General features: G+C 37.6%; 42 protein-coding genes (1 of these 42 cut by a window edge). 5 read left to right on the top strand and 37 right to left on the bottom strand.

All coding sequences use genetic code 11. The features are described 5' to 3' along the window. Window positions 1–70: 70 nt before the first annotated feature. From arsB to E4F24_RS08810, 5 genes are all read right to left on the bottom strand, one after another. Window positions 71–1,102 carry an ACR3 family arsenite efflux transporter gene (arsB, locus tag E4F24_RS08790; RefSeq protein ID WP_140938318.1) on the bottom strand — a complete coding sequence of 344 codons (1,032 nt, stop codon included), beginning with the start codon at window positions 1,100–1,102 and terminating at the stop codon, window positions 71–73. Between the two features lie 3 nt (window positions 1,103–1,105). Beyond that, window positions 1,106–1,720 carry an arsenate-mycothiol transferase ArsC gene (locus E4F24_RS08795; protein WP_140938319.1) on the bottom strand — a complete coding sequence of 205 codons (615 nt, stop codon included), beginning with the start codon at window positions 1,718–1,720 and terminating at the stop codon, window positions 1,106–1,108. Window positions 1,721–1,738: 18 nt separating this feature from the next. After that, window positions 1,739–2,212, bottom strand: a complete 474-nt coding sequence (locus E4F24_RS08800) for a DUF6428 family protein (RefSeq protein WP_140938320.1) — start codon at window positions 2,210–2,212, stop codon at window positions 1,739–1,741. A gap of 91 nt (window positions 2,213–2,303) precedes the next feature. Then, window positions 2,304–2,633 carry an ArsR/SmtB family transcription factor gene (locus E4F24_RS08805; RefSeq protein ID WP_140938321.1) on the bottom strand — a complete coding sequence of 110 codons (330 nt, stop codon included), beginning with the start codon at window positions 2,631–2,633 and terminating at the stop codon, window positions 2,304–2,306. Window positions 2,634–3,266: 633 nt separating this feature from the next. Next, window positions 3,267–3,620: a DUF4260 domain-containing protein gene (locus E4F24_RS08810; protein ID WP_140938322.1), complete on the bottom strand. Its 354-nt coding sequence runs from the start codon at window positions 3,618–3,620 to the stop codon at window positions 3,267–3,269. 107 nt (window positions 3,621–3,727) lie between these two features. Here E4F24_RS08810 and E4F24_RS08815 point away from each other — a divergent pair, with 107 nt between their 5' ends. Together E4F24_RS08815 and E4F24_RS08820 are read left to right on the top strand one after the other, a co-directional pair. Then, window positions 3,728–4,087, top strand: a complete 360-nt coding sequence (locus tag E4F24_RS08815; RefSeq protein WP_140938324.1) for a DUF2200 domain-containing protein — start codon at window positions 3,728–3,730, stop codon at window positions 4,085–4,087. A gap of 256 nt (window positions 4,088–4,343) precedes the next feature. Next, on the top strand, window positions 4,344–4,904 hold the full coding sequence (locus E4F24_RS08820) for a biliverdin-producing heme oxygenase (RefSeq protein ID WP_140938326.1): 561 nt from the start codon (window positions 4,344–4,346) through the stop codon (window positions 4,902–4,904). Between the two features lie 228 nt (window positions 4,905–5,132). On the opposite strand, the gene E4F24_RS08825 is transcribed toward E4F24_RS08820, so the two are convergent. The 10 genes from E4F24_RS08825 to E4F24_RS08870 form a co-directional block, all read right to left on the bottom strand. Further along, the gene (locus tag E4F24_RS08825; protein WP_216629148.1) at window positions 5,133–6,122 is read right to left on the bottom strand and encodes a Gfo/Idh/MocA family protein; all 990 of its coding nucleotides are present in this window, start codon (window positions 6,120–6,122) and stop codon (window positions 5,133–5,135) included. An 85-nt stretch (window positions 6,123–6,207) separates the two neighbouring features. Continuing rightward, a complete protein-coding gene (locus E4F24_RS08830; RefSeq protein ID WP_140938328.1) occupies window positions 6,208–7,023 on the bottom strand; it encodes a ZIP family metal transporter in 816 nt (271 codons plus the stop codon). A 324-nt stretch (window positions 7,024–7,347) separates the two neighbouring features. Then, window positions 7,348–8,895, bottom strand: coding sequence for a reverse transcriptase domain-containing protein (locus tag E4F24_RS08835; protein ID WP_181182417.1), 1,548 nt, complete (start codon window positions 8,893–8,895; stop codon window positions 7,348–7,350). A 347-nt stretch (window positions 8,896–9,242) separates the two neighbouring features. Continuing rightward, window positions 9,243–12,440 carry a DEAD/DEAH box helicase family protein gene (locus tag E4F24_RS08840; RefSeq protein WP_140938331.1) on the bottom strand — a complete coding sequence of 1,066 codons (3,198 nt, stop codon included), beginning with the start codon at window positions 12,438–12,440 and terminating at the stop codon, window positions 9,243–9,245. A gap of 11 nt (window positions 12,441–12,451) precedes the next feature. Next, window positions 12,452–14,395, bottom strand: a complete 1,944-nt coding sequence (locus E4F24_RS08845; RefSeq protein ID WP_140938333.1) for a DUF262 domain-containing protein — start codon at window positions 14,393–14,395, stop codon at window positions 12,452–12,454. Beyond that, window positions 14,395–15,759, bottom strand: coding sequence for a DUF262 domain-containing protein (locus tag E4F24_RS08850; RefSeq protein ID WP_140938334.1), 1,365 nt, complete (start codon window positions 15,757–15,759; stop codon window positions 14,395–14,397). The genes E4F24_RS08845 and E4F24_RS08850 overlap by 1 nt, the downstream gene beginning before the upstream one ends. Continuing rightward, window positions 15,759–18,758, bottom strand: coding sequence for a DNA methyltransferase (locus E4F24_RS08855; protein ID WP_140938335.1), 3,000 nt, complete (start codon window positions 18,756–18,758; stop codon window positions 15,759–15,761). Before E4F24_RS08855 ends, E4F24_RS08850 begins: the two co-directional genes overlap by 1 nt. Window positions 18,759–18,804: 46 nt before the next feature. Then, a complete protein-coding gene (locus E4F24_RS08860) occupies window positions 18,805–19,815 on the bottom strand; it encodes a PDDEXK nuclease domain-containing protein (RefSeq protein ID WP_140938336.1) in 1,011 nt (336 codons plus the stop codon). Between the two features lie 3 nt (window positions 19,816–19,818). Beyond that, window positions 19,819–22,668, bottom strand: a complete 2,850-nt coding sequence (locus E4F24_RS08865; protein ID WP_140938337.1) for an SNF2-related protein — start codon at window positions 22,666–22,668, stop codon at window positions 19,819–19,821. Continuing rightward, window positions 22,668–22,874: a helix-turn-helix transcriptional regulator gene (locus E4F24_RS08870; RefSeq protein WP_140938338.1), complete on the bottom strand. Its 207-nt coding sequence runs from the start codon at window positions 22,872–22,874 to the stop codon at window positions 22,668–22,670. Before E4F24_RS08870 ends, E4F24_RS08865 begins: the two co-directional genes overlap by 1 nt. Window positions 22,875–23,245: 371 nt before the next feature. Between E4F24_RS08870 and E4F24_RS08875 the strand changes: the two genes are divergently transcribed. After that, a complete protein-coding gene (locus tag E4F24_RS08875) occupies window positions 23,246–23,473 on the top strand; it encodes a hypothetical protein (protein ID WP_140938339.1) in 228 nt (75 codons plus the stop codon). A gap of 16 nt (window positions 23,474–23,489) precedes the next feature. Here the strand turns inward: E4F24_RS08875 and E4F24_RS08880 are convergent, their stop codons facing one another. The 4 genes from E4F24_RS08880 to E4F24_RS08895 form a co-directional block, all read right to left on the bottom strand. Continuing rightward, window positions 23,490–23,843 (bottom strand): DUF3024 domain-containing protein, encoded by a 354-nt coding sequence (locus tag E4F24_RS08880; protein WP_216629149.1) that lies wholly within the window; start codon window positions 23,841–23,843, stop codon window positions 23,490–23,492. Beyond that, the gene (locus E4F24_RS08885; protein ID WP_140938340.1) at window positions 23,843–24,469 is read right to left on the bottom strand and encodes a metallophosphatase domain-containing protein; all 627 of its coding nucleotides are present in this window, start codon (window positions 24,467–24,469) and stop codon (window positions 23,843–23,845) included. The genes E4F24_RS08880 and E4F24_RS08885 overlap by 1 nt, the downstream gene beginning before the upstream one ends. A 618-nt stretch (window positions 24,470–25,087) precedes the next feature. Next, window positions 25,088–25,729: a DUF6266 family protein gene (locus E4F24_RS08890; RefSeq protein ID WP_140938341.1), complete on the bottom strand. Its 642-nt coding sequence runs from the start codon at window positions 25,727–25,729 to the stop codon at window positions 25,088–25,090. A 178-nt stretch (window positions 25,730–25,907) separates the two neighbouring features. Beyond that, on the bottom strand, window positions 25,908–26,342 hold the full coding sequence (locus tag E4F24_RS08895; protein WP_216629151.1) for a DUF6943 family protein: 435 nt from the start codon (window positions 26,340–26,342) through the stop codon (window positions 25,908–25,910). Between the two features lie 642 nt (window positions 26,343–26,984). Between E4F24_RS08895 and E4F24_RS08900 the strand changes: the two genes are divergently transcribed. Both E4F24_RS08900 and E4F24_RS08905 read left to right on the top strand, forming a co-directional pair. Further along, on the top strand, window positions 26,985–28,283 hold the full coding sequence (locus tag E4F24_RS08900; protein ID WP_140938343.1) for a DUF6602 domain-containing protein: 1,299 nt from the start codon (window positions 26,985–26,987) through the stop codon (window positions 28,281–28,283). A gap of 679 nt (window positions 28,284–28,962) precedes the next feature. Further along, the gene (locus tag E4F24_RS08905) at window positions 28,963–29,148 is read left to right on the top strand and encodes a hypothetical protein (protein ID WP_140938344.1); all 186 of its coding nucleotides are present in this window, start codon (window positions 28,963–28,965) and stop codon (window positions 29,146–29,148) included. A gap of 177 nt (window positions 29,149–29,325) precedes the next feature. Here the strand turns inward: E4F24_RS08905 and E4F24_RS08910 are convergent, their stop codons facing one another. The 18 genes from E4F24_RS08910 to mnmE form a co-directional block, all read right to left on the bottom strand. After that, window positions 29,326–30,015, bottom strand: a complete 690-nt coding sequence (locus E4F24_RS08910) for a macro domain-containing protein (RefSeq protein WP_140938345.1) — start codon at window positions 30,013–30,015, stop codon at window positions 29,326–29,328. Continuing rightward, window positions 30,008–35,494 carry a DarT ssDNA thymidine ADP-ribosyltransferase family protein gene (locus tag E4F24_RS08915; RefSeq protein ID WP_140938346.1) on the bottom strand — a complete coding sequence of 1,829 codons (5,487 nt, stop codon included), beginning with the start codon at window positions 35,492–35,494 and terminating at the stop codon, window positions 30,008–30,010. Before E4F24_RS08915 ends, E4F24_RS08910 begins: the two co-directional genes overlap by 8 nt. Further along, a complete protein-coding gene (locus tag E4F24_RS08920; RefSeq protein WP_140938347.1) occupies window positions 35,491–39,006 on the bottom strand; it encodes a DEAD/DEAH box helicase in 3,516 nt (1,171 codons plus the stop codon). Before E4F24_RS08920 ends, E4F24_RS08915 begins: the two co-directional genes overlap by 4 nt. Window positions 39,007–39,029: 23 nt before the next feature. After that, window positions 39,030–41,129, bottom strand: a complete 2,100-nt coding sequence (locus E4F24_RS08925) for a Piwi domain-containing protein (RefSeq protein ID WP_140938348.1) — start codon at window positions 41,127–41,129, stop codon at window positions 39,030–39,032. Further along, window positions 41,129–44,083 (bottom strand): type I restriction endonuclease subunit R, encoded by a 2,955-nt coding sequence (locus tag E4F24_RS08930; RefSeq protein ID WP_140938349.1) that lies wholly within the window; start codon window positions 44,081–44,083, stop codon window positions 41,129–41,131. The genes E4F24_RS08925 and E4F24_RS08930 overlap by 1 nt, the downstream gene beginning before the upstream one ends. A 4-nt stretch (window positions 44,084–44,087) precedes the next feature. Further along, a complete protein-coding gene (locus tag E4F24_RS08935; RefSeq protein ID WP_140938350.1) occupies window positions 44,088–44,960 on the bottom strand; it encodes a DUF3226 domain-containing protein in 873 nt (290 codons plus the stop codon). After that, on the bottom strand, window positions 44,960–47,086 hold the full coding sequence (locus E4F24_RS08940) for an AAA family ATPase (RefSeq protein ID WP_140938351.1): 2,127 nt from the start codon (window positions 47,084–47,086) through the stop codon (window positions 44,960–44,962). The genes E4F24_RS08935 and E4F24_RS08940 overlap by 1 nt, the downstream gene beginning before the upstream one ends. Beyond that, window positions 47,076–48,341 carry a restriction endonuclease subunit S gene (locus E4F24_RS08945; protein WP_140938352.1) on the bottom strand — a complete coding sequence of 422 codons (1,266 nt, stop codon included), beginning with the start codon at window positions 48,339–48,341 and terminating at the stop codon, window positions 47,076–47,078. Before E4F24_RS08945 ends, E4F24_RS08940 begins: the two co-directional genes overlap by 11 nt. Further along, window positions 48,342–50,111 (bottom strand): type I restriction-modification system subunit M, encoded by a 1,770-nt coding sequence (locus E4F24_RS08950; RefSeq protein WP_140938353.1) that lies wholly within the window; start codon window positions 50,109–50,111, stop codon window positions 48,342–48,344. A 2-nt stretch (window positions 50,112–50,113) separates the two neighbouring features. Continuing rightward, a complete protein-coding gene (locus E4F24_RS08955) occupies window positions 50,114–50,407 on the bottom strand; it encodes a helix-turn-helix domain-containing protein (protein WP_140938354.1) in 294 nt (97 codons plus the stop codon). 119 nt (window positions 50,408–50,526) lie between these two features. Further along, on the bottom strand, window positions 50,527–52,344 hold the full coding sequence (locus E4F24_RS08960; protein ID WP_140938355.1) for a DUF3987 domain-containing protein: 1,818 nt from the start codon (window positions 52,342–52,344) through the stop codon (window positions 50,527–50,529). 3 nt (window positions 52,345–52,347) lie between these two features. Next, window positions 52,348–53,268, bottom strand: a complete 921-nt coding sequence (locus E4F24_RS13955) for a BT4734/BF3469 family protein (RefSeq protein ID WP_140938356.1) — start codon at window positions 53,266–53,268, stop codon at window positions 52,348–52,350. Continuing rightward, window positions 53,255–53,551 (bottom strand): helix-turn-helix domain-containing protein, encoded by a 297-nt coding sequence (locus E4F24_RS08970; protein WP_140938357.1) that lies wholly within the window; start codon window positions 53,549–53,551, stop codon window positions 53,255–53,257. Before E4F24_RS08970 ends, E4F24_RS13955 begins: the two co-directional genes overlap by 14 nt. After that, the gene (locus E4F24_RS08975; protein WP_073093951.1) at window positions 53,548–53,847 is read right to left on the bottom strand and encodes a helix-turn-helix domain-containing protein; all 300 of its coding nucleotides are present in this window, start codon (window positions 53,845–53,847) and stop codon (window positions 53,548–53,550) included. The genes E4F24_RS08970 and E4F24_RS08975 overlap by 4 nt, the downstream gene beginning before the upstream one ends. 231 nt (window positions 53,848–54,078) lie before the next feature. Then, on the bottom strand, window positions 54,079–55,095 hold the full coding sequence (locus tag E4F24_RS08980) for a DUF6617 family protein (RefSeq protein WP_140938358.1): 1,017 nt from the start codon (window positions 55,093–55,095) through the stop codon (window positions 54,079–54,081). After that, window positions 55,092–56,186, bottom strand: a complete 1,095-nt coding sequence (locus tag E4F24_RS08985; protein WP_140938359.1) for a site-specific integrase — start codon at window positions 56,184–56,186, stop codon at window positions 55,092–55,094. Before E4F24_RS08985 ends, E4F24_RS08980 begins: the two co-directional genes overlap by 4 nt. Continuing rightward, window positions 56,183–56,536, bottom strand: a complete 354-nt coding sequence (locus tag E4F24_RS08990) for a helix-turn-helix domain-containing protein (protein WP_140938360.1) — start codon at window positions 56,534–56,536, stop codon at window positions 56,183–56,185. Before E4F24_RS08990 ends, E4F24_RS08985 begins: the two co-directional genes overlap by 4 nt. 242 nt (window positions 56,537–56,778) lie before the next feature. Continuing rightward, window positions 56,779–57,671: the 3' portion of a tRNA uridine-5-carboxymethylaminomethyl(34) synthesis GTPase MnmE gene (gene mnmE, locus E4F24_RS08995; RefSeq protein WP_140938361.1), read on the bottom strand. It continues 487 nt past the right edge of the window; the window shows 893 of its 1,380 coding nt (coding positions 488–1,380); its start codon lies beyond the right edge, outside the window; its stop codon occupies window positions 56,779–56,781.

Here is a 57,671-nt window from a genome sequence, read left to right on the forward strand (position 1 = left end):
TGTTTGGTAAAGCAGACATTGACAAATAAGCAATTGAATAATTATATCAATAACTTGAACGAGGGAAGTTTTAATTGTAATACTTCCTTTTTAGCCATAGACTTACCTTAACCAATAGTATGAGTACCGGAACTTCTACCAATGGTCCTATAACACCTACAAATGCCTGTGGCGAATGAATACCAAAAACCGCTATTGCTACGGCTATTGCTAATTCAAAATTGTTTCCGGTGGCTGTAAATGCGATAGATGCGTTTTTGTCGTAAGGAATTTTAAAGGATTTATTGATAAAGAAGCTCACGAAAAACATCAGCACAAAATAGATGATTAACGGTATAGCTACTTTTACCACATCCATTGGCAACTCTACTATTTTATCGCCTTTTAGACTGAACATTAATACTATGGTAAACAGTAACGCATACAATGTAATGGGCGATATTTTGGGCACGAATTTCCTGTTATACCATTCAATGCCTTTTGATTTGACTAGAAAATGACGGCTTAGAAAACCTGCTAAGAAAGGAATACCTAAGTATATCAATACGCTTTCGGTTACGTCTTTTATGGATACACTTACATTGAAATTGGCTAATCCTAATTTGTTGGGTAATACGTTAATGAATAACCAAACTAAGAAGCTGTAAGTAAACACTTGAAAGATACTGTTTAATGCAACCAATAAGGCTGCGTATTCCCTGTTACCTTTGGCTAAGTCATTCCATACGATCACCATTGCGATACACCTTGCCAAACCTATCAATATCAAACCTATCATATAATCCGGCTCATTCCTTAAAAACAGAATGGCTAACACGAACATCAAAACTGGCCCGATAATCCAGTTGAGTAATAAGGAGATGCTGATTACCTTTTTATCCCTGAATGCGATAGGCAATAAGGAATAATCAACCTTTGCCAATGGTGGGTACATCATCAGTATCAAACCTATCGCCAACGGAATATTTGTTGTACCTATGGATAGAGTATTTGTATTTTTTGAAATTTCAGGGAAGAAATATCCTAAGCCTAAACCTAAAGCCATTGCAAAGAATATCCATAAAGTTAGGTATCTGTCTAAGAATTTTAGTTTCGGTTGCATTGGCTAATTTGTAATCTTTGAAAAGACATAAAACATTTCTATTGCTATTTGTAAGCTCCTTTCTTCATATACCTTTGTCTGATCCGAAGTGTTATCTGAAATTTTAGGATCTTCAAATGTGATGGGAATCCTTTTTTCAGCACCAGTGATAAACGGACATCCACCATCAGCTTGCGAACAGGTCATTATAGCTGCAAAATCGGATACTGGATTGAAAGGATTGTCATATTTTTTAGAAAACCCGATTATTGGCAGGGAATTATTACAATATTTTATGGCATATAACGGGTTTTTACCTTCATTAATCTTAAAAATATTAAATCCCTGATTGGATAAGGTTTCTGCTACTTTAGGAAACAATGCGGTTTCTTCAGTACCTCCCGAATAACAAAACACACGCTGAATACCAAAGTGAGAAGCTGCTACTTGCGCCCAAACCTGTGACAAATGGCTCCTACGCGAATTATGAGTACAAATGAAAGTGAGATTTATTTCCTGCTTGCTATCTATTTTTTGTTGAATAAAATCGATCAATGGCTGTAATGCACTTTTACGGTCATCAGTATTGGTCTGTTCCCATCGTAACTGTTGAATTGTATTTGATAATATCGGATACATAATATCTTATTTAAAGGTTTAACAACATCCGGAATTGGGAGTACAACAAGAGGATTGATTTACAGTTAACTCGGACAAGCTTTTCTTCTGTTTCTCGGAAGGAATACCACAGGCATCCTGAGCTAAACAGGCCGTAGTTTTATTTCTCAGTACAAACGTTTTTCCGTTGAAATCCAAATCGTATTTACCAATAGTATCGCTTTGATATTCTACTTCAATCTCTGCATCTTCAATTCCTAATTTTTCTTCTGAAAGTTTAATTATGCTTAATAGTTTTCCTGGTTTCAATCTGTGCTCATAATCATCGGCATTCCACAATTGAAAATTGACTGCTTTTTCTGTACGGAGTACTCCACCACAATCAATAAAATTTTTGATGATTTGTCCTACTTCTGTAACGTGAAAATGTTCGGGAACAAATGTTCCATTTTCTAATTGAAATTGAACATTCTCTAATGCTGGTAAGATTTCTTTGATGTCTGATAATTTCATAATAACTAATTTCTAAAAATGATAAAATAGATAACTTAAATATACAAACGCTATATAGCAATATAACGATATTAAAGTATAAAAAAAGCCATTAGCAGCATTGGTTTACTTTTACCTCCTGATTAAAAAAGGTATTAAAGTCCTCTTGAAATTCCTTCCATACTTTCTCATCAATACAATAACAAACTGATTTTCCATCTATTGAACCTTGAATAATTCCAAGACTTTTTAATTCTTTTAAATGTTGTGAAATAGTCGCTTGTGCTAATCCTAATTCCTCAACCAGATCATTACAAATACATGCCTTTTGGTTAATAATATATTGCAGAATTGCTATTCTGGCAGGATGCCCTAAAACTTTAAGAAGCGACGCTAATCTGTTTTGTTCGTCATTATATATTTCTGTCTTTGTAACTCCCATTTCTATATTTATATCGCAATATTACGATATTAAATTCAAAAACAAAAAAAATTATCATTTTTTATTTACAAGGTTCAATCGAAATTTCAAATTTGATGAATGCATTTATTGAAATGCTAACAAACATCAAACCGTCATTTTAATTGTCATCTTTTTTATATCACTGTATTATATCTTTTAAAAACACTACCTTACAAAAAAACTACCTTATATAAAACAATATGTCAAAAGATAAAGGAGCAAAGAACGATACCGGAAAAAAGACCGCAGTAAAAAACTTTAAGGAAAAAAGGGCTGAAAAAAAATTGAAACAGGCTGAAAAAAAACGATCAACCTAAGACCTTGATTCATAACCAATGTTTCCTTGGTTGACATATTTCAACCTTGCTTCGGAACGATTGATTTCAAAATTTCAAATATTTTTTCTCTTTATAGAAACCGTATTCCTCACTTCTCTTCGGCTACACCTGAAACCAATTGACAGGTAAACTGAATATTGCTTTCCCCATTGGCATCGGTTGTCAAATATTTGAAAACAGATACGATCTTTATTTAAAGCGGAGCTAAGCTCCATGATATGAGATGATATAAAAAATATGGAGCTCGTCATATCTTCAAAATGTTCTATTTTTATTATTTTTTACCAATTACACCCAAATGCGTTCTATTAAAGCTGTCGTTATATTTCAAGCCATATCCCAAAATTCTATCAAATGAAATATGAGCAAATAAAATAATGGCCACTAATTGCCAATATCCATTGCCATAAGTGAGGGCAACAAAAGCAACCAATGATGCTACAAGGCGATGATGTAATAGATTGTAGGTAAAAGCACCGATTTTGGGATTGATGATATAACCAACCATTCCTATATCAGGCAACAGCAATAACACTGGAAACCACCACCATCCAAAATCTAATTTGCTAAATAAAAACACACAAAGCAGTAATATCGCAAATTCTTCTAATTTTAATAAAATTTTCATTTTTTTGATTTAATTTTCTACATTCTAATTTGCTAATTAAAAATGCAAATTGATATATATATATTTAAAAAAAAGTAATCTAACACGAACAATTAAAAATATAAGGTATGAACACTTCCGCCACACATAATGAACGTATTGCAAAAATGAGTTTTGCTTCGGTCTATCCAATGTATCTCGCAAAAGTAGAGAAGAAAGGTAGAACAAAAGAAGAATTGCATCAGGTCATAGAATGGTTAACTGGCTTTGACAGCAAAAAGTTGCAGGATTTAATACTACAAAATATAACTTTTGAAACTTTCTTCCAACAGGCTTCACTAAACCCCAATGCCCACCGCATCACCGGAGTAATCTGTGGGTATCGTATAGAGGAAATCGAAAATCCGTTGACACGGCAGGCTCGGTATTTGGACAAATTGGTAGATGAGTTGGCGAAGGGCCGGAAAATGGAAAAAATATTGCGTTAACCCCCCAATACAATATGCCTATATTGTTAATATATAAGTATGATCGGGCTCCAATAATTAATCGTGATCTTTTTAGTTAAATTTCTCATTGAAATGTAAATATAAGCCCCTTACCTAGTCTACGTTATATATACTCCTAAACAATGGTTCTAGAAAATAGCGAATTTCATAGATGATTAAGCGAAAAGAAGCATACAAATAATCTAATAAATACCAATCTTTGTATAGAATCGTTATAAATAAAACAGATTAAATCATGTTGAGTCAAAATATCAAAGACGGCACCAGTGCTGCACATCAAAAGTTAGAAGGTACAGTTGTTCGTCAATTAAAATCCATTCGCTCCAATACTGACTACGCAGAAGTATTAAAAAAATTTTACGCGTACTTCAATGCGGTGGAAAAAATCATAGCACCTTATATTACGAGCGAGGTATTACCAGATCATGCTAAACGTAGGAATTCAAACTATATAAAACAAGATATTGAAGAACTGGGCGGAAGTGTAGGCAATCTCCCTGAAGCCAATGTTCCACAAATAAGCTCCCCCCTAGAAGCGCTGTCGGCCTTATATGTCCTAGAAGGTTCTATCATGGGAGGAACATACATTGTACAAATGCTAAGCAAATATGGTATCACAGCCGGAACTTCTTTCTTTTCGGGCTATGGAACAGATACCGAAAAAATGTGGCGTGCATTTACAACCGTACTCAATGCGTATGGGGAAGACCCAACCAGCCATGCAAGAGCGATAGAAGTGGCCAATGAAACGTTTTCTAAATTTGGAAAAGTATTCAGCACAACTCAAGTATCGTAGTTTTAGACACACATTGATGGGTTAGTTTTTTACTCTTTTTTACAACAATTTAAAGCCACAGACGTTATATAAGTAGGTGACTGACAAGTAATGGCAAAAAAATAATAGGGTATAATGAATACCTCACGAAGAAGAAAGCCTGAGATAGTAATATATCTCAGGCTTTCGAATTAAAAACATAGCATTCCCTAGTATTAGATTGATACAATCAAGTATATAAGTGTGTTATCAGCCGAGTATCTGCTCCATTACTTTTGCAGTCCGTAGTCCTGAGATTCCTGTGGAAGGACTTGCACCTTTCCCTGTCAATTCGTCAACAATTGTTTGAATAAGTCCCATCTGTATATGCTGTGGTCTGTCGAAGTCAAACATTTCGACCCCAGTATCTGTACGCACTTCAATTGGCGTCAGTTTGAAAGTGCTGAATGAGATCGTGCCGCGGGTTCCTGTAATAATCACCGTATCCGATTCAGCGGATTGCGTACTGGAGAAAGTCCAAAGTCCTGTTCCTAAAACACCGGACTTAAATTTCCAACTCGCCACAACGGTATCCGCGACTGCATAATTCCCTGCAATATTAATAGCATTTCCACCTGCCGTTACAATTTCACCTAGTAAATAATCCAAAATATCAAATGTATGAGGAGCCAGATCAACAAAATATCCTTCTCCACCGATGTTTCTATTGATTCGCCAGCTGTGCTTTTGGGGGTCAAGATCACTGGCAAAAGGAGCTTGTACTATTTTAGTATCGACTGTAAGTATCGTTCCGATTTTACCTTCACTTAACAGCTGTTTTAGCTGATTAAAGTATTCCATGCCCCTTCTGTAAAATGCGACAAAAAGTGGAATGCCTGTCTGCTCGGATATCGTATTCATCTCTTCACATTCTTTTACACTCATCGCCATCGGTTTCTCTACGTAAACGGGCTTACCCGCTCGCATCGCTCTAATCGCATACTCCATGTGTGTACTTGGAGGTGTAGCAACATAAATTGCATTTACCTGTGGATCATCAATTAATTGCTTTGCATCTGTATAGTAGGTAGAAACATCGTGTCGCCGGGCGTAGTCCTTTACCCTATCCAGGGTGCGTGCCATCACAGCCACTAATTTCGAATTTTGTATTTTATAGAATGCGGGGCCGCTCTTTACTTCTGTTACATCTCCCGTACCTATCATTCCCCAATTTACAGTATCCAATTTCTTAAAATCCATAAGTATATTTCCTCATTTGAGATAAGTAAGGTCAATATAATCAAAAAAATTAAATATAGACAAAGGGTAATGACGTGTCCTTTATTTATCCTAAAACTACATCTAAAGACATCATACTTAAAAATCCAATAATGAACCCAATTGTGGCAATATCTGAATCTTTATTTTGTTGCGCTTCTGGAATAACTTCTTCTACAACTACAAAAATCATAGCTCCTGCGGCAAATGCAAGGGCATAAGGCAAAATTGGTGTAAAAACCGTAACTGCTAAAGCACCAACAACCCCTGCTATAGGTTCTACTATGGCAGAAAACTGTCCATAAAAAAAACTTTTCCGACGACTCATACCTAAACGTCGAAGAGGCATAGCTACCGCAATTCCTTCCGGCAGATTCTGCAGTCCGATACCTATTGCCAAAGCCACTGCTCCTGCGATACTGGCTTCTGGAAGCCCCACAGCAACTCCTCCAAACAAAACACCGACAGCGAGTCCCTCGGGAATATTGTGAAGTGTAATAGCAAGTACCAATAATGTTGTTTTCTGCCAGGGAGATTTAACTCCTTCAACCTGTTTAAAATTAACATGGAGGTGAGGCAATAGCCTATCTAACGCATATAAAAAACCAGCACCCAAAAGAAATCCTAAAATCGCGGGCATTACTTTTATAAAACCTTCACCCTCGCTCATGTTCATGGCTGGTATCAGCAAACTCCATACACTTGCCGCCACCATCACTCCTCCCGTGAAGCCAAGCATACCATCCATAAAATTACGGTTGATCGCTTTGAAAAAAAATACGGTTGATGCGCCTACTGCAGTGACAAACCACGTAAAGGTCGTGGCATAAAAAGCCCCAACAATCGGATCCTGATTTTCAAAAAAAAGAATAATATCATCCATAAAAGCAATAATCGTTAAGAATATCCAATACGTTGGATTAGGCTCTAAAATTACATATATTATATCACATCTTTAATACAAAAAAAATCTACTTCCCGATACAAAAAGTGTTATTCACTGACTTTTAGTAAATTAAATTTCATAAAATACAGATTGCATACAAACGATGTTACATTCAAATCTGGCAAAGGATAGATTTTGGAACATTTTGAATCATCTCATATCTTTGTGTGATTCTTTACCCTTGGTAGGGAACCTACAAAGGTCTTGAACGTTGAACCCGCTAATCAACGTTCTTTCTATCTGACGGTAATCAAAATCGACCTATGTCTTTATCAGCTTATTTAGTACTTTCCAGTGCCTCTTCACTTGTGTCCTTATTTTCCCTTCTTTAAATACATTATCAGCTTTATAAACATAGGACAAAAAATTCCCCCAGTTATAGCGATCCGTAGGAATGAATTTCTCAGGATTATACCTGTCGCGAATATACAGTCTCTTCCGTTTTGCTCCCCAATGGCTATAACGTTTATACAATCTATTCTTAAATAATTCTTGAGGTACACCATGGTACATTTTAGATGCATAGTATTTTCCTCTTCTCGTACCTCGTTTCATTTTTCGATAATAGTTTGAAAGGCTGGCACTTTTTAAAAGTACGCTTTGACCATCAAACTCAAAACCCAGATAGGTCAATTTCTTGTTATAGTTGATTCTGTCAGGAAACTCCTGTCCTAGTATCATAATATCCTCTTTCTTTTGCAGGTGAAATGTTTGCGTTTTTTTTTGTTGGATTTCCAACTTTCGCTCAGAGATTGCATCGTATATACACCTTCGAATATTGACATATTTATCTTTAGAACAGACAACGATGATATCATCGCAATAGCGTCGATATAAACCATCTGAACCGATTATGTTCGAAATTCTTTCATCAAACGGTATCATATATATGTTCGACAGTAAGGCACTTATAGGAGTACCTTGCGGGATGCCAAAATCTCGTGCGACCTTTTCCCCTTTTTCGTTTAATTTAAATTCACCATCGTCATTGACTTGATACCGCTTCCTTTTTATCAAGTCTTTACTATTTTTAAAGAACTCATTGCTCGAGCAAAAGGAAACTGCATTTTGGTTTCGTAAGTATTTTATCGCAGACACACGTTTCGGTCTACGAGCTATCGGTTTCCCGTCGTTATCTTTCCTTTCTGTAATTATTTGAACTTGGTATCGAGTGAACAAATCAATTAACTCTACATAATTAAAACGAGTTAGACTCTTGTATATATTAAAATGGTCAGCATCCAATCTGTCAACCTTGAGAAGTTTGCACCATTCTTCAAGCAACAGCCTATGATTTAGGTTATCAAAAAAGCTAGACACGTCAAATGTCATAACAACAAATTGATTTTGATCGTACCTTGTAATACCGTCAAATACTTCTTTAGCGAAGTCAATGGTGCATTTGTTGCTTTTTGAACATTTCCTAGTAGGATCAATCGGTATTTGACGGTAAGCTAATACAGTATCTCGAAATGAAGCTGTCAAAAGGAATCTCTCATATTTATCATCTAATTTCTGTCTATAATAGCTGTAGATAGCAGTATCTAAATGGCTTGCATAGTATAATTCCCGAGGCTTATTATTGGCGACACGTAACCCTCCATTAAGGACGGTGCCTGTATTTTCACAGTACTGCTTACGAAACCTTCGGACTTTTGAAGTTCTATGGATGAAGGGTAAGAAGGAATGCGTAGATGTCTTGGTCTGAATATAATTTAATACCCAGGGGCGATCCGAAATAGTTAATGGAAAACCTATATGAGGGTATCTCTTCAATTTAAACCAGTCTTTCTTCTTTTTTTCTATCATACAGAAAAGTAATAAAAGTGGGCAGCCCCGGTGGAGCATTCTAATAGAGCTCTACATGCATTTATCGACTTCGCTAGATGAAAACTAACTTTGCCGCTCCTCTATCTGGGTAGTTCAATATTATGCTTATATTGTAAGATGATGATAAACACCACTAAGCAACAAAAGCTCAAGATTCCTTTATGGATATCAGTTCTAGTATTTGGGTTGATCCTACTAGCTAGTAACTTTATACCAGAAATTCCTTGCATTTTAGAAATTACCTAAACTGAAACGTTTTGGCTTGCACCGCAATTCCAGCAAAAAACAGAAAACGTAGAACTCAACGATCGCTGCCCACTAATTTTTTATAGCAATATACTGCTTATGTAACTGTTTGCATTCTCTTTTTGAAAAAATACATTCACATTGTTAAAATCTTTAATCGACAAATTATCCTTCCATTGAACCTCTAGGTACGAAGTGTTGGAAATAATGTAGGAATCCAACTCTATACCACTTTCAATAACCTGCGGTTGTATCTTTTCCTTAATGACTTTATGAAACTGAATTTTCGGATCATTAATCCCTTTAGAATTACGAATACCTTTGGGATCAATAAATTTGATGTGTTGTTTCCCGCCTCTAATGATCCATAATATAAAATCCGGATAGAAATTATTTCCATCTGTAAAAAAACCTAAGCCCTTCTTACTTTGGTTGCGCAGCACGTGCACTTCTATTTCCCTCAGCGATTCCTGATTTTTTAAAGTGTAATCTACTAAATCATCTAAAAACTGCTTTTCGGACACGTCTAAGGCTATCGGACTTACCTGTATTTGGTTTTGATAGTTTTTGCCCAGATAAACCAAAGGCTTATACAAATGCAATAGATTGTCGAAGGCACTGGCTTCTGATGCTATTTGAATATGTGAAAAGGCTGGTTCTAAAACCGTTGTTTTCAACTCTTCAATTTTGTTTTGAAACTGAACGACATCTTCCTCAGTGTTTAACCTAAAGTCGTATTCCAGGACAAAATTCTCATCAGCACCATTTAAAATAATAGCTTCTACGTGATTGGAATGAAATTCATTTTTGTAAAAGAGATAAAACTGCTCAATGTATTTTTTTAGTAATGTAACGGCTAATTCTTGCCAAATAGCTACATTTTCGTACCTCGAAAATTCTAAATGATGGGCAGGAATGTACAAATTATACCAAGATACATTTTGCATGATGCTTTTCAAATCTTCTAACTGAATGCCTAAATTGTAATAACTTTTATCAGCCTTATGATTTTGAATTTCTAAATAAATCGCATTCCAATTGAGTAAAGAAATATGATTGGCATTTAAAAAGCCATTGTTTTTAGCCATTGCCGCACCAGACGTTTTTTTCTCTAGAACATCAATTTTTGGATACCAATCAAGTTCAACCAATCTGCCATCAAACACTTTCTCGTTGTAAACCAACGCAAGTATGATATTCCGTTTAAAGTTTTCGCTTTCCTTTACGGCAATGAGTTTGAGTTTGTTTTGCGCGACAATTTCTTTTTGAACCGTAGGAATGTTAATGGTAATCCAAGAAGAGTCATTTACCGGCAAACCTTCTTCTTCCAAGAACGATTTGAACTGCTCCATGTAGTCGGCTTTTACACCAAAGATTTGTAGCGTTTCTAAATGGCGAAGCAAAGGCTTGATTTGTTTGATGGTTTCTGGTTTTTGATAATCATCTAACCCTGTAGACCGTTTCAGCGAAAATTGATATCCTTTCAATCGCACGCCACGCCCAAATAGTTGTATAATTTGCGAACCTTCCGATTTTCCTACATTCATTAACCCCATAGACGATACTCGCCAAGAAGACCAACCTTCGGAGAATTTTTTGGAACCAATCAGCAAATTAATCGGAGAAGTGTCTTCATTGATTTTCTTAAACAAAGAATCAGAAAAATCTTTTTCGCTACCTAAGACATTGTTGTTGATGGCCAGCTGATACAAGGTTTTTTCATCTCCCACATTGATCACACCAAAGTAATCGTTATCGCCTACACGCAAGCCCAGTTCGCCATCGGCACCTTTCAGATTGTCTAGGTACAAATTGGCGCCAAGCGTAGTATTATTAAAAACCAATTCGTTGATTTGCGTAAAAATTGTTTGCGCATCCAGATTTTGATCTAACAAATAGCTGAAAGACGTTTCGAAAATTGAAAAGCCTTTTTTATCGACCAATCCGGCTTTGTTATGAACCACCTCATCTATCTGCTGAATAGAAACGGTTGGATTTTTCAAAAAATCGGTTAAGAAATAAATGATTTCCAACACGTCCGAAACTTCTTTGCCGCCTTCTTTTCTTACAGCATTCACTTTACCACCTACAAAAACCCACAAAGGTTTGTGCAAGAGAAAATCTCGCAAAGACGTTTTTTGCTCTTTAAACAACAACTGTTGCTGAAAGAACGAAACCAAATTGGCAGTGAGATACAATTTTCGGTATCGATCATCATCATTTTTTAAGTTGAGAATGCGGTAATCTTTACCATAACCATCTTCATAAAAATATTTATAGGAGTAGTCAAACAAAATACTCTTGGCATATTCTTGTGTAAATTCTGATTTTTTAGCACCTGAAGCAGCATTGATGGCCTGTCCAAAAGTAGCCGAGTATTCGAAAGCAAAGCCTGTTTGACTGAGTTTGTCGCGATATTTTTTCCAGCTGTCGCCACTCATTCCACCGTGACCTTCATCAATCAAAACCAGATTATCGCTTTCAAAACTATCTACGGCTACGGTTTTGTCGCCACTGCTTTCTGCCAGTTTGGTAATTTCCAACACTTCTACTTCCTTACCCGAAAACATCTCGGGCGTTTTCTTACTAAAACTGTTTGCCTGTATGTTTGAGAATTTAAACTCAGCCAAATGTTGTTTGCTCAATCCTTCGTTTGGGGTTATGAGTAACACTTTGTTTTGGTGGTGTACATTGTAGTGATTGGCGTAATGTAGATATTGCTTGATGTTGATGTGCATAAGCAAGGTTTTTCCCGAACCTGTAGCATTCCAAAAGGCTAGTTTGTTCAAACTTTGCAAAGTAAATGGAGATGCAATAAAAACATCCTTTGCTTTTTTACTCCCGATTTTCGCTATTAGTTCGTATTGCTTTTGATTAAACGTTATCACATACGCATTCAGATCTGCCAGCAATTTTACCTTATTCTGAAAATACTTATCCAAATACACTTCCGTAAAAAGCAAAGACAAATACTGAAAATATTTCCAGGTTATCTGTTCTTCCCGGTTTTCGGAGATTTGCTTGGTGTAGCGAACGATGTTTTCATCATAGGTTTGCAACATCGTGTGTGTAAGATGTTCAGACCCATACAAATGACTGATGAGCGTTTGTAGATAAAAAGTATTACCTTCTTCGGTATAGCCTTCGTTTACAGACAATTTGAGGTCGGTGAAAATTTCAACGCCTTTTTTACCGATGATTTTTTTGCCAATGCTGTCTATACCAAAAAGCGACAGCATATATTTATTGAGTACGAGTTTGTCGTGAAAGTTTGCCATTTAAGTACATTTTAATTTTGAATGAAATCATTTAGCTTATCAACCATTTTCTTATGATGGTCTTCAATACTCATTTCATCCCAAGTATCGGCATCATACTCATTCATCATTATATATTGTTTTATAGTGTCATACGCTAATCCAGTTTTGCTGTTCAGTTTAGAATAGTAATTCTTTTTTGCAGAAGGCAAATGATGATTCAGTTTTGAGTTCTTCTGATGGCTAATTAAACATAGGTTTCCAAAAGAATGTAATGCCTCTTTATCTTCTAAAGGTCTACCTCCAATAGGATTTTGCGGAAAATAGTGTTCTACCGAACTGCGAAAAGTGAATTCAAAATCGACACCCTCATCGCCTACATCCAATTCATTCCAAAGTACATAATCCAAAAAATTGAAAACCAAATTATTCTCGATCCTTTTATAATTGAGAAGTGGGTTGTCATAGTTAATCATGGGATAGTCCTCATTTACTTCTTCAGCATGGTAAATGAGCTGGTTGTATTCTAAATTACTTTCCTTCTCTGTATTCAAAAATCTAAAACAGATTAGTTGCTTGGCGATTTTTTCCAGATAAAGCTGATAATCCTCAAAATCTACTTCTTCGGTGTTCATTAAATGAAATAAAGCAGCATTTAACCAATGTTTATAGATCATAGTTGGTGTTGATACATGAAACATTGAAAGCAACATAACAATGTATTCATTATCCCAATTTTCATCCTTACCAAAAGTATTCACATAGTACCCTTTTTTACCGTCGTTAGATTTAAGTTTTAGCAAACTCCAGCCTTCTTTATCGGCTACAAATTGCCTTTTAATCACATAGGAATCCATCAACCATTTTCCACGTAGAAGATTAAACATAAAGTCTAATACAAATTGCTTAGCTTTTTCTTTGGTCTTGCTTCTGATTGTTTGCTTAAAGAAGTCTATCAACTTTTTGTCATCTAATGAAACGTTACTATTTTCAGTTTGAATTTTAAGGATATGCAGTAGAAAATTTTGAAAATTAATAGGCGAAGTAAATCGTTCTGAAATTTCGAATATATTTTCTTCATTTGAAAACACTTGGTTATGATCTAATATTTCAGCGATATTCATTTTGAAATGTTCGTCACCAGCGTCTTTTTGATCATTAAAATCTAAAAATGCCTCAATAAGCGTCTCGGAATCTTTAATAAGCAAGGTTGACCAATCTATCCCAAACAGCGATTTTCTTAGCGCCGGTTCAAAACCAAACTGCACATAACGTTCCATATTTTGAACAGCATCCCAAATGATATGAAACAATTCCTGAAGTTGCTCATTGCCTTCATCTTTTTCATCATACAACGTATCGAGCAACATTGATTTCACCACTTCGTGTTTTTCCAATTGCTCTCCTCTGTTATTCATTATTTCGAAATAATGATTTAAGTCGGTATCGTGAGGAACTTCAACGCGTAAAATGGTAACATAGTTTTCGAGAAACAAAGCAAATTGATTTATACTCAAACCACTCTCAGCAAGCTTTGTCTCCAGTTCTATTTCTATGCTATCGTAAGCTTCTTTAATGGTAGAATGGTATTCTTTGTGACCGTCAAAATAGCCAGCTTTAGCAAAACTCATTGCATTTTGAGACAACGGACGGCTTTCAAAATTCAATATCTGCTTATCAAACCACTCAACTTCCTTAAATTTATTTTTTAAAACTGACAACATAATCGATAAAGTAGTAAGTCTCTGTTGGCCATCTATTGCATCATAAACAGTTTCTTCATTTATTTTCTGTGGATAAACCACCAACGTTCCAATATAATAATTTGTTTTTTCGGGTATATAATCAACGATATCCTGGATAAGTTGTAAAATTTCACTTCGTCCCCAGGCGTAGTTACGCTGATAAATAGGAATTCGGTATTTTCCCGAATTGAATAATTCCTTGATATTGAAAGTTTGTACTTGATGCGACATTAATTGATGTAATAAAGCGATTTTAATATTTCTTCGAGTTCACTGATCGACCTTTGTCTTCTGAAATTATAATCAACCGGTCTTCCCAAAGCTTCCTGCGGAGCATAATTGTTTTTAAAATCAGCAAACAGATTGTTTTCCAAAACATAGTTATCAACGCTCACAAACTGAATGGCGTAGTATTCTAATCGCAATCGATAGGCCCAAGCAAAGATTTTTTCAACAGCTTCATTGATGTGGTTAAATCCAAATTTATCTACATAAAAAACCAATGCACACTCAAAAAGCGTTCTTACATAAGTATCGCCGGTACGTTCCCAACCACCATAGCTTGTTATTGTATGGAAAATATTCTTTGAGTTTTCATTGAGTTTTAGATGGTCTTGGATATTTTTAATAGACATATCAAAAATATCTTTGTAATATGTGATCATCTCAAAAAATCGTCTTCCGTTTATGATAGGCGCATCCAACTGAAATGGATAAGGCTTCTTGCCCAAATCTATTTGCCGGTGGTAACTTTTATTATATTCATCGGTGAAATGATGCAATATTCTCAAAGAATCGGCATATTTAAAATCACCAATTTTTTCTATCGTTAAACCTTTGAAAAGATATATCTTATTCTTATCAAATACCTGTGCAGAATCTCCTCGAGACCAAGACCGGATTCTGAATAAATATTCTGCAAATAATTTTGCAAGCTCGTTAGACTGATGCCTTTCCCATACCGTTACACTTTCCAATTTTAGTTTCTCATCATTTTCAGCATATTCCCTCAAATGATAGGCTTTCAGCAAATCGTGAGGATCCAAATCTTTGCCTCTGGCATTCTGCGAATCAAAAAACTGAAATGCTTCACTGATGTGTCCAATTTCAAAATAAATAAGTTCGCAATGATTAAGAAAAAACCTTACAAAGTCTTCATCACACTTTGCTACAGCCCGTTTAGCAACGGTATAATTTCGTTGAATATTATAAGCGGAGGTCTCATTGCTGAAATCAAAATCTACTAGGTTTTTACTAATTGCTTCTATTTCTTTCTTTAAATGTGGATCTTCAATTTTAATAGTTTCACAAATGGCTCTGAATAGCAAAATACAACTGATGGTACGTTGCTGCCCATCCACAATATTCAACTCAGGCTTATTAGCATCTTTGTGTACAACCAATGTTCCCAATCTGTAAGCAGACTTTCTCTTAAAGAAATTAACATCTTCAATTAACTGCGAAATATGTTTCTCACTCCATTTGTAAGGACGTTGATACACAGGAATACTCAAATCCTGCATCTGCAACAGTTGGCTTATGGTAAGGGTATCAATTTGAAGGTCTTTCTTCTTTTCCACAACTTGATTTGCCATTACAATTCAGAAATATTAAACATCTTCTTAAAGAAAGTTTCCTCTAAGCTTTTTACCTTAAACGTATCTTCTCCGGTGCGGATGTTATCGAAATGGTGGTCGCCGTTGATGTAAATGTGGTCAAACTCAGAAGAACGAACACTATCGTAGATTTTACGGAAACGCTGTGCGGTTTCTTCGTTAGTGGTGGTTTCTAGATTCCGCCAGATAACCAAGGTTTTGATGCCTTCTCGGGTTTTGCCTTCTACAAATTTGATGTCGCCAACACGTTGTATACGCTCTACATACAAGCCAATTAAATAATTAAAAGTTTCTACCAAATCTACCTTGGTTGGAACCAATTCATTATTCTCGGTCACTTTTAACTGGTAATTGAACGGATTGCGGAACATGGCGATGTTGAACAAATGGTCCTGGCTTTCTACATCGAGCATATAGTTGAGCAAATAGTCTTCTTGTGCGGCATCGCTAAACTGGAACAAACCATCTTGACTGCTTTTGCCCAATTGCAGATTGTTGAGTGCATCTTCATAGCTTTCTAAAACTTGGTATTTGATAATGCCCCCCCCTTGCCAAAGCGTATCGTTAGTAATACCTGATTTATCAGCTCCTTTGAGTACATTTTTTATTCTTTTTAAGGTTACATCTCTAAAATATTTCCCTTGTTCAACTCCAAGAGATTTTCTATTAGATTTTAGAGCTACTGCGGTTGACGTGCCACTTCCTAAAAAATAATCCATTATAAGTTCCTTTGGTTTGGAACTCATATCGAATATCCTGTGAATTAATTTTTCCGGTTTTTTTCCCTTTCTTAACGATACACCACCTTCATTGTGCAGATCATTTGGTAAAACATCATCCCAAATATCTGAAATCGGTTCACCTGGTATTAATTGCCCCCCTACTTGAATTAATCTGTCTTTATAAAATAGTATTAATTTACCCCGAAATAAATAATAATCGTTCTTTCCTTCTCTACTTTGATAAAATAGCTTATCAGGATTTTCAATTGATAAATGCTTCAATTTCACAGCATCTGCACTAACACTTTTTTCATCTAAAGAAGCAAATTGAACAACTCTGTTAGCATTTTTAATTACAAAATTAAATAGTTCATTATCATAATCTCCGCCCAACTCCTTTTTTAATTTTGATTTCTGAATACCTTTTTCCCTAGCAAAACTTTCCAAAACACTTTCAAATTGCCAGTTTTCAAAATCGTCATCAAAATTTACAATTACTGTTCCATATCTATTATCGTAATCTTTCTCTCGGTATGCTTTTTCTGGCAACCATTTATCTGCATTGTTTGAATAGTTTAAAACATACTCACTTACATTAACCACACCAGGATTAACTACTTTAGCTCCCGTTACTGAACCTCTTTTTATTGTAATGATGTTCTTTTTATTTTCTTCTCCAAAAACATTGTCTAACAATAGTAAGTTCTTATCTAATTCTTTTAAATCAATACTTTCTGTAAAAGAGCCATCTTCTAATAGAAAATTTCTAGCTATATCTAGCCTATCCTGCATTAAAGACATCCAACTTGAATGCTGGAAATTATCTTTATAAATAAAATCATCTCCACCGGTATTATATGGCGGATCAATATAAATCGCTTTTACTTTTTCCTTGTATTTTTCCTGCATCAAGTTCAGCGCCTGAAAGTTCTCGGAGTTTATCAATAAGCCATCAGTTTCTTCATCAAGGTTGTCAAACTCTGCTAAAAGGCGATCTTTAAAATCTTCGGAGAAAAATTTGGTATCAAGCACTAAAAACGGATGTTCAGAAAGAGATTTCCTCGATTCGCTCGTAATGACAATGTTGTAGAGGGTATTCCAATCATCCAATTGGGCTTGGTTGGTAAAGATCTCTTCGTAATATTTTTCAGGAATACGATCGAGCGTAATGCAGTAATTGGTACTGATGACAAACTTTTTCTTGAGCCATAGTTTTTTCTGAAAATCCTCTATCTGTGCTAAAAAGGCAATAATCTTGCTGGCAACGGTTTTCAGTGCTTTGATCTTGGATAACTGAGCTGTAAAATAAATTGGGTTTTCGGTATTGATGTCGTCTATAAACAGGACTTCGTTTTTGATGTAGAAATCAAGCTCGCGACGCAAAAAACCACCCAAATCTTTGTGGATGAAATAATCAAAACTGTTACGGCTGATGAAATCGTTGAGGTGTTTTTCTAGCAGTGTGCGGTTTTTATTTTTCTCTGTGGGTGCTTTGTCAAAGGCCGAAGTAAATTCAGCCGGGATATTGTTTTGTATCCACTCCAAAGCCTGTTTGGCCAAGTCGTCTTGTTTTACGCTTTTTTTGTGCGTTTCGTAGGTGAAGTTGATGTGCAGTTCGCCATCCATCGCTTCCAAAGGCAATTCTTCGTATAGGGCAAAACGGCGTTCTACATCGCCTTGGGTTTTGTTGTTGTTTTGTTCGGTGCTGGCTTCCTTGAGCTGAAAATATACTTTTTTGCCATCACTCAGTTTGAAGGCATAATTCTTCAAATACTCCGATGTCTTGATGTAATATTGATCGGCATTTGCCCAATGCAGTTTCACCTCTTCACCTTCGTACGGAATCGCATAGACATCTATTTTGTATCGGCGCAGTGAGATGAAATCACCGTCTTTGTAATACCGCTTAAAGAAATTAGCCAAGTGCGAAAATACTTCCTGCTCCAGCGCATTGGTATCTATGGCATTGGTGACTTGCTGTTGTAGCGTCAGATATTTTCCTGAAGACTCACGCGCTACACCGGCATCATCAAGGTTTTTGCCCATTTTATCCAATTCGGCTTGCAGGCTGATACTATCTTTGGATTGTATTTTTGCCAGAATATCTTTGATTTCTTTAGGCAGTTTTTTATCGATAAAATCGTTGACCTGATCTCGTTTTTGGTTCATAACACGGTAGATCCCAAAATCGAGATCAGCCTTGTCCATTTCAAATATCTCTTTTAAAACTTTTTGAAGGTTTTCGTAGTTGCTCATTTTTATGATTGTTGATGATCAATTGTTGATGATTTACCACCAATAACTAAGCATTATTTTGATTGTCTAATTTTTCTATTTCCTTCTTTACTTCATCAATCAACTGTTGTTCTGTTGGTAGATAGAGTTGATATTTACTAGCTATGATAGTGCTGTTATCGCTAGGTAAAGATATCTTTACAACAGCATCGTTTTTATCGGTGCAAAGCAAAATTCCGATGGTTGGGTTTTCAAAATCTTGTTTCTCATAACGGTCGTAATAGTTGACATACATTTGCAACTGCCCAAGGTTCTCGTGTGTCAGTTTTGTGGTTTTGATTTCTATCACTACAAAACACTGTAAAAGCCTGTTGTAAAAAACCAAATCAACGAAGAATTCATCACCATCAATGTGAATACGTTTCTGCCTTGCTACGAATGAAAATCCATTTCCTAATTCGAGAATGAATTCTTGCAGGTGCGTAATAATAGCCGTCTCCAAATCTCTTTCATAATAAGCCGTTTCTCTGCGCAAACCCAAAAACTCTAAAATCATTGGATCTTTGATAATTTCCTTTGCGTTTGTCGGTACTTTTTCTTGTCTCGCTACAGCCAAAACCGATTGTACATCGTTACTCATCAGCAAACGCTCAAACAATTGGCTATTGATTTGCCTTTCTAACTGTCTCGCCGACCAATTATTTTTCTCGGTTTCCGCAATGTAAAAATCACGTTTGTCGGCATTGTCTACACTTAGCAATAATTTATAGTGCGTCCAACTGAATTGCGACCGCAGTGTGGACGCAATTGGAAACATTCTGTAAAATTGACGGTATCGTTCCAGTTGACGTACAGAAAAGCCACTACCAAACTGGGGTTGGAACTCATCTGAAATTGACTTAATCAAAAAAGTACCGTAGGTAGCTCTTTCTTCTCCCTGTTGTTCTTCTTCAAATATAAGTTTCCCAATTTGCCAATACATCAGCATACGCTCATTATCTACTTTGCGTACTGCATTGGTACGAGCCGTATTGACAATGGTGAGTATCTGTTGAAAAATGTCTTTCTTAATTTTCATTTTCTATATCAATTCGAAAGAAATGGTAAACACTTCTTCTTCGGTTATGGTTCTGTTTAACTTCTGTCTGGCTTCGATAATCATCTGGTCACGTTCGTTTTCAATTTCTTCTTCGCGATCAAACATTTCCCTTTTTAGACGACTTACTTTCTTCTTCGCTTTCGCCAAAGTTTCCTGAAATACCAATGCTTCTGCTGTAGATAACCCTTCCTGCATAGCTTGACGGTCTATTTCTTTTTCTGCTTTTTTGGCTTCTCGTAATTCTGATTCGGTAAAAGCAATTTTGTCATCAGCCCAGTTGTGGAATTTTTTGAATTCGCGTTGCATCAACAAAGCATCAGTATCTTCGAGATGATCCAGTTTTTGCTGCTTGTTTTTTTGATGCACCTGCTCTATATCTTCCGTTTTAAAATTACCTTTTCCTTCTTCTATGCACGGCAATCCGAGAATGAAACGGCACATTTCATCATTTAAAATTTCGCCACTGGCAGTATTCCCTGTAAATAACAGTACAGAATGTGATTCGATTTCTGAGGAGACTTCTAAGTTGGTTATTTTAAGAATTCCCTGCTTTGATTTTAGTTTTTCAATATCAGAATACGTTGCCTTACGCTGAGAAAAATTGAATTTTAAATGCGCAGGAGGCGTTTGTTCTTTTTTGCCTTGTTGAATGATTTGTTGTGCGATAGCACTTTGTAAGCGAAAAGGCTTAGCGTCTTCTCGTTTTTTGTTTAGCGTGTATTTCTCACCAGTATTAAGAACGAAAGTAAAATCGTCGTATATAAACTGGGCTTTGTGTTTCATATAAAATCGTAGAAGCTCCCAAAGCCATTTTTCGTATTTCTCGATAAATACTTTGGTTTCGGAAAGGGTAATACGCAATTTATCGATAACAGAAGCTTCAAAATGGTCAAATAATTTGGATTGGGTTTGTTTTACTTTTTCATCAATTTGATCCTCAAATTCTTTTTGTAGCATAGCGAAATAGGCTTCAATTTCTTCTTTGGTACGACATTGTTTGTAGACTTCGATAATTCGTTTTTCGAAATCAACACCGTTTTCAATAGTCCCCAACACTTCATCAGATGAGCCAAAAACGCCAGCAAAGAGTTGGAATTTGTTTTCCAGTAATTCAAAAACACGAGCTTCTACTACATTAGCTGCATTTAAAAAATTGACCACCACTACATCATACTCCTGTCCGTATCTGTGACAACGTCCGATACGCTGCTCTACACGTTGCGGATTCCAAGGTAAATCGTAGTTTACAATCATGCTACAGAACTGCAAGTTAATACCTTCGGCAGCAGCTTCGGTAGCAATCATGATATCGAATTTATCACTTCTAAAAGCATCTACCAACGCCTGACGGATATCTACCGCTTTAGACCCCGTAATCTTTCCTGCATTTTTATCATCTGCTAACCAATCTTTATAAATTTGATTCGATAGCGGATCGGCATTATTACCATTAAACAAGACAATTCTACCATTATATTTTTCTTTGGAAAGACGCTCAAATAAATACTGTTGCGTACGTGTAGATTCGGTAAAAATAAGTGCTTTCTGCTTAGCGCCTAATTCGTATAATTTATCAAAACCTTTATCTAACGCCTGTAAAAGTTTTTCACCTTTTTCATTATGTTGGATGCTGTTGGCTAAAATTAGAAATTCTTCAAGCTGTTTTAATTCTTCTTCAATAGCAATTTTATCATCGAGAGAAATTTCTATTTGTTCGTCATCTTCTTGTGTATCCCCTTCGAATTCATCTAATTCATCATCAAGATTTTCATATTCCTCCAGAAACATTGCATACAAATCGTCATCTACTACTTTAGCATTTTCTAATAAGTCTTTTAAACGTTTGATTAGTGCTTCTAAAGTTCTACTGATTGCAAAAGAAGACGATCCAAGCAACTTAAAAATTACTGATTGCATTAAATGCTTTTGAGCAGGTGGAAAAGCATAGGTTATTTCTTGACGCAAATAATCTAATACTTTTTCATATAAATCTTGTTCTTGTGCTGTGGGCGTAAATTGTTGGGTAATGGGAATGCGCTCACGATAATTAATAAATTCTTTCACATCACGACGCAGTGTTCTATGAACGATACTATTCAATCTTTCCTTCAAACCTTCGATATCACGTGCTCCTGACTCCAATACATAATTCCGACGAAATGATTTAATGTCTCCAAAAATTTCCGGATCTATAAAAGAAACGAGGCCAAACAATTCGTCTAAACGGTTTTGTAGTGGAGTAGCCGTAAGCAATACTTTTTTATAATCACGTATTGCATTTTGAATGGTTTGGGCAGTAACATTACCGTATTTGTAGGCATTTCGCAGGTAATGTGCCTCATCTATGACCACTAAATCCCAAGATGTTAATTGAATTTCTTCTGCTTTTTTACGTGCAAATTGATAGGAACAAATTTTAATTGTTGCTTCCGCATCAAATGGATTTTTTACACCGTCACGTATTTTTTTATTATAGGATATATTATCAACTACTTCAGACTTTAGATAAAATTTATCAGCTAACTCATTTACCCATTGCTTACGCAGCGATGATGGACATATGATTAAAATTTTACGTTTACCTTCAGCCCATTTTTGACTCAGCAATATGCCTGCTTCGATAGTTTTACCTAAGCCTACTTCGTCTGCTAAAATTGCTCCTTTTGAATAGGGTGATTTAAATGCAAATAAGGCCGCTTCAATTTGATGAGGATTTAATTCCACTTTAGCATCCATTAAGGTCGCGCCAAATTTTTCTGGACTTTCTGCCGTAGCCTTTTTGGATAACTCGTAAGCGAAGTATTTCGCTTGGTAATTATTGATTACACCCATTATTTGCTAGAATTTAATAACTCTTTGATATCGATTTCTAGCAATGCAGAAATTTGCAACAAAGTATCCAAACTCGGTTGAACCTCATTAGTACACCAACGAGAAATTGTCGTTTCATTCTTTTCGAGCATTTGAGCAAGCCACTTGCTGGTCTTGCCCTGTTCTACAAGTACTACTTTCAATCTGTTTATTGGTCTTTTCGGCATAATAATCTGCATTTGGTGTAAAAATACGTACTTTAGATGGTGTTTCCTATATGCAATATAAATATGTAATAATGGAATATGAATAGGGGAAATTATGTAGCTGTAAAGTTCTCGAAACGGTGAAAGAGTAACTCGCCAAAAGACAATTTTAGATTCCTTTCTTACGCCTTATTTCTAAATGTTTACGGAACGTATAGACGCGTCTGGCTGTAACAGATTTTGCAAAAATTTGTTACAACACGAACTGCTTTATAAATTAATTGCATAGGAAGGAATTATTTCATGAGCTCGTTGCACTCGGTTTGGATAGCCGTCAAGCATACTTATCTTTGCATTGATACATGTGACCATAATTTAAAGCTTACAAAACGATGTCTCGATCCGTAAGAAAAACTAAAATATTCGGAATCACTACAGCTGAAACAGAAAAACAAGATAAAAGGCGCTGGAATAGAACTTTTCGTAAGGTTTCCAAAAAACTAATCCGTCTAGAAAAAGACGCTCCAGTTAAACTACATGGCGTTACTAACGTGTGGGATGGGGCAAAAGATGGAAAGAAGTATTACCGTGGTGCTACAAAAAAAGATATGAGGAAATAGTTTTTCATAGAGTTTATCATCCGAAAAAACATCCATATCCATCATGATCGATTTCATCCAGCAATAATTGCAGATTAGTACTCTCTGGTTTCGGTTCATAAGCCTCCCATTTGCCCGATCCTCGCATCCAATAGAGCTTCCAAATTTTAGATGCTTTCACAAAGCGAAGCTTTGCAAACGGTAATTCTAAAATATTCTTTGGGTCATTCCATTGTGGTCTAATTTCAAACAGTAAAGCCGTTTGCTCATCCCACGAATAACCAAAATCCAATTGTTTGCGCACCTCTTCATTTTTCGGTCGCTTAGAATCTACAAAGCTCTTTAACTGAACGTCAACCATAGAAATAGAGTCTTTTTTATCCATCATCATTACAAATCTAAAATTATTGGTTTATTCTTCATCTCATACCAGTCATCCAATACGCTAGCATTGACAAAAGAGGTTTCTCCCTTCGTAAAACTACCGTAATCCTCGTGTATGTGACCAAAAATATGGTACTGGGGTTTCACTTGATAGACTCGCAAAAGCAATTCCTCACATCCAGTCCTTTTTCCGTAAACCGTTTCATCCAAAATACCAAAAGGTGGACCATGTGTAATCAGCACATCTGTATCATTCGGAATCAAGTCCCAATGCTTCTTAATTTCACTACCCCGATTACGATTAAAAGCCCAATTGTTGAACCACGGTGTAATGGGTGATCCCCAGAATTTGACACCATTTATAGCTATGCCTGAATCATTTAGGTAAATAATCTCTTTAGGTATTATTCGTCTGATTTTTTTTGAATCGGCCTCTTCAAAAAAGAAATCATGATTTCCTGCAACAAATATTTTGTGTGTATGCTTTTGTTCAGCAAACCATTTTAGAAAATCTACGACCTGTTCTTTTGTTCCACCTCGAGTAACATCACCAGCGTGAATAAGAATGTCACCATCAGGGATATTTAGATCCCGATGTTTTCCGTGCGTATCAGAAATAGCGACAATTTGCATTTCCAAATTTATGGATTATACGCTCATCTGCAATAAAAACATCCCCATTATGTCCGTAAATCCGTATATTTATACCATTAATTTTTTGAACAAAATAGCGTAAGCTATCGTATTGGTTAGACTGAAATTGCGACCTTCATTTGACAGCCACATTCGATAGACTTACGCCCGTGCCTTATATGGGCGTGCCTTTATAAAATTCTATATTAAAGACTAATCATTCCGCTTTTCAGCTTCTTCTCTTTATGTTATTTTCATGAGACTATATTCAAGGTGTACAATTGTACACCTCCAAACCATGCGAGGTGTACAAAATAGTCAACGAATATAGTAATAAAGTAATTTAAAGAAAAGACAAGTCAATCATAAAACACTGACAGTCAAACAAAAGAACACCAAGAAAACTAAAAAAAAACAGATTTACTTCCCAATACAAAATATTTGAATTGCTTTTAACTTACTGTATTTCAGCGTGTTGCTAAAGCAGCAGAAACGAATTAGCAACAAAAAACGCTGAGTAATAGCAAAATAAGGGATAAGAAAGGAAAATTAGAGCGGAGCGGACATAAAAAAACCGCCTCACAAAGGAAGCGGTTTTTATCGAAAACACCAATCGCTTTACGCAACTGTTACAGAGCCTAAATAAACGCTGTTAGCGACTTTAGTTCCGTCCTCTGACACAAACCCTAAGAAGACCTCAACGTCTTCTCCTGAGTACTCAGAAGGCACTGGAATGGTCGCTGATCCGGCAGACCTTACTGGTCCCGCAGTGGTGAACACTGCTTCTCCTCGGGTAGTGTTCATAAGAACAATCAGAGCTTTGTCTGTTGCTTGAGCACTTCCGCTTCCTGAATTGTCTGTCCAGGTTGCTTCTACGTTTCCAGCACTTGGAGAAGTGGCTGCACCGTTAGCCGCACCTGTCAAGTTACCACGAGTAACCAATGCACTTGCATAGTCAATCATGAAGTTTGGATAAGCTCCGGTAACTGCATTGTTCAGGTTGTAAGACATAGCCGCATTGAATTGGGTCATACGGTTTGCATACAACTTGAAACCGACTCTCAGGAAGTCTGTCATTGGTTGCAAGAACCTTAGGACAGTTGAGAATTTCGAACGCTGGTCAACCTGACCTTCAGTTCTTGGGTTCGCTACACTGGAAGGTTTGATGCGCAGGTAATCGATGCCCTTCCAAGTTCCACCGATTACATTCCCTACTTGGCCTGATACGCCACCGAGAATACCTTGATTAATTTTTCCCATCTCTTTACGATTTTTAAGGAGTTAAACATTTGCTTGGACTTGACACGGACTTACCATGGATTTGCCCTTCGCCAACTAAATTACTTCAAGAATTAGGCGGTAGTTCTCTTTTGGGTGCTGTTGCGGTGGTGTGCTTTATTTTGCTTTTGTTGCCCTGTTTTTTTGGCAGGGCAGGAATCTATCCTGCACCTGCTTCTTTCATCAAGTCAGAAAATATGGCTTGTCTGGCAGTATCAATCATCTTTAGTGTGACCTTGATTTTTTGCTCGCTGGTGTCGAGTAGTTGAAGTGCTTGAATTGCCTTTTCAAATGCCTGGGATTTGCTGCTTGCCTTGATTAAGCTTTCTCGGATTAGTTTTCGAGTTTCGCCAATGGTGACGAAAGGAATTACAGAGCCTTTCAGGAAATAGTGGAAGGATTTTGATTTCCATAATCCAAAGCAAAGCCAGTAGAGAAATTCCCTGTGCTCGTCACATTCTGTGAGGCAAACAAAGCAATTTGGGCAAGCGTTGTTGAGCGGTTTCCCGCTGTTCAATCCTTTATTCAGGATAAAGAAGTGCGGCTGTTGGTAGCTGCTTTCCAGTCGGTGTATTTTGATACGAAACGATTTCATACAGTGAGCCATTAAAGTTTTGCTCGCTGCGCTTCGCATATATTTTTTCAAAAGAGAAAAGAAAAAAGGGAAAAAAAGAAAAGAGAAAGCTCTTGAAAAGGCGGGTGGAGGTCGGCTGTCAAGGTTTTTGGAAAAAATACTACCCGAAGGGTGGAGATTTTTTTCAAAACCCGTAGGGCTTGACCTTTACAGTCCGATAGTGCGTTTGGATTGTGCGAGCCCGCCTAACTTTGCTTTTCTCTTTTTAAAATTTTCCCTGTACGAGTAAAAAAAAGAGCCCCCTAAAAAGGAAGCTCTGAAAGGCACAACTCGAACCAAAAGACACGTAGCGTATAATCGGTGATACCGAAACGCTGAATGCCTGCATGGAACGGATGACCTGAGGTGCGAACGCCCGCCAACAACCACCGGCTGCCGAAACGGACTCTGAATAAGAACTTATACATAATGCCCCGTCATCACAGGACGGTGCGATTGCAGCAAGGGCTGTGGGAACAAAATACTACCCGTAGGGTGGAGATTTTTTTTCCTAACAGGCGAAGCGAACCCTTGCAGCTCTCGCATCCGCATGCCTGTACCTTTGCTTTATGTATGAGTGATTTATCTTTATATTGGATGTTTTAATTTTACTAGGATTGGATTATGATAAATACCATCGCAGAACTGCTTGAAAGAATTAAGGAAGAAGAGAAAAAAAGAATCGATTTGCTGAATATTACGCATCGACCAACAATTGGAAATACTTACGAAGGATTGACCGAAGCCCTACTTAATAAAGCAATATTTAAAGATTTGAATCTCAATATTGTTACAAATTCATTTATTAAAGCTGATGATGGAACACGGAGTGATGAAATGGATATTATTCTTATTGAAGGGAACGGTGAGCCGATACCCTATACGAAAGATCAGTTTGATGTTTCATTCAAGCAAGTGATAGCTGTCATACAGGTAAAAAAAAGGCTTACTAAAAATGAAATTTCAAGTTCATATGAGAATCTTAGAAATATATTAGATAAATCAGATAATGGGCCAATGCCATCATTTGCTGCACGACTATTTCGGGATTCTTATCGGGGGATTTGTAAACAAGATGTTATACAAAGTGGAAAGGAGCGAACTACTTTTGAAAGCTCTACAACGGAATTGATGTATCATATTTTGAAAGTTGAATCAACACTCCCTGCAAGAATTGTATTTGGATACGAGGGCTATAAAAGTGAATATGCACTAAGAGAAGGGTTCGTTAAATTTTTAGCAGATAATAAATCAGAGCCAGAAAGTTTGAAGCATGGTTTCGGACCATTAAATTTTCCAAATCTAATCATAAATGGAAATTACTCACTTTTGAAAGGTGATGGAATGCCATATGGCAGTCAAATGCTAGATGGGCAATGGGCTTTTTACTTATCTAGTAGTGAAGCTCCAATACTTAAGTTTCTTGAAATCATATGGACTCAACTTTCTTATAGATTTGAGTTGCCAGTTGAAATTTTCGGTGAGGATCTGGACACGGAAGGAACTAATTTATTTTTGAAAGCAAATATTGTGAATGTTGGAGGTTTCCGAGGTTGGAATTATGAGTATGTGGCATTATCAAAAAAGACGCTTGAAAAAAATATTGGAAATCAAAAATGGGAACCAGTTAAACTTAGTACAGAAGAGAACCACGTTATTTCATATCTCTGTAAATATGATAAGCTGAGAATTGACCAGGTTAATCAAAAATTAAACATTATAGGTAAAGAGGTGGATTTAATAGAGTTTATTGAATCTTTAATAAAGACCGGATTAGTTTATCAGAATGGCGAGGAGTTGAAATTACTTACTGATCAATGTCAAGTTGTTTGCATACCTGGAAGAGGATTTTATGCTGCTGACAATAAAACAGGCAGATTGTCTAGGTGGGTAGATATTCAAATGAATAAATTAAAAGACTAAGAACGTTCTATGAAGTGCGGAAACGCAGGTAAAACAGCCTTGAGCTAGCGTTGGCCAAGCGGAAGGTCGGAATGGAGAGAAACGGAATGGAGACCTGTAGCTGTGCGTGCGAGCCGCCTGCGAGCGGAGCAAGGGTGGTGGCTGCAAAAGCCCGAAGAATGAGGGCGGCAGACGCCTACCGTTCACGGCAGGGCTGGCGTGTTTTTTTGCATCAGGGTGGGCAAAGGCAAGGGTAGCGACTGAACGGAACGAAACGATTGTTGGAAAGGAATGGAGCAATAACTGCCTGCAATATCATTGGCTGGGTTTATATTTTTTGATTGTAGTACAAACCCATTGGAGGAGGATTGCAGGCAGATTGCGGAATGACGGTGCGTTGGTTCGTGTAGTGAAGTGAAAGAGCTACTCTTGCGAGCAGTGCTGAAAGTGGCTGAATTGAAGGAATGAGGAACGAATGACTGAAATGAAGCGACTGAAGGCACATGGGGGAAAGCAAAAAACATGACAGCCCGATCAGCCCGCAGCGACCCGCAGGCGAGCAAAAACAATAAGCAGCGGCAGACCCCCAATAAAAAATATTGTGAGTGTAGCGAACACCATAGAAGGGGTTTGGGGGGATGAAATAGCTGCGAGTGAGGAAGGAGAGAGTGTGTGAAGCAAAACAAGTGAACAGCAGTGAGTGAGCACCTACTGGAGCGCAAACGAACTGGTAAGTGAACGGTATATGCAAGGGCGACCGAAGGGAGTGCATTTTACCCTTGCAGATATGTTTTTGCGGAACAAAACGGAACGACTGACGAACACCGCTTTACCTGCGTTGGGGTGTGCGTTGGGAAAAGCAAGTGTGGCACGGTATGAAATGTAGCGCAGCGGAATGGAATAACGGGCTACTCTTGCTGTGCGGTGCTGGAAGTGGGTGAATGAAGAGAGTGAGGCACGAACGAACGGAATGAACCTACTGGAAGCACATGGGTGAGGGATGGAATAATCTATTTGGAAATCGTATTTATGGAACCCATTATCATTGAAAATAATGACATCCTTAAAATAAGGTCTTTTGATCATCTGACCCCTTCATAACCAAAGAAAAGCATTTTTCCATTGTCTTAATGCCAATGCCTTTGTATTCTATTAATGAAATCATTGAAGCTACATTTGGATCATTTAGTGCGGCTGTAATTGTGTCTATTTGTTTTTGGGTACGGATGCCAACTTTAGTTTTTAGTGCTATCGATGGGATAGTATTCCATTTTTTCTTGAAGGCAGAAAAGAGATCATCCGGAGAGAATGGGTCGTATTCATAGATTTCGATTGGTATATCAAGGTTAGATAAATATCTTTCCATCATATCTACCACGGTCTTTTTATCTAAACCACCATTATGAGTCCCAAGTAATGGAAAAGCTATAGAAGTTATATTTTGCTTCTTATATGTTGAAGTGAATTTTTCTAAACCTTTTTCCAGGTATTCAAGCCTACTTGGGTATTTCCAATGAAACTTGGTAGGAAAGTTTAAAACCCATGGAGCATTTGACTCACCTTTATAAAGCCAAAGTTTTCCTATACCTATAAGTTCGTTTTTACAATGCTCTTTATAGATGTCAAACATTAGCGGGTATCTTAATTTAAATACTAATGCGATACCCTTGCCCATTACACCAACGCAATTAACCGTATTGACAACTGTCTGAGCTTTAGAATTAAATATGTTACCTTTTTTAAATTCAATCATGGCTTACTAAGGATTGGTGTAGATTAAGAAATAGTGACCAGTATGTAGGTGATAATTGAATAAAGCCTGTATCGGAATCAATTACTTTGCACCCTTCTTGATAATGAAAAAGGGATTCTAAAAACCTAATTCCGCCATCATCTTCAGTATATGCTGCAACATCAGATTGATAGTATATCATATACAACAGACCCAAGTCATGTAATTCTATTTCACAAATAGAAGCAAGTCGACTCAAGTTTGATAAAACTGATTCTAGTGGCATCCTACTTTGCATATACTCTCCAATAAAATCCCCTTCAGATAGTGCAAGAGCGACATTCAAGTCTTCGGCACTAAAAGGTAGTAGATGCCAAACATTTTTAATAATTGACTGGGTGTATCGGTATTGATCGGATTTATCACCTTGACTATTTGCGGCAGGTTTTCCAATATCATGCAGAGCCAGGAAGGTTCTGAATAGATTGTGGTCAATTGGCAATTTGCTATCTCCAAAGTATTTTTCAAAAGCATTCAAAACAATGAGCGTATGTTCCTTTAAAAAATAGTGACGAACTTTTTGAAGGAATGGCTTTTTAAGCTCATTCGATAAATTCATTAAGCCATTTACCAGAAGCCCAGGGTTATCAAAAACTAGGTCTTTTGTATAATCCTTTTTAATATTTGGCAGATTTGAATAGTCGTTATTGGCCTTGACATTGTCGCCTAATGATGTTTCAAGTATGGACCAATCAGTACTTTTGTAACCGTCATGAAATTTAACCGAAATTTTAGCAGTAGGGTCTATTCTTACCTTAATATCTGGATAGGCGTGAATTGTTGATTTAGATAAAAAAAGGATGTTCCCTGATAAATATTCGAAACTATCTTGCTTAGTGCTTTCTAGAATTATTTTGCCATGGTTATGGCCATCTCCTTGGTAATCAGTCCAGACAGTTAATATATCGCCATCAATCTCATATTCTATTTTTTTGTTTTCGTTGTGAAAAACTTGGTGCTCATAATTATCTATGACCACTCTACGAGATAAGTCTGATTCGTTTTTAATAACTTCTAAAAGTTGCCTTTTTGTAGCCCTGTTTGGAACTATAATGGAGTACTTTTTTATATCGCTAAAGTCAAATTCTTCTGGAATGAGAAATTCTTGCTGGGAATAGTTAATATATGTTTGCCAGTTGCCGTCCGATGTGTTTTTAATGGTGCTATAAACATCCATAAAATTAAACTTTGGAAGCATTTGCGAGATTGGGCCTGCGGATGCCCAATTGGTTTGCATGTTACCATTGCTAATGAAGCATTGGTCTCTGTGTTTAAGAATTATCTCCTGTAAGTCAAACTTAAAAAAAACAGGAATTGGGCATTTGGGTAATCCCAATGCTAGCGCCTGTGGAAAATTAGATTTCCAGACTTCAGACCAATTGCCATAATAATCTTTAGTCCATCCATAATATCCACAGTTTATGTCTTTGCCCAACGCCTCATTATAAAACTGTGTCGGAGTTTGAGGGCGAAAATAGAATCTAGCAAAACGATGTGCATCACCTCTGCGAAGCACCACATTTCCTGCAGCATCAGCATGGTCAACGGCCTTATCCCTACTAAGTATTTTATGCGATTTGATTATCTGAAATGCATTTGAAATATGGGTGTAATGATAAACCGAACCTGCCCATGGCGAATCGTCATCTCTAAGTTTAAGATACAGTTGTAATTCAGGAATCGAGTCAATTACTGAATCAATATGTTCTCTAACATCAATTGGAATAGCTGGATTGTCCAAGAGGAAGTAGTAATCCCAGTTATACTTAAAAGCATTTATCAGATCAATTGAAAATGGTATTGCTGTGTTTTTAGAAACGAGAGTCCAATCGAGATATTCCTTGAATGCGGCTAATGTATTTGGCTCTAACTTAATTTTACCGGAAAGAACTTTCCAGTCTAGGTAGTCTTTGAACTCGTTAAGAACTTCAAAAGAAGGAATAAAAGACTTGGATATTGTTACCAAATCCCAACGTAAATAAGACTTGTATTTCCTAAGCAGATCAATATTTGAAAGGTTTAACTTTTCGTGGGAAATTAGCTCTTGCCAATCCCATTCTTCTGCAAATGCATCTAGTAATCTATCATGCTGTGTAAAATCCAGATTGTGATGTTTCGATAACAGTCTCCAATACTCGGAATTAAAGAATTGTGAGTTTGAAATCAGAGTAACTGTTTCCAAGTTTACATGTAATTGACCATTGTGGAGTATTAAATTCCAATCAGAAAAGCCTTTATCAATAAAGAACGTAAGGAGGTTTTTATCGAATATTATGTTTTCGTTTTCACATAAACTGTGTAGGTTCCAATCTTTATTAGCCAGCTGAAGTATTAGGTCATTATCTACCCAACTAAGTTTTGAGATATGCTCCCAATTCCAGCTTTTGTCAGGTAGTGTAAGTAAAATTGACTTCTCTAATTTTAGGCCAGGTGAGGTTGTGAGAACATTGTAATCCCAAGGCTTGTCTGAATTTTTTAAAAGAAATTCAGAATCCAATTGCAGTAATGGGTGTGATGATAAGGCAGGCCAATTCCAATTCTTGTTTATGAATTTCTCAATTAGATCTGTTTCCAGCACCACATCACTACGAGAGGAGATTTCCTGGAAATCAATTTTATCTGAGAAACGATTGAATCGCCTCAAGTCATATAGAATTTCCTTAGTGCCTTTATGGGATTTAGTAAGCAGCGAACTTTGTTTAGAAAGAATAGACCAGTCCCATTCATCTTCAAATTCTGATACCACACGCTCATGCCACGACAAGTTATTGATTGTACTTAACCTTTTGAAGTTCCAATTATCCTTGAAGGCACGTAAATATTCCAATACAAATTCCACCCATTCATTTAGATTCCTGTAAGTGGCTTTATTGTATTGGAAAAATGATGATAATACTCTGTTTTGGGAAAGAACATCCCAATTAATCAAATCAATATGGTTTATCAAAAAGTAATGATCTATTGGAATAAATTGGTTAGCACTAATGTAATTCCAATCCCAGAGGAAAATATCAAACGAAATAGTTTCATCAATGGCTCTCCAAAGAGAATGCACGGATAGCTTTTTTGTTATTTCTGTCCAAGTTTCTTTTATAACGGATTCTGTGCCTTGAGAAATTAGAACGGCTAATGAAGTTAATTTGGTTATGGGTAGAAGATCTTCTTCTTGATATAACTTCTCAATGATAAATGGCCAAAATAGATAATGCGCCAATTCATATTGTAATTCCTCTGATCTCAACTCTTCAGATGTGAGCCTTTCAGTAGTCACTATTTTCCAGTCCCAAGGTAACTCAGGATTTTCAAGAATATATTTTACCGAACACTTACGGGAAAGAGCTGAGTAAATTGAACTTGCTTGATTCAGATCGTATATTTCATCTATAAACTCACCGATTATTTGGTCACAGTCCGATTCTACTTCTTTTTTAAATACTTGATGCCAATTTACCTCAACGGACATATCTTCAAGTGTCCCAACCAAGGGCAACAAAATATTTGCAGAAAGACGGTTGGAAATGACGGAATGAAGTGATTCTTGAGCATCTTTCTCAAGAGACCAATCAATGAAGAATGATAAGTTGTCCGAAATTAGTCGAGGATCAATTCGCTGAATTATTGAGGTGAAATCTAGTTCTGGTTTTAGTTGAGATAAATGTTCAATATTCCAATTAAGATCAACACGATTACTTATTAGATCATATCGCCAATCGAAATTGCTGTTTTCAATTACGATTTGAAGGTTTTCAATTTTTAGAGACACATTGTCAAATGCCCGATCACTTTTTATTTTGGATGCATGTAATTCAAATGAATTTGCCGACCAAATAAAATTGATATTTGCCTCTATGCCAGGAACGAGTTCGGTTCCCCAAAAGAGCACATTGTATTTGTCCAATAAAGCGACTGTCTCAACGCTAAGAAACACTTCATCCTCTGCGCCCAATTTCAGTGTTATTTCTTTCGAACTTGATTCTATAAATTCTAAAATCAGAGGATATTCTATGGAGCTATTGAAACTTTGCTTCGTTTGAATAATTCTTTTCAGAAGTACGTTAATGTCCAGATAGGGACCAATGGTCGCTAAATGTTCTGCAATGAAAGTGAAGGAATATTTTGATGTGATGAAGCTGTAATTCCAAGGAATATCTGGGTTATAGGAAATCAATTCACCTGCTTTTTCCTCCCCCCATGATGTTATTAACGCTAGGTTAAATGGAAAGAACTTTATGTTTTGCTTTAGAAAGTCATAAGAAACCAAAGTTGCCAAATCATCTAGATTACCAAGCTTTTCAAGGGAATCAATAGAGAGAATGACTTCTTCAATTTGATCTTGATTCAATTTGTCAAAGACTAGATCGATATTCCACGGATATTCATTTATGCTATTAATGATAAAATCCGGTGATAACTTGCTGGAAAGTTGGCTCCAATTCCAATAATCAAAATAACGATCAATGTTTTCTGTTAGAATCTTTGAGGGGCAATTCTCAATTATGGCATTCCATACGGATAAGTTGTTTACCTCAGGGTCAGTGAGGATATCCAGAAAGTTCGTATTCCATTCGATTCTATTGTCACAAAGGAATATCGGCCAATCAATAAATTCAATATATGGAGCGATCTCATCAGGTCGAAGGGCATCTGCATTTTGTAAATGATACACCCATTTAAGCCGTAGTAACCATTCGCTTAGAACTTTATAATTTTCAGGAAATGAAATGATATTGTATAATTCAGGAGATGCTATCTTATCAATGGCGATACCAAGATCGTATAGCTCATTACTACGAAAAAGGGAAAGAGTGAGGTCGATGTTTACTTTTTCATATTTTTCAGTTTCAGCATTAACCCAATCAATGTGTAAATCTTGTGATTTTGTGGGATCACCCTTGCAAGATTCTCTTGCTTTAATTAAGTTGAAGTTTTCCTGTTGGTCCGGTAAATCAAATATAAAAGGTTTGACTTCCTTCTCATTAAGAATATCCGATGTGATATTGTATTTATGAAAAGGAAAAGGATTATCTATTGATTCTGAATTGTGTAATAGGTAGAGATCATTCAATTTTATTCCAGCTTCATAAAATAAGAATTTAGACCCCTCATTTATAGCATTTATGCCCCATATGGTTGCTGAAACCCTTATTTCTTCACTTTCATTCTGAATAACCTGTACTAGATGGAAACGCTCTAAAGTTTGTAGTATTCGTGAGAAAATCTCATCCTCAGATTTGTCATAGTACAAATTATTTTCAGGGTCGGATTTTAGTGCAAAACCAAAGTCTAAGCCCATCTCCAAGTAACTACAAGAATTGTCTTTTTGTGTCAGATAGGATAGGACTATGGTATCTAGTTCAGAAAGCACAAATGATTTCCTGTAGAATACTTTATGAAGGCTTTTCCTTATTGCCCAATTTATATTTAGCTCTGCCAATCTCATTTGACAATGTTATTTGAGTTAAAGTCCCGTATAGATCCATAAGAGCTATTTTGGATAGTTTCATATACCCTATTGTAAATGGGGTGCTTACTAAAGTGCTTTGAATTTCCGACAATAATTAAAAGACGTTTGGCTCGGGATAAAGCAACATTAAGCCGATTAGGAAATTCCGCAAATCCCAGGCTGTCTTGTTGTGGATAGCCATCCTCATTAAATAAAGGGTTGTTGAAGTCAGGAACTTGATTTGGATGCTGTGCAATAGAATTACTCCTAACCAATGAGACAATTACTATGTTCCTTTCCATGCCTTGAAACCTATCCACCGGTGAAATTCTTAAAGGCACCTCTGGATATTTCAGTTTCAGTTTTGAAAGTAGGCTTGCTTGCGCACCATAAAAAGTAATAATGCCAATTTGCTTTTCTTCTATTTGCTTTTCAGACCAATGGGAAATGAATTTCTCGTACCCTGGAGATTTTTTAAAATAGCTTAGTAACCAATCAATTGCCTCAACTTCTCCATGATTTACTCTGGATGTACCACTCTTAATCTCAGGCGAAAGTGTATTTAGCCAAATAACATGGGTGCTTTTATTTGCTGTTACACCATGATACCGATTCAATGGGTGGCTTAAATCATCTGAATCTGCAATGTTTTCAGGAATGCCACAATTCAAGCCACCATCTTCAATATAAAATTGCTTAACTGTGTCATTAATGGCAGGGTGCATCCTGTACTGGACATTAAAAGAAGACTTAAGATTGGGATCAATAGCCTTAAATAGCTTTTCAAAGTGAGAAACTGAAAACTCTTCCTTGTTTTGCTTTATAAATTGGACTAGGTTGAAAATCTCATTGCGATTTTTTTCCACTTTAGATTTCCTAGCTGTAATGGATAGATTGTCAATAAATTCATTGGTGTCAACCATAGGTGGTAATTGCCTATGGTCACCAATTACAACAGCCTTTTTCCCGAACAAGCAGGGTAAGGCAAGCTCTGGTGGTGATGCTTTACTTGCTTCGTCTTGAACCACTAAATCAAATTCTATGCTTTTTGATTTTAGCCCTAAAATTGTGTTTCGTGATTTTGAGGAATTAAAGGATTCTAATTCCTTTGGATAACATATGGCAGCATAGTCAGTAAAGAATCTTGTAAATCTATTCTGTGAGTTCAATTTGCCAATAGAACTGCATGTTGCTCCGATAACATTGGCATTCTTAATATAGGTGTCGGAGAAAATTTCACGAATAGTACTATCTGGTTTGCTTAGATAGGATGCCCATCGGGCGGCCCATTCTGTATCGGCCAATTGTTCTCGTTTGCTAGCCCTAGCGGATATAAGGGAAATCCAATCCTCAACAATGTTTTGTTCCGCTACTTCATTTTCAATTTCTGTTTTACCAATAGTCTTCCATTGCTTAATCCCTTCAAGTGAGAACCTTCTGCCTTCTTTATCCAACTTTTCCTCTGAACCAAAACGAATTGGTTTAATAAGTAAATGATTTTTACTCCGGAGTTTATCTAAGGCATTATCTACCGCTAGGTTCGTTTCTGATGTAACCAACACCTTGTAAGGAGCGCCATTTTGCGAATAGTGTGATCGAATGTGCTGCCAAATAAGTTCTGCAATTGCGGTAGATTTCCCTGTGCCAGGTGGTCCTTGAATAACAAAAAAATCTTCTGCCAACAAACACTTTGCAATAGCTTCTTTTTGTCTTTCATTTATGAATGAAGAGAGTAACGATGATTCAATATCCATCAATACATCTTTGTATTCTTGGGTTAGCAGAATGTCACCCGGAAAAGTCGTTGCTTTTGATGCTTCGATCAGAATTTCCTTCAAATTCTTATTAGGAATCACATTCGAAGATGAGGAAAAGATGGTATCAAGTGTATCGGCTAATCTTTTTACCTTATCACGGTCGCCTTTAAGAGTACAACAAACATTGATAGGATCACCTGAATCCAAATTTTCTGGTAAAGTGTCAATGAGCTTGATAAGGAGCTTAGGATAATTCAGTTTTACAACGGTTCCAAATGGAATTGGCTTGTTGGGCTTCCAAATCGAGATTTCTTCACCTTTTAGATAATTGAACTTGTTGTTAATTTCAAAGTCAAATTCTTCAGTTCTAAAGTTGATGTAGTATTTAAGTTTTCCACGTCCTAGATCATCAAATGAAAAATCTATATCCTGGTTATTAAATGCCTTGATTGAATCTGTAATACGTGCCCTTAGTTGATTGACAATTGCTATATCATCAAATGAGCAATAGAATAACAGCTTTTGTTTGTCATTGAAGAATTTCGTTTTAAGAGAAGGTATCTCTTGAAGCTTGGACTCTATTGAATTTAAAGGGCTATCGTAATCAATTCTGATTTTAAAGCCGTGTTGGTCGCCTTTATAGTCAATATCTACTATGCTTAATGAGTTGAGGAACTCAAGCTGCTTGTCTAAATCTTCTGATGTTGCAAAATCAAATCCGAGAGTTTCTTTTTCTGAACTGAAAGAATACTCTTCTGGATCAAGGATATTTTGTAAATAATCGTAAAAAATCGAATGGTCTATCTGAAAAATATGCTGATGCTCTATGTCAAAATTCTCAGCACCAAAATATCTTTCAAAGACTCTTTTGAAATGAAATATTTCATATCGAAGATCGGAGAGGGTGATTGATGCATTAAATACTAGGTGAAAATTATTGTCCTGTGGGTCGGGTAAAATAATTCCAACCTTATCATTGTATTTATCTTCAGATGCGAAATATATATTTCTATTCCTTCTTGTATTAAGGAAAGCGGAAAATGCATCTTCATGAATAGTGAAAATGATACGGTGATGCGATTTCTGATATGCGGTATTCTCAGAAATGAAGGTCAGAGGAGATTCTTTTAAGAAGACATTCTTCAACACCACATTGGCGTTATAACCATGCTTCTCGAAATCTGAAAAGCCAAGCGCATCCTTCAAATAGGTACTTACCAGATCATATTGTTTGGAAATGTAATGTTGACTTGGTTTGACTTTGAAAATTCCCCCTATTGCTGGGAGTCTTGAGAAGTCATTTTTTTCCTGAATAACTTTATCAATCTTCTTTATTTGGCTGAGTGTTGCGAAACATTCACCTTGATTTATTCCGTGAATGCCAATATCTTCTTTTAGCCAGCGAAATGCATCTTTTTTCTCGTGGACAGAGCCTGTAAAGCATGGAGTTTGATCAAATTCTAAATAATTAGCTTCCGCTTCTTCTAGTATTTCTTCGTTTATTTTGGGACTTAAAGTTGAGTCGTAAAGTAAATACCCTGCATTGATATTTATGTCATCTTCATTTATTTCTGGAAACGCTTGACGAATGATTTGGCTAACACTATTTAAAGGATTCTTTTTCTCAATGTCGAATTGAAGCAATCCATCATTATCTGTTTTTCGGAATGAGATAGTGAAAGGTTCGGCATATTGGTTGATGAATACTTCTTGCGCTTTTATAAATGCTTTCCAAGTGTTTATTATTGACATATCTGACTTTCTTAAATCAATATTTACAAAAACCAAAGATTGTCTTTACCGTAATCGGGAATCTCGTTGCCCTCAAAGTATGGTAGCATTTCTGCAACCATTTCAGGATACTTGATTGTTACTGGTAAGTTTTGTTGTCTTACTGATTTCCAGTACATGCGACTGAATTGATAAACTTGATCGATAAGCTCTTTAACCGTTTTGTAATCTTCAACCAATTCAGGATTGGAGCAATTTATTTTGAGCTTTACCGGGAAGGAAAATCCATCATTGTAATTGAACTCTGATGCTGAGTACCTGGTATTGTTGAAAAGCAAAAATCTGTTATAACCTAATTTGATGAATGTGCCACTTACAGGCATCAAATCTTTCCAGTCCAAATCAAAGGCAACAATATCGGAGGATTCCGTTTTGTTGATGGTGACGATAAAGACCGGAATATTCAATTCCAATTCTTTTAGGCCGTTCTCAATCGGTTCGACTTCCTCTCTACTCATATCCTTGTAGAAGTGAATTACAAGTCTTCGGATTCCAGAATTTACATTCACGTAATCTTTAACTGCCCGAATGATTGAGCCTGCCAATTCTTTTGTTTGGTCTTTCTGAAAACATTCAAAGCGGTTGAACTTCCCTGTATTGGAGAAACTGAAAGCACTGCCGATATATTGGATGTCAACTTCTGTGTGCTTGAATGCTCCGACTCCTACAATCAGTTCATTCTTCAGCTTTGTGTCCAACCTCCACGGAGTGCCATTGAGCTTTGCGAGAATGGCAATTGCGATGTTTGGCAAGCTGAAATGATACTTGTCGTTGGTAATCACTTTGTCAGGATCTATCACCTGTGAGGAAACTCCTTTTTTCAATAGTAGCTCTTTCAGCTTATAGTACACCAACCGCTGAGATTTGACTGGAACATTCTTGTTAATTGGGGTAATGTAAATGGCTATGTGCTGAATGTCTGTATCAAAGTCTTTGTCATTGATTTGCTCGTATAATTCCGGCCAAGGGTTATCCCTGTCTTTAAAATAGATTGCAAGTTCTTTATCTGGATGATAAGGTGTATGAATGAACTTTGATAGACCCCTAAAGCCGTTGAGTTTGCCATTAAAGTAGTTGTGAATCTTGGCTGCTACTTCCCTATCATCTTCATGGAGAATGAAAAAGAAATTAATCTTTGATGATGGGCTTAACTCGAAAGGACCATTTTCAGTAATGCCATAGTACGGAACATGGTGTAGCTTTTGATTTCCAAATACGAGTTTGTTGCTGGACTTTTCAATTGAGCCAATTCGGACTTCATCTACAGGAATAAACCCTTTGGAGGATAGCGGAATGATAGCTTTGAACTCGGCTGTATTAAGCTGCTCTCTGTAAAATTTATCAATGGCCGTTTTGAATTTCTTGTATTTGTTCGTCTTGTCTGGGGCTTCTGTTTCCTGATGCAAAGCATCCCTGATTTCAAAATTCCAAACAGGATAAACCTTGTCGTAATTTCTTTTACCATCATCCGGCAATTCATCAAAGCGGTGTAGCCCTTTTTCATAGACCACCCAATTGAATGCTTTTACTGGTACTTCTTCAAATAATTCTGATACAGGTGTTTTGAAAATCTTTGACTTGCCTTCAAATGTGACGAGTAATTCAAGGCTGTTTGAAACTGTCCTGAACTGCACTTTCAAAGAGAAACGGTCAAAAGTTTTGTATATCCCTTCCTTATCTTGTGTATCGCTTGGCAACCAAACTTCTGTATCGCTTACAAAATTGGGTTTGACCAAACATCCTTTTGACTTGAAATGATTATGGATTAGTGAATTGTAGTACCGTTTGAGAATGGGGGGCGATAAAGCGGAATTTGAAACCTGAACGGATTTCTCAATTCCTTCTTCGGTAGCGATTTTCTCATAGGATGGCGTAGTTGGCTTAATGACCGGAATGAACCCTTCTTTTTCTTGGCAAAACGAAGTGTAGTAATGTTCCTGTTCTGCATACTTATCAATAACTTCATCAGGAACCAATGAATGATAAATTCGTGTAGTTCCTTCTTCCTCCTTGTTAGAAAAATAGAAGGTGAGCGAATCGCTCGGGTGATTGAATGTTAGTATGTTGAAACAGTGCTTTGCCATTATTTAGGTCTGTTTTGAAGATTAGATTGTTGATTCCAAATCTTGTCGAATACAAAGTCTAAATACTGGCGTTTGAAGTCTGGGTCGTCCGTGAATTTTTTATACAAGTCGGTGTATTGGAAAATGACGTCCTGCATCAAATCCTCTACCTTTTTATCAGAGGTTATTTTTGCATTTTGTTTGTCGCTGTTCTTTACGGCATTGACAGTAGCTTGATCACGGGCAAAATCTGCAGGCAACTGCTCAAACAGGAAATTCTTTACCTTATCATCATCAGTCCAGTTATCAATACCAAACTTTGTATTAAACTCTTTTAGGATAGCATCCAACTCATTAAAGCCGGGCTCACCTTTTGTTCCTTTCATTACTGGTGGTGTAGGGTCTAATTCTTCATTACCACTTAGTTTGATATTTTCCTGAGTTGTTCGGGTTAGTCTATAACTATCCAAGTCTATTGCTTCCAGAATGCCTTTGGCTAAATCCTCAATTTCATCTGGTTTGATTTTTGGAATCAGGAATTTTAGAAACCAATACAACCTTTCCCAATAGGAATTATTGAAGGAAAGCAGCTTAGAAAGGAAGGCATACATTCTGAAAAAGGATTTCGCCTTTACATAGAAATCAATCTGGGCATCTTCATTCAATTCATTTTTATACTCTGCAACGCACTTATCAATGATTGGGTCTAATTCCTGTCTTTCCGCTTCTTTGAAATACAATTCGGTGAAGTTTACCACATCATCCTGTGAATAGACCTGAGCTTTGTCCAAAGTATCCTGTAGGTCATTTAGTTTGTTTGCATCTGTTTCCTCACTAAGGATAGTGGTAGTATAGAAAGGCTCAAATGCCTTTTTAATATCTTCTGTGGTATTAAAGAAATCCATTACAAATGTGTCTTCTTTGTAAGGTTTGTATGCTCTATTGAGTCTCGATAAGGTTTGTACAGCCTGAACATCCGCTAATTTTTTATCTACATACATGGTATGCAAGAGCGGTTGGTCGAATCCTGTTTGAAACTTATTGGCTACTATCAGAAAGCGGTATTCTTTTTTCTTAAACTCGGTTGGAATGTCATTGCTTGGGAAACCATTTAATCTGGCCTCATCCCAATCTTCTCCCTCTATTTCTTTTGTGCCTGAAAAAGCGACAATGGCTTTGTAGGGTGAGTTTATTTCTTTCAGGTATTCTTTGAAAGCCTGATAGTAAAGAATGGCGTTTTTAATGCTTTTGCAAACAACCATCGCTTTTGCCTGACCATTGATGAGCTTTCTAATATCTGAATGGAAATGGTCTAACATGATTTTAGATTTTTCCATAATGGAGAAAGGATGGCTTTCTACATAAGCACGTAGTTTCTTGTTGGCTTGGCGAGTTTCAAACTCAGGGTTATCTTCAACCGCTTTATCTAATTTGTAATAGGATTGATAAGTGGTGTAATTCTTCAGTACATCGAGAATAAATTCTTCCTCGATGGCTTGCTTCATGGTATAATTATCAAAAGCAATGAATTTACCTTCTGCGGTTTTTTCTCCGAAAGTTTCTAAAGTCTTATTTTTTGGAGTGGCCGTAAATGCAAAGTAGCTACCGTTTTTAAGCATTTTACGGTTCTCAATCAATTCATTGATAATATCTTCGGAAGTAGGGGGCTCTTTTTCTTCACCGTAGGCCTCTTCTTTATCAGAAAGGACCCAATTCATTTTGCTGGCCGTTTCACCACTTTGGCTACTGTGGGCTTCATCAATGATGATTGCAAACTTTTTCGCCTGTAATGTTCCAATTTCATCAATTATGAATGGGAATTTTTGAACTGTGGTTACAATAATTTTCTTCCCATCTTCAAGGGCTTGCTTTAATTGACTGCTACCTTTATCTATGGCTTCAACCACGCTGCTGACCTGAGCAAATTGTTTGATATTATCTCTAATCTGCTTATCTAAAACACGCCTGTCTGTCACCACAATAACACTATCAAAAACGGTCTCAGTATTTTCGCTATCATGTAAACTCACCAACTGGTGTGCTAACCAGGTAATTGAATTTGATTTGCCTGAACCAGCTGAATGCTGAATAAGGTATTTTTGGCCAACACCCTTTTCTTTGGAATGATGCAGTAGCTTTTTTACTGCTCTGAGTTGGTGGTATCTGGGAAAAATGAGTTTGCGTTTGATTTTCCCTGTGTCTTCATCCTTTTCTTCAACAATTTGAGCAAAGTTCTCTACTATGTTGCTCAGGCTTTCCTTCGTTAAAATATCCTTCCATAGGTAATCAGTTTTTAAGCCTTCGGGGTTTACAGGATTACCAGCACCATCATTGTTACCTTTGTTAAAGGGTAGGAAAAAGGTCTTTGTACTATTGAGATGTGTGGTCATGTAAACCAAATCTGCATCTATGGCAAAGTGAACCATACATCTACCAAAGGCAAACAAGGGTTCTTTCGGATCTCGGTCTGTTTGATATTGGCGAATGGCGTGTTTTACATTCTGACCCGTCCATTGGTTCTTTAATTCAAAAGTGCTCAACGGCAAACCATTTACAAATAATATCATGTCTAAAGAGTTGCTATTCTCCAGACTGTAGTACAACTGGCGAGTAACAGAAAAAATATTGCTGCTGTATTGCTTTTGGGCTTTATCGTTAAGCAGTGAGGATGGCTTTTTAAAGTAGAGCTGTACCCTTAAATCCAAATCTTTGACTCCATTGCGCAAAATTTCAATAATTCCTTTCTGACGAATTTGGTCGGAAAGGCGTTTCAAGAATTTGTCCTTGCCTCTTTTGATTATTGTATCGTGGGCATTGGATTGCGTTGCTGCCAAAAACTCGAACAACAGCTTTTCATTAATGCAGAGGTCACGGTCATAGTCGGCACTATAGCTTGCAATAAAACCATTGTGGTTGATTAAATGCTTTTCTATTATCGTTTCTAAGCCCTTTTCTGATGTATCTGTTGTGTGCATTTCCTTAAATCAATACTTTGTTTATTCTACTTATAATTTCCATACAAGTACCGTTTGCATTGATCTTCGCATCCGTAATGTATTCGGCATCACTAATGCAAACAGTATTGGATTTTCCACTTTTTCTCAATTGACCTACAGTGCCTACTAAGGATTTTTTATGACTGTACTTTTCGCCATTGACTTTTAAGATTTGACCTGTAGCGTCCAGTTTTAAAGAAGCACTAAACAGTGTGCAGGTATGATTAACAGCCAAAAAGCCTTCCGCAGCTTGAAAAATATCATCATTGCCATCTCTCATTAAAGGCAACAGAACGTCTTCCAACATTCCTTCATCAGCATCAGGCTTTCTAAATATGTATGCACCTACCTGTATATCCTCAAACAGATGAAATTCAGCAGGGTCATATTCTTCCTCAAAGGCAACTTTTGGAAATGCCAGCTTACATTCTTCTATCACCTGATTCATTCTTGCCTCAGTACCTAAGTTATCGGCATCAAAAAAGTATAGCACTGATATTGATGTGTCCGGTATGGCTTGTATTGCATCCGGGTCGGGTTCATTAAGGGCGTTTAGTGCCTTTATCAATGAAATTCTAATATCAGCTCTACTTTCACCACCAATTGAATAGATAAGAATAAGATTGTTGCCTCTATTCATCACATAGGCTGGCAGAAACCTTGAACGAGCTTCCTGAATTTTTACTTCGGGAATACTGACATTCAAAATGTCTCTTGAGAGAAAGTCATTCAACGGTTGAGGGTAATTCTTGATTAACTCATTATTTGTGGTAAACCCGTTCGTTTTCAATATCCGATAAACAAACGCAGCGTCATGAGACCCCTCTGTAAGTATGTACAATAAATTCTGAGCCATTATCTTATATCAAAATTTATTGAATCAATCAATTTTTCTAATCGGCCTCCTTCAATGTACTTGCAAGCTATTTCGCCATCTACTTCCGAAAGGGCATAGGCTCTTATGAAATCATTGTGGTAATCATTCTTTACAAAGGCATCAATACATTCTTTGCTGTGGGTAGAAAGAAAAACCTGAACATTGAATTGCTCTGCTGTTTGCTGGATGAACTTGGTAAACTCTATCAATAAGGACTTGTGAATGGCACTGTCCACCTCATCAATGCATATCACCCCATCCTTGCTGTAAACCATTAACAAGGCTATCTCGAAAACCCTTTGTAAGCCTTCTCCATATTTGGTAATGTCCACTACCTCATTAATGCGAGAGGAAGAAACCATAAATCTGCTTTCACCCTCATCACTAATCATCTCAATCTTTTCAATGCTAGCGTCTAAATTGACTTGTATGAACTCTATCACCTGGTCAAAGTATTTTTCTTTTACCGCATTGGCGTGGGCTTTTTTGAGCAATTCAGTGTTGTATCTGAAAGGACTTGTAAAAGTGGCTGGACACAATACCTGAGACTTTGTGAAATGAAGCTCTGGGGCTTTATTGGTGTATAGATGAATGGAACTCTCTAAAGTAAGGTCGTTTACTTTGCCTTCTGATTCTATGGTAGATAGGTATCCAGACTTTTCTATATTTTCCTCGGTTTCTTTTTTTGAAAGGAACATACTGGTTTCAGCTCCATTAAATGAGCCTTCTAATTCAATATCTGAAAGAAAGTTTTTATGAATCCACTTTGAATGAAAATCAGAATAGAACTTACCTCTGTATTTTTCTAAGTCCAGAAACGCATTGATGTCATTCAATTGGCTCAATAGGTAAAAGCATTCCAGTATGGATGTCTTTCCTAAATTATTGCCACCTACAAATATGTTGACCTTAGACAGGTTCTTAACTCTTATTTTACGGAGCTTTCTGTAACTGTGGACGAATATTTCACTGAAGTGATTTTCAACGGAAGTAAAGTAGCTTGCCAATCGTTTATCGTTGATAGCGACAATTGCTTTACTTGAAGGAATCAATCGGTCTAACTTATCTTTTAGACGCTGTATTTCTCCATAATCAGGTTCTGTTAAATGCTCACTAAAATTGAAAGCGACTTGTACCTCTTTGCGAAGGGTATCTAAAGCATTTCTTAGTCTATTCTCGCCAATTACATCACTGTAGGAATAAGCCTCAGCTATGCTGCGGCTTTCTTCCATAAGTTCTATTGCTCTTGGGTCGTTAATAAACTTTGCAATCTCCTTTATTTGTCTGTATTGGCTGATAATGGCCTCTTTGGTTGAGATACGTTCATTACCATCTTCATCAATTTCAATATCTTCGCTTTGAGATATCCAGCTAAACAGTCTTTCTAGGTTTACTGCATTATGAGCGGTCATATCTTCATTGCTCCATTCAATCCAGCTTCGCATTTCAGGTGTAGAAATAACTGTCTCAAAAATGGTGTACATGGGCGATTCAAATTGATCACCATAGTCACTCTGCTTGTATTGTTGGATGAGGCTAAGTGTTCTTAAACCTCTACGCAGTTTTACTGTAGATATACCAAGAGCATCACAAACCTCCTGTTCTGTTTTGTTATGGTTACTGATGAGGTCACTAACTAATTGAGATTCGTTTACGGCATTCCATCTCTTTTTACCACTAATGTGGTGAAGCCCCATTGAGATTAAATGCTGAATTGGCTCTTCGTCTTCTATCGATACAAGATTTACACTTTTAAAGTCTGATTCTGAAAGACGACCGACATCATTCCCTTTTTTAAATTCGTCATATAGAAACTTTAGGGTTGCAATTCGTCTGTTTCCCTCTAGTACCAAGAAATTTTCACCAACTTCTGTCACTTGTATTTGGTCAATATCTAAAAAGCCATTGGTAGTGAAGCTGCTTATCAGGTCCTTTACATTACTGTTGTTTTTGCCAAGTATAAAATTTAGCGTCCTCTGTTGTACACGAGGGTCTGCAACATTCTCCAGTTCTACAGGTCTGTACTCTGGTCTGTCTTTGAACCTATAGTTATTAGGATCAAGTATTAGACGGTCTATATGTCTGGTTATCCGTTTACTTGGCATGTTCCATTTCTTTTTTAGTGTGAACCTTTAAATCTAGTTTCCCCAATACTGCTTTAACTATCATGGCTTCCCGGTACTCTTTGATGAGTTCTATTTCTTTCTCTGTTTTCGAAATTGCTTGGTCAATTTTGGCGGTTTCGGTTTTTATTCTTGAAACAATACTCAATTGCTCATCCAAGGTCGGAAGAGGTATTTTTATCGGGCCTACTTTCTCTATGTTTATGTTGTATTGAGTAGTGAGGGTTGATTCGGAAATGAACTTGGCCTTAAATGATTTCAATGCGTAGTATAAATAATCCAAATCAACCTCTGAATTGGGAACAATTCCAATGATACTGTCAGGAAAACAGGCGTTAAAATTTAATATTGCAACATCTCCAACATTGGCTGCAATTGTTAAACACAAGGTTCCCTTAGGAAATTCTTTGCTTACCGAATATCCCCATTCATTAAGTGTTTGTTTGTATGACTCGATATACTTATTGGCTTGAGATACATCTCCAGTTTGAATAAATGGAAAATCACCATCGTATAACCTTTGATCATTTCTTGGTCTATGGGAAAATTTCCCTCTCAGAATTTGAGCAAAAGATTTTATCCTTCTCTGTGGATAACCTTTTTCAATTCCATCCTGATGAATCCGATCAAAGGAAACCGCCTGCCTTTGCTCTTTTAGCAACTCAATAAAAGCTTGCTTTTTCTGGATGAAGTGTTTAATTTTTTTGGATTGGGCTTTTATGTAAAATACGATTTGGTCTTGTTCATCCTTTGGAGGAACGGCCACTGGAATACTGAAAAACTTATCGGAGTACAAGCGTAATCGGCTATCTATGATACCGAAGGATTTTTTTCTAAATTCAGCCTTCATGATAGCTGTAGAAAACAAATAGCCGTAGTAATGCGGGTTGTTTTCTCCCTTGATGCGATACACGCAATATGCAGGGCTTGTAATACCATCGTATTTTGAAATGCCCAAACTGCCATTCCAAGCCAACATGATGTTGCTTACCAAATCATTCTCGGCTACTTTTTTGTAGCCCACCAGTGTTTTAGCATTGCTAATGAAATCATCCTCGTTTTCAAGGCTGTCTCTCTTTTTGGTTACTCCGGTATAATGAGAAACAGAAAGCAATTCTTCTTCGCCTGTTTCGCTTCTTTCATCTATCTCAGCAAAGAGATTTTTGATACGCAAAGTTTTCCAATGCTCAGGAACAGTGGATATCCATTTGGTAGTATTTCTGTCTTGAACCATCATTTACGCTTCAATTATTTCTTTTAATAGATGCTCTGTCTCTTCTTCAATCTTGAAAATATCGGCAGATATTTCCTCTAAGCTCCTTGGTGCTTTGTGCTGGTAGAAGTACTTGGCAAAGTTTATTTCATAGCCAATTTTGGTTTCGCTCTTTTTATACCAGGCATCCGGCACAAAAGGGGTAACCTCTTTAGCAAAAAAGGCATCTATGTCGTCCTTCAAAGGAATGTTTTCTTTGTCTTTAAGGGCATTATCGCTTTTGGGTTTGCCTTTGGCATCCTTGATGATATTGCCTTCTTCATCACGCTGCGGGCGGTGTACGGTTATCTGGCTGTAGCCAAGGTCTTCATTGTCAAGAATGATGCTGTGGTCGGTGTTCTCAAAGTTCAAAAACAGGTCTGAAATCTTACGGATATGGTCTTTGCTAAACTCCACACGTTTTTTGCCCAAAGGCTTGCGCATTTTGCTGTAAAACTGCTCCGAGGTAACATTGATGAGTTGTAGTTTTCCCTTTCGCTTTCCTTCCTTCTTGTTGTTCAGGATAAAAATGTACGTGGGAATGCCCGTGTTGTAAAACAAATCATTTGGTAGCGCAATTACCGCTTCCAGCAAATCATTCTCAAAAAGGTACTTGCGTATTTCTGTTTCTCCTTGACCTGCATCACCAGTGAACAATGCTGAACCATTATGGATGGTGGCTGCTCTACTGCCCAAATCACTATTGGTTTTCAGCTTGGAGACAATGTTCATTACGAACAGCAATTGCCCGTCATTTACTCGGGGGACACCTACTGTAAAGCGAGGATCTATGATGTCTTTTTTATCAAGTATGGCATCTGCATCTACTTTCCATGTTTTCCCATAAGGTGGGTTACTAATCATGAAATCAAATTGCAGGTTTGGAAAACCATCTTTACTCAATGTAGAGCCAAAAGCAATCTTCTCTGGGTCTTCATCTTTTATCAGCATATCTGCTTTACAGATGGCATAGGTCTCTGGGTTTACTTCCTGACCGTACAAGTGGAAAGTAGCTTTGGGGTTGAGTTTCTTGGCGAAGTGTTCCGCTTCGGTAAGCATGCCACCACTACCACAAGCAGGGTCGTAAATCAAATACGTACCGTCCTTAATCTTTCCTTTGAGCGGTTCAAAAATAAGGTGGGTCATTAAGCGAATGATTTCCCTTGGGGTAAAGTGTTCTCCGGCTTCTTCGTTATTCTCTTCGTTAAACTTGCGTATCAGTTCTTCAAACACATAGCCCATCCCTAAATTGGTCAAGCCTTCCATGACTACATTGCCGTCTTTATCTGTGACAGGCATTGGGCTTAGGTTAATAGTGCTTGAGCAAAATTTTTCAATCAGTGGAAAGGTAATGTTGCCTTCTTCCAAGGTCTCCAATTGGTTTCTTAACTTGAACTTGCTGATGATGTCCTGCACATTGCTACTAAAGCCATCCAGGTATGTTTCTAAGTTTTGACGAATATTGCCCGGTTCGTTTAACAACCTTTTGAAGGTGTACTTCGAAGTATTGTAAAAAACATAACCAGAGGTTTTACGAAGTTGAGCAGATTGGTTATCAATCTTCATTTCGTTCAGTTTTTGATGCATTTCCAAGACTTTATCTTTGGAAGGTTCCAAAATGGCATCTAACCTGCGAAGCACGGTAAAGGGCAAGATTATATCTCTGTATTTTCCACGTGTATAGACATCACGTAAGACATCATCAGCAATACTCCAGATGAAATTAACGATAGCATTATGTTGTACTTGGTTCATTCTTATTTGGTGTTTGCTTGGTTTATATCTTGTTCAGCAATTTTTAAGGCTTGCAATGCCTGATCCTCATCGGTTACAAGCTCCTTTATTTGGTCAGCCAACCACAAGGCCAGCAACTCTTGTTCATTTGTTTTGAGTAGTCCTGCAATTTTCAAAACCTGATCTCGTTTGGCTTTCCGTTCACCACGCTCAATTTTACTGAACATGGGTGTATCAATTTCAAGGTTTGCCGCTAACTGTCGTTGAAGCAATCCTTGGCTTTCTCTAAGCTCTCTTATCCTTTCACCAAAGTGCATGGCCTGTTAATTTATGACTTGTCAATATTTGGCTAATATAAGAAAAGAAAACGATAGTAAATGCAAAAAGTAGTGGCAAACTGGTTTCAGGATTTTGAGGAAATAGAGGAAACTAAGGATTATTCGTCCTTAGTTTCCTTAGAATCCTGAGATTCCTCAAGTGAGGTGTTGATGTACTGGTCGTGTGCCTCACGGTGAATAAGCCTTGATTTCACAAAGTTGGCAATGTATCCTTCGGCTGTCTTTGCCGGAATGCTCATGGCCTTTGCTACTTCGAGATACTTCTGTCGATTGAAGGTGTGTGGCAAGGCATACAGAAACTTCTCTTTCTTATTCATTCGAGACGGCTTAGGCTCTTCTTGTGGAAGTTCTCCAAACACTTTGCTTGAATGCTTCACCAGTACTTTGACCACTGAAAGCGAAGCTTGAAAATCCCTTTCCTCACAAATCAGCTTTTTGGAAGTGTCGCCTGTTTCCATGATCCGCAAAGCGGAAAATATCATGGAGATACGGTAAGCAATCAAACCCAAACGCCTGATAGTAGCCATGTAGTCCAAGCCCTGAAGGTTCATGTACTTTTCCTGTATCTGTCCGAAAAACTGGTTGAATTGCTCCTGTTGGTCTGCTGTAAGGTGAAACTGGCGAGGTTCATCCTGCATGATGACTTTGTAGAGTTCATAGAACTCATTGCCCAGGGCTTCAAAGTAATCGTCTAATCCGTTATCCGTTTGGCTTGCAAAGACATTTTTCCATACAGGGCGAACGTTCATGAAATAGAAGATGAAACGGCTGAATAAGCCGTTTTCAGCGTTGGGTATCAAAGCCGAAACTTGTTTTGGCGTTCCTGAAAGAACGGTAGAAAGGCAAGGGCTTTCTATGTCCACAAACTCACGGTCGGTTCTGCGATAGTAGGAAATGGTTTCATGGTGAAAGGCTTTTCTAAAGCCATCACTGTAATTTCCGTAATCGCTCTTGAAGGCATGTGCTAATGTATCACCTTCGGTCTCGAAAATTAGTCCTCTGCCATCACTGTCACCCAAAAGTTGATAAGCTCCCGTTGAACTGTTGTTGGCTGGAATGAACAGCATTTTTTCAGGTGGTTTGGCTGGTTTCTCGACACCTTCTTCCTTTCCCTTTTTCGAGTTGTATTCTACCATTTCCAATTCATAATGCTGTTTGTGGAGTTTGGCTTGTTCCCTCAATTCTTTGTGAATGGGGTTGACCAACTGACGACAATGCACCAAGCGGCCTTTACCTGCGGATGCCTGGGCTGTAATGAATAGGAACAGATTGGGGTATACTCGTTTGCCATCATAGATGCCCGATACTTTGGGCAAACATGCGCTGATAGCACCGAGGGAACCGAGGAGAAGAATATCTCTTTCCTCATTGGAAGTGGCAACCGCCACAACCTTTTGCAGAAATTCAGGAAGTTCAGGAAACAAGGAATCTGGAAAGGTTGGCATTTCTTCCGGTACATGATTTTCAGGCTGGTGGTATTCAGATTGACTACCGTTCAGTTTTTCGCTTTTGAAAGGTCGCTGGTCCTGTTTTTCTGTCCGTGGAGGGGCGATGTCAATTCCTGCATCTTTGGCGAGGTAGAAGAAGGTCTTTAGTGAAACTCCATGACCTTTTGATTTCAAGCAATTGTCAAACTGCTTGTCGCACTCCGGGGCGGAATAGGCAGGGTAAAACTGGCTCACCCTATGAAATAGGGTGCGGCCATTTTCTCCAAACTCATCTGAGAAGACGAAGCCAATATTTACCCAATCGCTATACGTGGAGGTAATATCTGTTCTATTGGCCTCAATGCTCTGAATGATGCGTTCTATTTCGTCTATTTGAGAATCTGTATTGAAAGTTTGTTGCTCTGTAACTTTCGGTTGCGGGGTTGGCTGATTAAGCCAATCCTGCGGATTGAATGTTTTTCTTTCCATGTCCTACAAGTATTTAGGATTGATGAATATTTCTGAATCATGCGGAAGGAAACAGGCTCTTGAAATGTCCTTTCCGGATTGGTCTACTTCGAGTTGGTAAGTGTGGGAAACGTAGTTTGCCACTGCTTTGAAATAGTCCTGGTGTTTTGCTTGCGTCAAGTCGATTGGTATTACCCATTTGAGGCCATCACCTGAAGGAGATACAAACAGTAGCTCCGTTTCAAAGTAATGGTCGTTGAGTAGTGCCGTCTTGAGTGTAGGAATGTCCTGAATGTGGTCAAAATCGATTGTGAGCAAACCTGAATGTCTTTGAAGGTTTACATCATTTCTCTTAGAGAAAGTGCCTGAGAAGGTCACATAATCGAAATTTTGAGCCTTGTACTTTCTGGCTTCCTTCGGGTCGGGAATGTTGCGGAGTGTACTTGTACACGAAGCAAATTCATTGCTTTTGATAAGGTTGTAAACCTCAATCAAGGAGGCTTGCCGACTTGGTGTTACGTTGGTGACAGGTTTATTGAAATAGCTGAAAACTGGCGCAGCCGGTTTGACTATTTCAGAAAGAGCAACCGCAGGTTGTGATTCTGCCTGAGCGTAAAAACCTTGTTGCTTACCGATACGCAAATGCAGGTCTTCATTCAGCTTGTCGAGAAGGGTTTGCCCTTCGAGGCTGAAATGCAGTGCTGCAAAATCAAAGACATTGCCTTGTGCAATGGCTTCTTCTGAATCGGTGTGCGTAGCACAACCGTCAACAACCTTTACCAACAATGTAGGCTTGTCCGCATTGAATGGGTTCTTCGCAGGTTTGCAGTCCCTTCCCGAAAGGGAAAGGACTGTTTCACCCGGATAGTACTGTCGCAGCACATAGGCGTAGATATTCAAGCCGTAGTGCGTTTTGCCGAGAATGGCTTTTCTACTTACCTCCATAGTGCTTTGATTTTGAAGGTGAGTAATTGGATTCCAGCAAGGCTTCTATATCAGAAACCTTGTAGTAGAATTTGCCATTAATTCGGCTATAGGGAAGAACCCCACTATCCCGAAGGGATTGGAGGGTTCTTTTGCTGATGTGAAGCGTTTGCATGAGTACCTGTCCATCAATCCATTCTTCGCTGAATTGCTCCATGCGTGATTTATGGAAGTTGAGGAGGTAGGCTTTGACTGTTTTAATGTCTTGAGTTAGCGTCAAGATCATATCCATTATCTCGTTCATAGCTTCACCCTCCCTTTTTTGATTAGGTAATCCGCTGCCCTTTGGTCTATTTCTTCCTGAGTGGAATTGCGGTTGCGTAGCAACCAGCTTTCCAACTCGCTTCTTTTGAAATAGAGCTTCTTTCCATTGGGCTTGTAGTGCGGAATGCTCCCTGCACTTGTCAACTTGTACAAGTGAGATTGGGAAAGCTCCAGATACTGGCAAGCTTCATTGAAGTTTAAAACTTCCTTTGTGTAAATCCCCTGGCTCTCAATTAGGCGTTGGAGATTTTCAAGACGTTCAATTATTTCGTCCATGACTTAATCAATTATGAATTAGGAAATGGACATCTGGCCAAATGTCATATTCGATTGTCGAATACGGGGCTAAATTAGAATGGCTAACAGGGCGTTATGAGTGCAGAAAGCAAGGTGCAGTGCAGAGTGCAGAGTGCAGAGTTGGGCATGAAAAATAAAAGCCCCCTTTTTGAGCAAAAGAGGGCTAAACAAAAACAGAAAAAAGATAGAAGGTGTAAAGTGCAGAGCACCTTATTTCAGGTTGGAAACGGACTTTTCAATTTTATGGGCTGTTAGTTTCGGTTTCTTCTGCGACCTGAATTTTGCTCTTTCAAAGGGTTTCCCAGTTTCATCAACGAAACATAGGCAAGTAACTTCCCATTGCTTCTGCTTCAAGTTCTCAACCAATTGCAGGTCGTTGTGAATTAGTTTGATGAAGTAGAATAGTTCGCTGATGGTTCCCGTCCAGACTACAGGGTTTTTGATTTCAGCATTTGAAAATACTCGCTTGAAATTTGGAACGGTTGTGTCTTGGCTTATCAGGTTGTTGAACTTTAAGCTGCTGCACAAATCGGAAATCTTTTCCTGAGCGGTATTGAGTTGCTTGTAGGTAAATGAATTGAATGGAATGTCCTTTTGTTTGGGTTCCGGTTTTTTAACTGGTTTCTCCGTTACTTCAACCTCAATGATTTGAATCTCGGTCAATAAAGGTTTCTGCGGTATTGGTTCGAATAGTAGCTGGGTGTAAAAATCCTCTATCACCAACTTATCATCAATCCAAGTGCTGAAAGCATCTTGGATTTCGAGATAAAGCTGCATGTATGCAAGCTTTAGCAACTGGATAATATAGGTGTTGGCTTTGTGTGCCTGGTCAAACTCAATGGAAGCTTTCTTGGGATCTATGAATGTCAAATCAAATTCCTTCTCTTTAATCAACTTTCCAATGTCTTTTAAACGGGTCTTTAAACGCTTGTTCAAAGTATCATCCAGCCAATAGCGGATGAGGTTTTCAGTATCATCTTCACTGATGAGGTTGTAGAGCCTTTCAACGTCCGTTTTGAGGGTGTTTAGAATCAGCTTTGAGTAGTACTTGGTTTTGTTGTCAAATGGCCTTTCAAATTTGATTTCATACCGGAATTGATAATCAGTGGAGGCTTCTTTCAGGGCACGGAACTTTGGAGCAAACTTTTCGTCCACGCTGTTTTTCTCTGACCAAGGGCGAAGCCCCTGGTAGAGAATGTCGTCAAGTATTTTGGTTTGATTGCTCATAAGTCAAGTTTGATTTTACTGGCTGCCTCTTTCTTCTTGTCGTCTATGATTTTTGCATAGACTTGGGTGGTTTTCAGCTCCCTATGGCCTAAGAGTTTTGAAACCGTGTAAATGTCGGTTCCCATAGTAAGCTGTAATGTGGCGTAGGTATGACGGGCGCAATGGAAAGTGATTGTCTTGGAGATTCCGGCTTTCATCATCCATTGTTGCAATTTCAGATTGTGCCATGCAGAATACTTCAATCCTTTGAAAACTCTTTCTTCCCTTTCCTCACGTTCTCCGAGCAAGCCGAAGGCTTGTTCTGAAATAGGAAGGGTTTCGGCTCCTTTGGTTTTCTTTTGTCTGAATCGGATGTAGTAGCCCATTTCATTTGAGTGCTGCACCTCCGACCAAAGGAGCTTATTTATATCTGACCAGCGAAGCCCTGTAAGGCATGAAAAAATGAATGCCGTTTTTAGGATGGGAATTTCGCATTCTGCCTTTACTGCTGCTTGCAGTTCATCCAGTGTCAAAAACTCTCTTTCCGGTTCTCCTTGTTTGAAAGCTTCAACACCTTCAGAAGGATTGGTTGGAATGATGCCATCTTTCACGGCCTGTTTTAGTGCTGCCCTAAGCTTGTTGAAATAGGAGTACTTGGAATTTTGGGATAGTTTCTGGTTTCCGTGGGCTATTGCCTTCTTGTCAAGGTACTGTTTGAAGTCCTGAACAAACTGCCTGTCTACTTCGGTGAAAGATAAATCATAGGTGCAAAAGGCTTTCAGGTGCTTAATCATGCTGGTCCAGTTGCCATGATTGCCGGGGCTGTCATCCCTTTGCTGTGCAAGCAATTCAATGTAGGAAAGGAAGCTGCCTTTTTGCTTCTCCTGATCACGAAAGCCATAAACACCGTTTTGGATTTCGATTTGTCTTTGCGCCCGGATGGTTTCTGCAAGTTGTTGGGTTTTCTTATTGACCTCTTTTTCCTCCTTGTTTTTCGCATTGGGGTTGAGGTACAATTTTAGGTACTCGGTTTTCCGCTTTCCTTTGTGGTAATAGTCGAGGTATAAGCTGGTCTGTCCGCCCTGATTGCGTTGTCTTAGTGTTACCTTCATATCTGAAACAGTTTATCGATTTCGGTTCTCTTGATGATTGTGCGACTGCCAATCTTTGCCGCTCGGATGTTTCCGGCTTTTATCTTCCGATAGATTGTCATGCGGCTTGCACCTAAGAGCTTGCAGGTTTCCTCTACACTGAGAAAATCTTTGTCCTTCAACTGTTCCTGATTGTATTCAATTCTCTGTACCACGACAGGGGCAACCTCCTCAACCTTTTCTTCTCGCTTACGCTTCTTATAGTTTCGGGAGGCGCACTTGTGGCTGCAAAATTTGGTTACGGTTGTCTTTGCGATGAAAGACTTTCCGCAGTCCTGACAAATCTTTGGAACTTCTATACTGCTGCTCATGGTGTTTTCCTTTTTGGCTTAAAAATGTCTCAGAGAATATCCCTTTGTATCGGGGTGTATCTCTATGTAACATGATTTCGCCTGTTGCTAAAAATCTTGTTGCTACCAACAAACCTGTTGTTGTCAGTAACAGATTAGAAACAAATATAAGCAAAAAAAGGGAAAATTAGCAACAAGTAAAGGAAAGAAAAACAGCCTAAATGATAGTAAAAGAATGGTTTAGAGTAGTAAAGGAAATGTAATTACTTTCCGATACAAAACTTGGAGAAAATATTATCGAGTAAATCATCTGTAGTAACGGTTCCGGTTATCTCTCCGAGGTGGTATAGTGCTTGACGTATATCCATAGACAGAAAGTCTGAAGTCACGGGATTATCAATTCCATACAGCACTTTTTTTAATGATTGCTGTGTTTTTTTCAAGGCTTCTACATGTCGGATGTTCGTTACCATCACGTCGTCTGTATTCACATTCGACAAATTAACTTGATTGAGTAATTCATCCTTCAATGTTTCTATGCCCTGCTGCTCTTTAGCTGAAATAAATAATGGGTTCAAAACATCAAATTCGGCTTTCTGAGATGCACTCAACAGATCAGCTTTATTAAAGATCGTGACAAATGGAATCCCCAGGGATTTAACTTCTTCGATCTGTGTCTCAACATCGGTAATATGATCCTGCATAGGATCGAACAAATAAATGATCAAACGTGCCTGCTTCATCTTTTCACGAGTCCGCTCCACTCCTTTCGCTTCAATAATATCTAACGTTTCCCGGATGCCTGCGGTGTCAATGAAACGAAAAGTAACACCATGGATATTAATTTCATCTTCGATTGTATCACGTGTCGTACCAGCAATGTCAGATACAATTGCACGCTCCTCGTTTAATAAGGCATTCAATAAAGTGGATTTACCAACATTCGGTTTACCTGCAATAACAACAGGAACACCGTTTTTCAAAACATTACCTTGTTCAAATGAAGACACGAGCTTATTGATAACCGCATAAATATGCAGAATTAGATTTTTTAATTGATCCCGATTTGCAAATTCAACATCCTCTTCAGAAAAATCTAACTCCAATTCTATTAAAGATGCAAAATGCACCAAATCTTCACGAAGTTTTTTCAATT

Source organism: Sphingobacterium lumbrici, assembly GCF_006476045.1.
GTDB lineage: Bacteria > Bacteroidota > Bacteroidia > Sphingobacteriales > Sphingobacteriaceae > Sphingobacterium > Sphingobacterium lumbrici.

What these genes read in the sequence shown, in the direction of transcription:
- arsB (WP_140938318.1), bottom strand. Translation starts at nt 1,102, where the DNA reads ATGCAACCGAAACTAAAATTCTTAGACAGATACCTAACTTTATGGATA.
- E4F24_RS08795 (WP_140938319.1), bottom strand. Translation starts at nt 1,720, where the DNA reads ATGTATCCGATATTATCAAATACAATTCAACAGTTACGATGGGAACAG.
- E4F24_RS08800 (WP_140938320.1), bottom strand. Translation starts at nt 2,212, where the DNA reads ATGAAATTATCAGACATCAAAGAAATCTTACCAGCATTAGAGAATGTT.
- E4F24_RS08805 (WP_140938321.1), bottom strand. Translation starts at nt 2,633, where the DNA reads ATGGGAGTTACAAAGACAGAAATATATAATGACGAACAAAACAGATTA.
- E4F24_RS08810 (WP_140938322.1), bottom strand. Translation starts at nt 3,620, where the DNA reads ATGAAAATTTTATTAAAATTAGAAGAATTTGCGATATTACTGCTTTGT.
- E4F24_RS08815 (WP_140938324.1), top strand. Translation starts at nt 3,728, where the DNA reads ATGAACACTTCCGCCACACATAATGAACGTATTGCAAAAATGAGTTTT.
- E4F24_RS08820 (WP_140938326.1), top strand. Translation starts at nt 4,344, where the DNA reads ATGTTGAGTCAAAATATCAAAGACGGCACCAGTGCTGCACATCAAAAG.
- E4F24_RS08825 (WP_216629148.1), bottom strand. Translation starts at nt 6,122, where the DNA reads ATGGATTTTAAGAAATTGGATACTGTAAATTGGGGAATGATAGGTACG.
- E4F24_RS08830 (WP_140938328.1), bottom strand. Translation starts at nt 7,023, where the DNA reads ATGGATGATATTATTCTTTTTTTTGAAAATCAGGATCCGATTGTTGGG.
- E4F24_RS08835 (WP_181182417.1), bottom strand. Translation starts at nt 8,895, where the DNA reads ATGATAGAAAAAAAGAAGAAAGACTGGTTTAAATTGAAGAGATACCCT.
- E4F24_RS08840 (WP_140938331.1), bottom strand. Translation starts at nt 12,440, where the DNA reads ATGGCAAACTTTCACGACAAACTCGTACTCAATAAATATATGCTGTCG.
- E4F24_RS08845 (WP_140938333.1), bottom strand. Translation starts at nt 14,395, where the DNA reads ATGTCGCATCAAGTACAAACTTTCAATATCAAGGAATTATTCAATTCG.
- E4F24_RS08850 (WP_140938334.1), bottom strand. Translation starts at nt 15,759, where the DNA reads ATGGCAAATCAAGTTGTGGAAAAGAAGAAAGACCTTCAAATTGATACC.
- E4F24_RS08855 (WP_140938335.1), bottom strand. Translation starts at nt 18,758, where the DNA reads ATGAGCAACTACGAAAACCTTCAAAAAGTTTTAAAAGAGATATTTGAA.
- E4F24_RS08860 (WP_140938336.1), bottom strand. Translation starts at nt 19,815, where the DNA reads ATGAAAATTAAGAAAGACATTTTTCAACAGATACTCACCATTGTCAAT.
- E4F24_RS08865 (WP_140938337.1), bottom strand. Translation starts at nt 22,668, where the DNA reads ATGGGTGTAATCAATAATTACCAAGCGAAATACTTCGCTTACGAGTTA.
- E4F24_RS08870 (WP_140938338.1), bottom strand. Translation starts at nt 22,874, where the DNA reads ATGCCGAAAAGACCAATAAACAGATTGAAAGTAGTACTTGTAGAACAG.
- E4F24_RS08875 (WP_140938339.1), top strand. Translation starts at nt 23,246, where the DNA reads ATGTCTCGATCCGTAAGAAAAACTAAAATATTCGGAATCACTACAGCT.
- E4F24_RS08880 (WP_216629149.1), bottom strand. Translation starts at nt 23,843, where the DNA reads ATGATGATGGATAAAAAAGACTCTATTTCTATGGTTGACGTTCAGTTA.
- E4F24_RS08885 (WP_140938340.1), bottom strand. Translation starts at nt 24,469, where the DNA reads ATGCAAATTGTCGCTATTTCTGATACGCACGGAAAACATCGGGATCTA.
- E4F24_RS08890 (WP_140938341.1), bottom strand. Translation starts at nt 25,729, where the DNA reads ATGGGAAAAATTAATCAAGGTATTCTCGGTGGCGTATCAGGCCAAGTA.
- E4F24_RS08895 (WP_216629151.1), bottom strand. Translation starts at nt 26,342, where the DNA reads ATGAAATCGTTTCGTATCAAAATACACCGACTGGAAAGCAGCTACCAA.
- E4F24_RS08900 (WP_140938343.1), top strand. Translation starts at nt 26,985, where the DNA reads ATGATAAATACCATCGCAGAACTGCTTGAAAGAATTAAGGAAGAAGAG.
- E4F24_RS08910 (WP_140938345.1), bottom strand. Translation starts at nt 30,015, where the DNA reads ATGATTGAATTTAAAAAAGGTAACATATTTAATTCTAAAGCTCAGACA.
- E4F24_RS08915 (WP_140938346.1), bottom strand. Translation starts at nt 35,494, where the DNA reads ATGAGATTGGCAGAGCTAAATATAAATTGGGCAATAAGGAAAAGCCTT.
- E4F24_RS08920 (WP_140938347.1), bottom strand. Translation starts at nt 39,006, where the DNA reads ATGTCAATAATAAACACTTGGAAAGCATTTATAAAAGCGCAAGAAGTA.
- E4F24_RS08925 (WP_140938348.1), bottom strand. Translation starts at nt 41,129, where the DNA reads ATGGCAAAGCACTGTTTCAACATACTAACATTCAATCACCCGAGCGAT.
- E4F24_RS08930 (WP_140938349.1), bottom strand. Translation starts at nt 44,083, where the DNA reads ATGCACACAACAGATACATCAGAAAAGGGCTTAGAAACGATAATAGAA.
- E4F24_RS08935 (WP_140938350.1), bottom strand. Translation starts at nt 44,960, where the DNA reads ATGGCTCAGAATTTATTGTACATACTTACAGAGGGGTCTCATGACGCT.
- E4F24_RS08940 (WP_140938351.1), bottom strand. Translation starts at nt 47,086, where the DNA reads ATGCCAAGTAAACGGATAACCAGACATATAGACCGTCTAATACTTGAT.
- E4F24_RS08945 (WP_140938352.1), bottom strand. Translation starts at nt 48,341, where the DNA reads ATGATGGTTCAAGACAGAAATACTACCAAATGGATATCCACTGTTCCT.
- E4F24_RS08950 (WP_140938353.1), bottom strand. Translation starts at nt 50,111, where the DNA reads ATGAACCAAGTACAACATAATGCTATCGTTAATTTCATCTGGAGTATT.
- E4F24_RS08955 (WP_140938354.1), bottom strand. Translation starts at nt 50,407, where the DNA reads ATGCACTTTGGTGAAAGGATAAGAGAGCTTAGAGAAAGCCAAGGATTG.
- E4F24_RS08960 (WP_140938355.1), bottom strand. Translation starts at nt 52,344, where the DNA reads ATGGAAAGAAAAACATTCAATCCGCAGGATTGGCTTAATCAGCCAACC.
- E4F24_RS13955 (WP_140938356.1), bottom strand. Translation starts at nt 53,268, where the DNA reads ATGGAGGTAAGTAGAAAAGCCATTCTCGGCAAAACGCACTACGGCTTG.
- E4F24_RS08970 (WP_140938357.1), bottom strand. Translation starts at nt 53,551, where the DNA reads ATGAACGAGATAATGGATATGATCTTGACGCTAACTCAAGACATTAAA.
- E4F24_RS08975 (WP_073093951.1), bottom strand. Translation starts at nt 53,847, where the DNA reads ATGGACGAAATAATTGAACGTCTTGAAAATCTCCAACGCCTAATTGAG.
- E4F24_RS08980 (WP_140938358.1), bottom strand. Translation starts at nt 55,095, where the DNA reads ATGAGCAATCAAACCAAAATACTTGACGACATTCTCTACCAGGGGCTT.
- E4F24_RS08985 (WP_140938359.1), bottom strand. Translation starts at nt 56,186, where the DNA reads ATGAAGGTAACACTAAGACAACGCAATCAGGGCGGACAGACCAGCTTA.
- E4F24_RS08990 (WP_140938360.1), bottom strand. Translation starts at nt 56,536, where the DNA reads ATGAGCAGCAGTATAGAAGTTCCAAAGATTTGTCAGGACTGCGGAAAG.